At 35.9% G+C, this 53,136-nt stretch carries 51 protein-coding genes and 2 tRNA genes; 24 read left to right on the top strand and 29 right to left on the bottom strand.

All coding sequences use genetic code 11. The features are described from left to right. Positions 1–205: 205 nt before the first annotated feature. Positions 206–1,363, bottom strand: a complete 1,158-nt coding sequence (locus C6H08_RS01390; RefSeq protein WP_034563919.1) for an aminotransferase class I/II-fold pyridoxal phosphate-dependent enzyme — start codon at positions 1,361–1,363, stop codon at positions 206–208. A 93-nt stretch (positions 1,364–1,456) separates the two neighbouring features. Between C6H08_RS01390 and C6H08_RS01385 the strand changes: the two genes are divergently transcribed. Beyond that, positions 1,457–2,743 carry an adenosylmethionine--8-amino-7-oxononanoate transaminase gene (locus C6H08_RS01385; protein WP_034563922.1) on the top strand — a complete coding sequence of 429 codons (1,287 nt, stop codon included), beginning with the start codon at positions 1,457–1,459 and terminating at the stop codon, positions 2,741–2,743. A 171-nt stretch (positions 2,744–2,914) separates the two neighbouring features. On the opposite strand, the gene C6H08_RS11430 is transcribed toward C6H08_RS01385, so the two are convergent. The 7 genes from C6H08_RS11430 to C6H08_RS01355 all read right to left on the bottom strand — a co-directional run bounded on the left by C6H08_RS11430 (position 2,915) and on the right by C6H08_RS01355 (position 8,908). Further along, positions 2,915–3,064 carry a DUF5989 family protein gene (locus C6H08_RS11430; protein ID WP_004086238.1) on the bottom strand — a complete coding sequence of 50 codons (150 nt, stop codon included), beginning with the start codon at positions 3,062–3,064 and terminating at the stop codon, positions 2,915–2,917. A 64-nt stretch (positions 3,065–3,128) separates the two neighbouring features. Continuing rightward, the gene (locus C6H08_RS01380) at positions 3,129–4,541 is read right to left on the bottom strand and encodes a hypothetical protein (RefSeq protein ID WP_034580273.1); all 1,413 of its coding nucleotides are present in this window, start codon (positions 4,539–4,541) and stop codon (positions 3,129–3,131) included. Positions 4,542–4,558: 17 nt separating this feature from the next. Then, positions 4,559–4,936 (bottom strand): hypothetical protein, encoded by a 378-nt coding sequence (locus C6H08_RS01375; RefSeq protein ID WP_034580271.1) that lies wholly within the window; start codon positions 4,934–4,936, stop codon positions 4,559–4,561. A gap of 13 nt (positions 4,937–4,949) precedes the next feature. Beyond that, complete coding sequence (locus tag C6H08_RS01370) at positions 4,950–5,153, bottom strand: hypothetical protein (RefSeq protein ID WP_052100049.1); 204 nt, start codon at positions 5,151–5,153, stop codon at positions 4,950–4,952. Next, entirely contained in the window at positions 5,147–6,292 is a 1,146-nt protein-coding gene (locus C6H08_RS01365) for an SGNH/GDSL hydrolase family protein (RefSeq protein ID WP_052100048.1), read from the bottom strand. The genes C6H08_RS01370 and C6H08_RS01365 overlap by 7 nt, the downstream gene beginning before the upstream one ends. 16 nt (positions 6,293–6,308) lie before the next feature. After that, positions 6,309–8,615 (bottom strand): carbamoyltransferase family protein, encoded by a 2,307-nt coding sequence (locus C6H08_RS01360; RefSeq protein WP_233708424.1) that lies wholly within the window; start codon positions 8,613–8,615, stop codon positions 6,309–6,311. A 65-nt stretch (positions 8,616–8,680) separates the two neighbouring features. Continuing rightward, complete coding sequence (locus C6H08_RS01355; protein ID WP_005216709.1) at positions 8,681–8,908, bottom strand: carbamoyltransferase N-terminal domain-containing protein; 228 nt, start codon at positions 8,906–8,908, stop codon at positions 8,681–8,683. 198 nt (positions 8,909–9,106) lie between these two features. Between C6H08_RS01355 and C6H08_RS01350 the strand changes: the two genes are divergently transcribed. The 4 genes from C6H08_RS01350 to C6H08_RS01335 all read left to right on the top strand — a co-directional run bounded on the left by C6H08_RS01350 (position 9,107) and on the right by C6H08_RS01335 (position 13,251). After that, positions 9,107–10,855: an ABC transporter ATP-binding protein gene (locus C6H08_RS01350; RefSeq protein WP_034565090.1), complete on the top strand. Its 1,749-nt coding sequence runs from the start codon at positions 9,107–9,109 to the stop codon at positions 10,853–10,855. Positions 10,856–11,178: 323 nt separating this feature from the next. Then, on the top strand, positions 11,179–11,622 hold the full coding sequence (locus C6H08_RS01345) for a hypothetical protein (RefSeq protein WP_034579630.1): 444 nt from the start codon (positions 11,179–11,181) through the stop codon (positions 11,620–11,622). A gap of 140 nt (positions 11,623–11,762) precedes the next feature. Further along, positions 11,763–12,197: a toxin-antitoxin system YwqK family antitoxin gene (locus C6H08_RS01340; RefSeq protein ID WP_080732262.1), complete on the top strand. Its 435-nt coding sequence runs from the start codon at positions 11,763–11,765 to the stop codon at positions 12,195–12,197. 10 nt (positions 12,198–12,207) lie between these two features. Beyond that, positions 12,208–13,251 (top strand): YihY/virulence factor BrkB family protein, encoded by a 1,044-nt coding sequence (locus C6H08_RS01335; RefSeq protein ID WP_034565096.1) that lies wholly within the window; start codon positions 12,208–12,210, stop codon positions 13,249–13,251. 125 nt (positions 13,252–13,376) lie between these two features. Here the strand turns inward: C6H08_RS01335 and C6H08_RS01330 are convergent, their stop codons facing one another. From C6H08_RS01330 to eno, 6 genes are all read right to left on the bottom strand, one after another. After that, a complete protein-coding gene (locus C6H08_RS01330) occupies positions 13,377–14,426 on the bottom strand; it encodes an outer membrane beta-barrel protein (protein ID WP_034565098.1) in 1,050 nt (349 codons plus the stop codon). Next, positions 14,414–15,391, bottom strand: coding sequence for an outer membrane beta-barrel protein (locus C6H08_RS01325; protein WP_034565101.1), 978 nt, complete (start codon positions 15,389–15,391; stop codon positions 14,414–14,416). The genes C6H08_RS01330 and C6H08_RS01325 overlap by 13 nt, the downstream gene beginning before the upstream one ends. Continuing rightward, the gene (locus C6H08_RS01320; RefSeq protein ID WP_080732264.1) at positions 15,381–16,301 is read right to left on the bottom strand and encodes a hypothetical protein; all 921 of its coding nucleotides are present in this window, start codon (positions 16,299–16,301) and stop codon (positions 15,381–15,383) included. The genes C6H08_RS01325 and C6H08_RS01320 overlap by 11 nt, the downstream gene beginning before the upstream one ends. Next, positions 16,285–17,082 carry a hypothetical protein gene (locus C6H08_RS01315; RefSeq protein ID WP_034565103.1) on the bottom strand — a complete coding sequence of 266 codons (798 nt, stop codon included), beginning with the start codon at positions 17,080–17,082 and terminating at the stop codon, positions 16,285–16,287. Before C6H08_RS01315 ends, C6H08_RS01320 begins: the two co-directional genes overlap by 17 nt. Before the next feature lie 665 nt (positions 17,083–17,747). Beyond that, positions 17,748–17,885, bottom strand: a complete 138-nt coding sequence (gene rpmH / locus C6H08_RS01310; RefSeq protein WP_080732230.1) for a 50S ribosomal protein L34 — start codon at positions 17,883–17,885, stop codon at positions 17,748–17,750. A 157-nt stretch (positions 17,886–18,042) separates the two neighbouring features. Further along, the gene (gene eno, locus C6H08_RS01305; RefSeq protein ID WP_034565105.1) at positions 18,043–19,317 is read right to left on the bottom strand and encodes a phosphopyruvate hydratase; all 1,275 of its coding nucleotides are present in this window, start codon (positions 19,315–19,317) and stop codon (positions 18,043–18,045) included. A gap of 280 nt (positions 19,318–19,597) precedes the next feature. Here eno and C6H08_RS01300 point away from each other — a divergent pair, with 280 nt between their 5' ends. Together C6H08_RS01300 and C6H08_RS01295 are read left to right on the top strand one after the other, a co-directional pair. Continuing rightward, the gene (locus C6H08_RS01300; protein ID WP_034565107.1) at positions 19,598–20,389 is read left to right on the top strand and encodes a metal ABC transporter ATP-binding protein; all 792 of its coding nucleotides are present in this window, start codon (positions 19,598–19,600) and stop codon (positions 20,387–20,389) included. Positions 20,390–20,392: 3 nt separating this feature from the next. Beyond that, positions 20,393–21,739: an FAD-dependent oxidoreductase gene (locus C6H08_RS01295; RefSeq protein ID WP_034565109.1), complete on the top strand. Its 1,347-nt coding sequence runs from the start codon at positions 20,393–20,395 to the stop codon at positions 21,737–21,739. Positions 21,740–21,912: 173 nt separating this feature from the next. Here the strand turns inward: C6H08_RS01295 and C6H08_RS12230 are convergent, their stop codons facing one another. The 3 genes from C6H08_RS12230 to C6H08_RS11700 all read right to left on the bottom strand — a co-directional run bounded on the left by C6H08_RS12230 (position 21,913) and on the right by C6H08_RS11700 (position 23,366). Further along, complete coding sequence (locus C6H08_RS12230; RefSeq protein ID WP_267892850.1) at positions 21,913–22,035, bottom strand: hypothetical protein; 123 nt, start codon at positions 22,033–22,035, stop codon at positions 21,913–21,915. Positions 22,036–22,174: 139 nt separating this feature from the next. Further along, positions 22,175–23,227 (bottom strand): glycosyltransferase family 2 protein, encoded by a 1,053-nt coding sequence (locus C6H08_RS01290; protein WP_233708423.1) that lies wholly within the window; start codon positions 23,225–23,227, stop codon positions 22,175–22,177. Continuing rightward, positions 23,205–23,366, bottom strand: a complete 162-nt coding sequence (locus tag C6H08_RS11700; protein WP_233708422.1) for a hypothetical protein — start codon at positions 23,364–23,366, stop codon at positions 23,205–23,207. The genes C6H08_RS01290 and C6H08_RS11700 overlap by 23 nt, the downstream gene beginning before the upstream one ends. A gap of 228 nt (positions 23,367–23,594) precedes the next feature. On the opposite strand from C6H08_RS11700, the gene C6H08_RS11185 reads away from it, so the two are divergent. Next, complete coding sequence (locus C6H08_RS11185; protein ID WP_138196205.1) at positions 23,595–23,777, top strand: hypothetical protein; 183 nt, start codon at positions 23,595–23,597, stop codon at positions 23,775–23,777. Between the two features lie 112 nt (positions 23,778–23,889). On the opposite strand, the gene C6H08_RS01285 is transcribed toward C6H08_RS11185, so the two are convergent. The 11 genes from C6H08_RS01285 to C6H08_RS01240 all read right to left on the bottom strand — a co-directional run bounded on the left by C6H08_RS01285 (position 23,890) and on the right by C6H08_RS01240 (position 34,373). Further along, positions 23,890–24,771: a homoserine O-succinyltransferase gene (locus C6H08_RS01285; RefSeq protein ID WP_034565113.1), complete on the bottom strand. Its 882-nt coding sequence runs from the start codon at positions 24,769–24,771 to the stop codon at positions 23,890–23,892. 18 nt (positions 24,772–24,789) lie between these two features. After that, positions 24,790–26,079, bottom strand: a complete 1,290-nt coding sequence (locus tag C6H08_RS01280; protein ID WP_034579627.1) for an O-acetylhomoserine aminocarboxypropyltransferase/cysteine synthase family protein — start codon at positions 26,077–26,079, stop codon at positions 24,790–24,792. Positions 26,080–26,728: 649 nt separating this feature from the next. Then, positions 26,729–27,658 (bottom strand): acetyl-CoA carboxylase carboxyl transferase subunit alpha, encoded by a 930-nt coding sequence (gene accA, locus C6H08_RS01275; protein ID WP_034565115.1) that lies wholly within the window; start codon positions 27,656–27,658, stop codon positions 26,729–26,731. Then, positions 27,658–28,911, bottom strand: coding sequence for a beta-ketoacyl-ACP synthase II (locus tag C6H08_RS01270; protein ID WP_034565117.1), 1,254 nt, complete (start codon positions 28,909–28,911; stop codon positions 27,658–27,660). The genes accA and C6H08_RS01270 overlap by 1 nt, the downstream gene beginning before the upstream one ends. Positions 28,912–28,957: 46 nt before the next feature. Continuing rightward, the gene (gene acpP / locus C6H08_RS01265; protein WP_004086276.1) at positions 28,958–29,197 is read right to left on the bottom strand and encodes an acyl carrier protein; all 240 of its coding nucleotides are present in this window, start codon (positions 29,195–29,197) and stop codon (positions 28,958–28,960) included. A 192-nt stretch (positions 29,198–29,389) separates the two neighbouring features. Then, positions 29,390–30,982, bottom strand: coding sequence for a glycosyltransferase N-terminal domain-containing protein (locus C6H08_RS01260; RefSeq protein WP_034565119.1), 1,593 nt, complete (start codon positions 30,980–30,982; stop codon positions 29,390–29,392). Between the two features lie 24 nt (positions 30,983–31,006). Beyond that, positions 31,007–31,729, bottom strand: coding sequence for a zinc ribbon domain-containing protein (locus C6H08_RS01255; RefSeq protein ID WP_004086268.1), 723 nt, complete (start codon positions 31,727–31,729; stop codon positions 31,007–31,009). A 9-nt stretch (positions 31,730–31,738) separates the two neighbouring features. Then, complete coding sequence (locus C6H08_RS01250; RefSeq protein WP_034579624.1) at positions 31,739–32,482, bottom strand: Nif3-like dinuclear metal center hexameric protein; 744 nt, start codon at positions 32,480–32,482, stop codon at positions 31,739–31,741. Positions 32,483–32,575: 93 nt separating this feature from the next. Then, entirely contained in the window at positions 32,576–32,857 is a 282-nt protein-coding gene (locus C6H08_RS01245) for an acyloxyacyl hydrolase (RefSeq protein ID WP_267892851.1), read from the bottom strand. A 48-nt stretch (positions 32,858–32,905) separates the two neighbouring features. Beyond that, positions 32,906–33,166 (bottom strand): hypothetical protein, encoded by a 261-nt coding sequence (locus C6H08_RS11695; RefSeq protein ID WP_052099994.1) that lies wholly within the window; start codon positions 33,164–33,166, stop codon positions 32,906–32,908. A gap of 142 nt (positions 33,167–33,308) precedes the next feature. Next, entirely contained in the window at positions 33,309–34,373 is a 1,065-nt protein-coding gene (locus C6H08_RS01240; protein ID WP_034562532.1) for a bifunctional 3,4-dihydroxy-2-butanone 4-phosphate synthase/GTP cyclohydrolase II, read from the bottom strand. Positions 34,374–34,489: 116 nt separating this feature from the next. On the opposite strand from C6H08_RS01240, the gene C6H08_RS01235 reads away from it, so the two are divergent. The 6 genes from C6H08_RS01235 (at position 34,490) to C6H08_RS11690 (ending at position 39,268) form a co-directional block, all read left to right on the top strand. Further along, positions 34,490–34,564 (top strand) — tRNA-Gln (locus C6H08_RS01235). A 77-nt stretch (positions 34,565–34,641) separates the two neighbouring features. Then, positions 34,642–34,718, top strand: a tRNA-Met gene (locus C6H08_RS01230). A gap of 309 nt (positions 34,719–35,027) precedes the next feature. Beyond that, positions 35,028–36,713 carry an N-6 DNA methylase gene (locus C6H08_RS01225; protein WP_034562531.1) on the top strand — a complete coding sequence of 562 codons (1,686 nt, stop codon included), beginning with the start codon at positions 35,028–35,030 and terminating at the stop codon, positions 36,711–36,713. A 57-nt stretch (positions 36,714–36,770) separates the two neighbouring features. Next, positions 36,771–38,378: a bifunctional anthranilate synthase component II/anthranilate phosphoribosyltransferase gene (locus C6H08_RS01220; protein ID WP_034562528.1), complete on the top strand. Its 1,608-nt coding sequence runs from the start codon at positions 36,771–36,773 to the stop codon at positions 38,376–38,378. Between the two features lie 154 nt (positions 38,379–38,532). Beyond that, positions 38,533–39,048, top strand: a complete 516-nt coding sequence (locus C6H08_RS01215) for an outer membrane beta-barrel protein (RefSeq protein WP_233708420.1) — start codon at positions 38,533–38,535, stop codon at positions 39,046–39,048. Continuing rightward, a complete protein-coding gene (locus tag C6H08_RS11690) occupies positions 39,011–39,268 on the top strand; it encodes an outer membrane beta-barrel protein (protein ID WP_233708419.1) in 258 nt (85 codons plus the stop codon). Before C6H08_RS01215 ends, C6H08_RS11690 begins: the two co-directional genes overlap by 38 nt. Before the next feature lie 358 nt (positions 39,269–39,626). Here the strand turns inward: C6H08_RS11690 and C6H08_RS01210 are convergent, their stop codons facing one another. Next, the gene (locus C6H08_RS01210; RefSeq protein WP_034562526.1) at positions 39,627–40,340 is read right to left on the bottom strand and encodes a YebC/PmpR family DNA-binding transcriptional regulator; all 714 of its coding nucleotides are present in this window, start codon (positions 40,338–40,340) and stop codon (positions 39,627–39,629) included. 129 nt (positions 40,341–40,469) lie between these two features. Here C6H08_RS01210 and C6H08_RS01205 point away from each other — a divergent pair, with 129 nt between their 5' ends. The 10 genes from C6H08_RS01205 to C6H08_RS01160 form a co-directional block, all read left to right on the top strand. Next, entirely contained in the window at positions 40,470–41,540 is a 1,071-nt protein-coding gene (locus tag C6H08_RS01205; protein WP_034562523.1) for an Mrp/NBP35 family ATP-binding protein, read from the top strand. A 202-nt stretch (positions 41,541–41,742) separates the two neighbouring features. Then, complete coding sequence (dapE, locus tag C6H08_RS01200; RefSeq protein WP_034579733.1) at positions 41,743–42,939, top strand: succinyl-diaminopimelate desuccinylase; 1,197 nt, start codon at positions 41,743–41,745, stop codon at positions 42,937–42,939. 298 nt (positions 42,940–43,237) lie between these two features. After that, complete coding sequence (gene purS / locus C6H08_RS01195) at positions 43,238–43,486, top strand: phosphoribosylformylglycinamidine synthase subunit PurS (protein ID WP_034562520.1); 249 nt, start codon at positions 43,238–43,240, stop codon at positions 43,484–43,486. A 15-nt stretch (positions 43,487–43,501) separates the two neighbouring features. Next, positions 43,502–44,188: a phosphoribosylformylglycinamidine synthase subunit PurQ gene (purQ, locus tag C6H08_RS01190; RefSeq protein WP_034562518.1), complete on the top strand. Its 687-nt coding sequence runs from the start codon at positions 43,502–43,504 to the stop codon at positions 44,186–44,188. Positions 44,189–44,244: 56 nt separating this feature from the next. Beyond that, positions 44,245–45,726 carry a tetratricopeptide repeat protein gene (locus C6H08_RS01185; protein ID WP_104686073.1) on the top strand — a complete coding sequence of 494 codons (1,482 nt, stop codon included), beginning with the start codon at positions 44,245–44,247 and terminating at the stop codon, positions 45,724–45,726. A gap of 152 nt (positions 45,727–45,878) precedes the next feature. Beyond that, the gene (locus tag C6H08_RS01180) at positions 45,879–46,541 is read left to right on the top strand and encodes a type II secretion system protein (protein WP_034564162.1); all 663 of its coding nucleotides are present in this window, start codon (positions 45,879–45,881) and stop codon (positions 46,539–46,541) included. A gap of 60 nt (positions 46,542–46,601) precedes the next feature. Beyond that, entirely contained in the window at positions 46,602–47,516 is a 915-nt protein-coding gene (locus C6H08_RS01175; protein WP_034580480.1) for a radical SAM protein, read from the top strand. Positions 47,517–47,691: 175 nt separating this feature from the next. Continuing rightward, positions 47,692–48,684 (top strand): phosphoribosylformylglycinamidine cyclo-ligase, encoded by a 993-nt coding sequence (purM, locus tag C6H08_RS01170; RefSeq protein ID WP_034564166.1) that lies wholly within the window; start codon positions 47,692–47,694, stop codon positions 48,682–48,684. Positions 48,685–48,689: 5 nt separating this feature from the next. Beyond that, complete coding sequence (locus C6H08_RS01165; protein WP_034564168.1) at positions 48,690–49,421, top strand: hypothetical protein; 732 nt, start codon at positions 48,690–48,692, stop codon at positions 49,419–49,421. Positions 49,422–49,613: 192 nt separating this feature from the next. Continuing rightward, positions 49,614–53,136, top strand: a 3,523-nt coding sequence (locus C6H08_RS01160) for an acyl-[ACP]--phospholipid O-acyltransferase (protein WP_411698098.1), incomplete at its 3' end; no start/stop codon positions are given.

Genomic DNA, 53,136 nt, shown 5'->3' with positions numbered 1-53,136 from the left:
GCTTAATATGACGATTAAAGATGTTTCACTCAAGGGCAAATTGATAATTAAAGATGTTTTGTTTTCGCTTAGTATGATAATGTTAAAGGGTAACAGAGATTCGTTTAGGTTCTATGTTAGATGTTTCGCTTCGCTCAACATGACAAAAAAAAGTAATATGACAAGGGATTAAATCTTAAAATGATAATAATTTATAACCTATGTGTTAGATGATTCTATCAACATTTAATGCAGAGACAATCTCTATCATCATTTCTTCTTGCATGTTACTTGTGAGAGAGATTCTAAGTCGTGCTGTGTTTGGTGGGACGCTTGGGGTTTTAATCGCTGGGGCAAAAAAGCCTTTATGACTAAGTTTATCGGCAAGTAAAAGGGCATTTTCATTTGTATGGGCTATGAGTGATAGAATCTGTGCTTCACCCATTAAGCTTATATTATATTTCGCACACTCTTTGCGTAATAATTCACTTAGATTTAATAGATGTTTTCTTCTATTTTGCATGGATTTAAGCTTTTGAAATACAAAAAGATTCCATGCTACATTTATAGGTGCGATGGCAGTTGAGTAGATAAAGCCCCTTGCCTTATTAATAAAAAAGTCTTTGAGATGAGGTGAGCAAATCATGCACGCCCCAAAAGACCCAATCGCCTTACCAAAAGTATAGACTAAAAAATCAATAGAATTTTCATAACCCAAACTAGCTAAACCTAGCCCATTTTCACCAAATACCCCAACACTATGGGCTTCATCAAGATATAGCATAACATTACTATATTGCTGTTTAAACGCACAGAGAGAATCTAGCTGTGCTAAGTCGCCATCCATACTAAAAAGCCCCTCACTCACAATAATAATGCTTTCATATTGATTATGTGTTTTTTCTAAAATACTTGCAAGAGATTGCATATCATTATGAGTGTATCGCATAAAGCGTTTTCCACCAAGCCTTAAGCCATCGATAATACTTGCATGTACGAATTTATCCACGACAAATAATACATTACTAAACTCGCTTAGGGCTTGCATACAAGAGATATTAAGATGATAGCCGCTATTAAAGAGTAGGCAAGATTTATTGCTAAATTGTGCGGCGATATAGTCTTCTAACTGCGTAAAGATTCTATAATTTCCACTTAGGCTACGCGATGAAGTGCTACCTAAGAGTAAGCTTTCTTTATCTATTGTATCAAAAAACTCTTCTCGTAACTCCCTATCAGTAGCAATACCTAAATAATCATTGCTAGAGAGATTTAGCAATCTTTTATTATCTTTTATGATATATATGCCATCGTGCTGTATATCTTGCAGTGTGCGTAGATTGTTATCATCTTTTAGTGCTTGTAATATTTTTGTAGCTTGCATGTCTTTTTCCTTGAGTGTGTGATAGCATTGCAAAAAATGCGATTTTTAGTTACTATTTTACTATAAAGAGATGATTTTATATAAAGGTATTTCATGCAAAATGATAATTTAGCCATGCTTGATTTAGCACATATTTGGCATCCATGCACGCAAATGAAAGACCATGAGAAACTACCCATTATCCCTATAAAAAGGGCAAAGGGAATCTATCTGTATGACTTTAATGATAAAAGTTATATTGATTGTGTGAGTAGCTGGTGGGTGAATCTCTTTGGACATTGTAATGACTATATTAACGCAGCGATAAAAGAGCAGCTTGATAATTTAGAGCATGTAATCTTAGCGGGATTTAGCCACGAGCCTATTATCAATCTATCTAAGCGGCTTTGTGATATGCTACCACAACCGCTTAATAAATGCTTTTATGCGGATAATGGATCATCTGCTATTGAAGTAGCGTTAAAAATGAGCTTTCATTATTTCCGTAATCTTAATATTAATCGCAATCTTTTTCTCTCACTCACAAACTCATACCATGGCGAGACAATAGGGACATTAAGCGTTGGTGATGTAGCTTTGTATAAAGAGACTTATGCCCCGCTTTTATTAGAATCTTTACGCACAGAAGTCCCAGAAACGCAATTTGGCGATTACTCTCACGCTTTAGAATCATTAGAAAAGATTCTAAAAGAGTATGGCGATAGAATCTGTGCGTTTATCTTAGAGCCTTTAATCCAGTGTGCAGGTAATATGCATATGTATAATAAGGACTATATTAAAGATTCGATGGCTTTATGCAGGAAGTATGGAATCCAAATCATTTTTGATGAAATAGCCGTTGGCTTTGGTCGCACAGGCAGTATGTTTGCATTAGAACAATGTGGTGTTGTGCCAGATTATTTATGCTTATCAAAGGGGATTAGCGGTGGTTATATGCCACTTTCAGTTGTGATTACTTCAGATTCTATATATGATGTTTTTTATGCACCATATAGCACATATAAGGCATTTTTACACTCACATAGTTATACAGGTAATACACTTGCATGTGCGGCGGCAAATGCGGTGCTTGATATCTTTCAGCAGGAAAATATCATTGAGAAAAACAAGCAATTAAGTCTATTTATGAAAAAGGAATTTGAGATTCTAAAAGATTCTTCTAAGGTGAAAAATATGCGAATATGCGGTATGGTTGTAGCCTTTGATGTTATCACAGATAAAGAGCGACCAAATATATTTATCTTTGAAGAGGGCTTAAAAAGGGGCTTACTACTTCGCCCACTTGGGAATACAATCTACTTTATGCCCCCTTATGTTATCACACAAGATTCTATAAGCTATGTTGTGAAATGTTTGAGGGAGATTGTTGAGTTGTTGTAAAGGCTTAGAACCTCTTAATTGATGGCAGTAATCTTTGGGGTGATTTGTGGATTTTAGCTGTTATGCCTTTATGGGTAGGTTTGTAGATTTTAAGATACAAACATTTAGTGTCTATACATAAAACCCCTGTAATTAAGACTTAAAATCACACAAACTAAGATACTATAATACTTAAAATATAGTATAGATAAAAGGTGCGACAGCTGAGCCTTTTGCTAATACAATCAATACGCCTAGAAATAGCATGATAATAATCACAGGGAAAAGCCAAAATTTCTTGCGTTCCTTTAAAAAAGCCCATAATTCTTTAATGATATTCATATTTGCTCCTTATTATGTGTTAGTTGGGTAACCTTGCGGTGTAAAAATATGTTATTTGTCATTCTTACCCCTTTTTGTTTGGATCGTCATGTGTAGTATTGGGATTGTGTAATTTACTTGGTTTTATCACACCATTTTTAATTTGTGTGGCAATAAACTCTGCGATTTTCTCATTTGCTAGGGCATTTGGGTGCGTATCCCAACGAGAGATTCTATATTTAAAATGTTCAAAGTCCCCATTTTTTACGCGTTCTAAATCCTCTTTATAATCATCGCCGATAATTTCACTTATCGTGTAAAATGGGATACCATCGTTTTTAAGTGTAGTTTGTATGACTTTATCGTATTTGTCTAAAAATTGTGCGTGCATATCATAATCCCAATAAAGTACATAAAGTTTTGCGTTATATTTTTCTTTTAATATCTTGTTGATTTTTCGTATAATGTCAAAATATATGTGGTCTTGTGAGATATTTAGCTTCACTCTATCCAAATTGGAGGCAAACCCTTTTTCATAAACTTCGTTTTGTAGTAAATCTTTTGACTTGGAACCGGGTTTAATAAGCGGAAAGAAATATTCTCTTGTATAAGATTCTGCAAGTTGGTCCTTTGTCTTTTTGAGTGTGCTTGCCATACGCTGTATAAAAGATTGTCGCGGTTTGTTTTCTATTATTTTATTTTTTTCTGTGTCATCATCTTTTCGCCAAAATACCGCCTGTTCTTCATCGCTAAATGTGCCTTGATAAATAATTTCACCATTAATATTTTCATATTTTGGTCCTTTAAATACGCCTTTTGCTCTGTAAATATGATGAGGTATAGCCTCATAAATAAAGATATTTTCATCACATTGCCCTAATTCTTTAGAATCTAAATCAAACTCTAATCTTGCTAACATTTGATGTGCTCCAGCTGCACCTATACCAAAATTTTTGACATTATATTGTGGTAGATTGTTTTGTAAATATGCGGTTATAGTTTCAGAATCTCCAACACCAGAACCATAGACAAATGAGCCACCATAGATATTCAAGCAAGTGCGTGAGTTGGTATTATTATTCGGTGTGAGTCGCAAAGCATTTTCATTATGCGTATAGACAATATCATAAATCACTTTGTCATCTACAATCAATTTACCTTTTTCAGAAACTGCTGGGGCAAGGGCATAGCCTAGAATCTTATGCGGCTGTATGAGTATATCTTTTTTATTTTGAATCTTATAATAAAAAACCCCTTCACTTATCACAACACATATAGGCACAATCGCTATATAAATAAAAGTGAGTTTTAAGCCTTGAGATGTAGCCCTTTTCGCACAAATAAGCAAAACAATCGCAAAAGCACCACCAATCCATAAATAAGGCATACTAAAATTAAAATAGCGAAAACATAAACGATCTAGCTTCAGTAAAATCATCATTAATACAATAAGCCCAATAATCCATATAATAGACTTTATCCATTTGTTTTTTAACATAGAATCTCCTTTGATTTCTAAAATTGATTTTTCATACTTACGGGTTGCTTTTGACGAGAGATAAGATAACTATCATTTTCTTTGTCAAGTCTCGCACCCAAAACATTGCGTCCTATTATGCGAAAGACTAGCCCCAAAGGCACAAACACAAGGGCAAAAAGCACCACCAAAGTTGCACGAGAAATGCACCAGCCAATCACACTGCCAAGCTTCACTTGTGCGATATAAAGCGGTGTGCTAACTTTGGGATAGACTTGCAGGGCTAGAGCGACACCTAGCCCAATGATCGCCCAGATTCTATAAATGTCGTGCAATAAGATTCCAGAGAATAAAAATACTGCAAAAATCCCCGCCCAAATGCCTAAAAATACGCGTAAATCACTAATGCTTGTCATCATTTCCCTTTTTTTACTTTTGGATTTTTTCTGTTTTAGAATCTGTTGTTTTTACCGCTTTTATCCTATTTGTTTGTATTATGCTATCTTTTAGATTTAGTGCTAAAAATTTTGCCAATTCCTTATTTGCAATAGCGTTTGGGTGTTGCTCACACTTATTAATGGAATAATTCTCTCTGGCTATTTTATAATTTTGCAAAATATTACTTGCTAACATATATCCCCCCCCCCCATCGTTGCTATATTGTTGTTAAAGGTTGTTTCTAGCCATTGTGTAATAGCATTAGATTCTTGAACTTCTAGTTCATCACTTAAATTATTAGAATCCCATAGTAAAACATAAAGCGGTGCGTTAAGTTGTGTTTTTAGCTCTTTTTGCATTTCTAACATTATGGCAAAATAGAGATTATTGTATTTCTCATCGTATTTGTATGTATCGCGTGATTGTAAGAATTTATATAAATAGCTTTGTTCTAGGCGATGCTCTATTGATCTTGCAAATTTTGTTTTCTTATTAGTTGTAGTATCTAGCCATTCTAGTTTTTCGCCATTGATTTTAAATCTCGGGGCTTTTGTGCCTATCTCCCATGGTGAGAATCCATTAGCCCTAGAAATATGCCGTGGCAAACTCTCATAAAGTGCTATTACTTCATCACAATCTTTAATTGTCCTTTTAACCTCACCGCTTAAAAGCAAAGCTAAGGCTTGATGAGGTCCATATCCATGGAATCCAAAGTTATAAATTTTCATATCGACTTGTTGTCCAAAATAAAATGGCAAACTTTCATTATCATTTAACCCCTCGCCTATGGTAAAGCTATCGCCAAAAAAGAGAAAGCATTGTTTGCTGTTATTATTTGAACTTTTTGTTTTACGCCAACCAAACTCATTGATATCATAGGAAATATCATAGATTATAGAGTTATCTTTTTTATTTAGCATTTGTGCAGTAGCTACTATATTTGGTTTTGCCCTATATCCTGTTATTGTATTAGGCTCATAGTAAGCAGTTGCATAAATGCCATTAGATTCTAAAACACAATCTTTATCTTTATTGTCTTTATTCTGCAATTTATAGAATCCATATACCTCACCAATGATTACACAAATAGGCAAAATACTAAAATAAGATAATGCCAACTTCAAGCCTTGTATCTTTGTCTGCCTTGCATAATATACACATAACAATAATAAGAGGGCACTAATCCATACAAATGACATAATGCTAAAATCAAAACGCATTTTAGATATGCGATCAATCTTTAATAAAAGCAAACTTATTAAAATCCACAATACAGAAAACAATAAAACGCCAATTTTGCCTTGTGTGATTTTATACAATATTTCTTTTCTCATATATATCCCTTATTGTTTAATCTAGCTCATACTTATCTTTAATATCTCTAAACTTTGCGATATGCTCTTGTGGTTGTTTCTCTTTATAAAGAATAAAATCTTCAATCACTAGCATATCCATCTCCGTCCCCATAAAACACGCATAAGAATCATAAGGACTACATACCATAGGCTCACCTCGCACATTAAAGCTCGTATTCACTAGCACAGGCACACCGCTAAGTTTATAAAACTCTTCTATAAGTGCGTAATAACGCGGATTAGTCTCTTTATGCACACTTTGGATTCTCGCAGAATAGTCAATATGCGTTACACTTGGAATCTCGCTTCTAATAATATTTAGCTTTTCTATGCCAAAAAGCTCTTTTTGCTCTTTTGTGAGTGGGTAGCATTTCTCCCTTTTCACAGGGGCTACAAGCAGCATATATGGGCTAATGTAGTCGCACTCAAACCACTCATTTATGGCAAAGTCCAGCACACTTGGGGCAAATGGGCGGAAAGATTCTCTATATTTAATCTTTAGGTTCATCGTCTTTTGCATTGTGGTATTGCGTGGATCGCCTAGGATCGATCTAGCCCCTAATGCCCTAGGTCCAAACTCACACCGCCCTTGATGCCAGCCTACTACTTTACCTTGTGCTAGAGCTTCGGCAGTTAAGTGCTTGATCGTGTCAAAATGATGCTTTTCATAGACTGCGTTTAGGGAATCTAGCGTGGCTTGGACTTCTTCGTTAGAGTAGGATAGCCCTAAATAGCTTCCTTGCATAGAATCTTTTAGCAAAGGCGTTGGCTTTGCCACGCTTTTGCGGGAGTCTGCGCGGTGGGCTTGCTCATTACCGCTTAGGTAAATCCCTTCGCCCACCGCTCGCCGCGCGCAACCCACAAAATCATCGGCAAATCCTTCCGCCTGCGACCCTTTTATATTTGTGGCGTTTGAAAACCCCGATTCTAGTTCCAAAATCTTAGAATTGCTTGGGCTTATCTTTGGCGTTGGCTTTTTGGCTAAAATGGTGATTGCTTTCAGCTCAGCTTCGGTCATTACCGCTTTAGGTAACTCCCTTGCTTCGCCTTGCAAAGCCCCATTTTTATCACAAAAATCCTGCCGCCTATCTGCTTGGCTACAAAACACATTTTCTGCGTTTTGGGTGAAACTCCTAGAATCCTTTGTTGGCTCACTTACATTTTGGGTTTCATTGCTAGAATCCGCTTTTTCACACTTGGCTTGTTTTTCTTCACGGATTCTAGGCTGTTTGCATTCTATATGGTAAAACGCTAAGGCACACCCCACCGCACTTCCCGCATCCCCACTTGCAGGCTGTATCCAAATATGATCCAAAATCTTTTCTTCTTTGATAAGCTTTTGATAAATCTTGCCATTACCCACGCAGTTTAGCGCGACACCACCACTTAAAACAAGATTCCTACTGCCACTAAGTCTAGCTGTGGTGCGAGCTAGGGCTATCATTATTTCTTCAGTTACTACTTGCAGGCTTGCGGCTATGTCCATATGGATTTGTTCTAGCTTAGATTCTGGGTTTCTTTGTGCGTGAAAAAGGCTGTCAAACTTGGCATTTGTCATTCTTAGCCCATAGGTGTAAGAGAAATACTCCATATTGAGTGAAAAGCTCCCATCAGGCTTGATATCTACTAAATGCGTTTTGATAATATCTACAAACTTTGGCTCTCCATAAGGGGCTAAGCCCATCACTTTATATTCACCGGAATTGACTTTGAAGCCTAAATAATAAGTAAAAGCAGAATACAAAAGCCCTAGAGAGTGCGGAAAATGCAGCTCTTGTAAAATCTCAATATAATTATCTTGCCCCTTAGCAATAGTCGTAGTCGCCCACTCGCCTATGCCATCAAGGGTTAGAATCCCAGCATCACTAAAAGGACTTGGGAAAAATGCAGAGCCACAATGGCTTAAGTGATGTTCGCTAAAGTAGAGATTATTTAGCACTTTTTGTTTAAATGCTTTAATTTCTTGCTTACTTTTTTGCGGATAGAGTTTTTTATACAAAGATTCTAGCTCTCGTGCGATGGTTTCTTTTAAGAAAAGCTTTGTTGAAAGCCATACGGGGATAGCCTTTACAAAGCTTAGAAAGCCCTTTGGCGCGGTGGCAAAGTAGGTCTCAAGTAAGCGTTCAAAGGTGAGAAAAGGTTTGTCATAAAAGACAAAGGAATCAATGGAATCTAGTGTTAGGGGTGTTGGCTTTAGGTTGGAGGATTGGGCTTTGCGGGGTATTTGCGGGAGTTGCGAAAAATCGCCGCAGTCATTACCTTTTAGGTAACTCCTATCCCCAAATTGTCCCAAAACACGCAAAGCCCCACCGCAATTCTTAGAATCGTCTTGGGCTTGGGCGTTTTCAAAAGTAGATTCTAAGTTGGTTAAATCTTGTGGAGTGTTTTTAGGGTATTCACCCCCCCCCCCCCCATATAATCGTGGCAGTTGTTATTTATATAGTTTAATGCCGCTTCAATGGATAGTTTAGGAAATGTGCTATCAGCTTTAATGCGAGATAGTCTCTCTTCTTGCAAGGCAAAAAGGATTCTATCATCTTCTAATAGGGCTATGGCACTATCGTGGTAAAAGGCTGAAATACCTAAAATTATCATTGCTATCCTTTTTTGCTAATATCTGATATGTGGTAGATTTGAGATTCTAATCGGCGTATTCTAGCATAAAATTATTAAGACTTATTATTTGTTTCTGTATAATATTACACGCTTTTACCTTTTGTCATAGTTTATTCAAATATGTTAGAATCTTGCTTTATTTTTTTGTTAAACAGAATTATTAAGGAAGTATAAGAAATGACTGATGATAAGCAAACACAATCCCTTAACTTACGCAAAGATTTTAAACTTGTTTATAAACGATTTGGACCCTATGTGAAGCAGCACAAATGGCAGTATTTTATGGTGCTTGTTGGCATGGTGCTTGCTGCACTTGGATCTGGTGGCAGTGCGTATGTGATACAACCTTTAATTGATGATGTGTTTAAAGATAAGAATGAAGCAATGCTTTATATCATGCCTTTGGTGCTTATTACAATATTTTTTATTAAAGGGCTTGGGATTTATATGCAGGGCTATTATCTCTCTTACATTAATGCAAATGTTGAGAATCTAGTAAGACAAAAGGTGATGAAGCGAGTTTTGGGGTTTGAGCTTGATTTCTTTAATCGTATGCGTAGCGGTGAGATTTTAGCGCGTATTAGTGATATTTCTGTGGTGTCGTATTTTGCTACGGGTTATCTTATGAATTTTTTAAGCACGATATTAACGATTATTGCATATAGTGCGGTTATTGTATATAATGGCTCGTTTTTAGCCTTGCTTGCATTAATGATTATGCCTTTATCTATTATCCCTATTCGTTTCATTGCAAAAAAGCTAAGATTTCTTGCGAATCAAAGCTTTCAAACAAGTGTTAATATGAATTCAAGGGTATTTGAGATTATTAATAATATAGAGATTATTAAGGCAAGTAATGGGGAAAAATTAGAGTTTAAACAATATAAAGATTATAGTAATGAGATGTTTCGTTTGGGACGAAAATCAACAAGAGTAGGACTACTCACTTCACCGCTTATGGAGCTTTTTGGCTCAATAGGCATGGCGATTGTCATTATCATAGGTGGGCTAGAAGTATTGCGGGATAATATGAGTGCTGGGCAGTTTTTCTCACTTATGGCGGCTATGTTTTTACTCTATAAGCCATTAAAGGGATTAAATGGAAGCTTTGCAGGGGTGCAACCAGCCCTTGTGGCAAATGAGAGATTATCAGACATTATTGATAGGGAGTCAAAAATTATTGATGGCAAAGAGATTCTAAAGTCTCCTATAGAATCTATTGAGGCACAAAATATTACGCTTAAATATGATGATTTTACTGCTATCAATAATCTTTCTTTGAAGTTTGAGAGAAACACAACGACAGCCATTGTTGGCAAAAGTGGTAGCGGAAAAAGCTCTTTAATGAGTCTTTTACTGCGACTTTATGAGCCAAATGAGGGCAAGATTCTCATTAATAATTATGATTTAAAGGATCTTTCACAAGAGAGTTTGCGTAAAAATATATCTATTGTAACACAAAGAATTTTTATATTCCATGGAAGCATTGCTAGTAATGTTGCCTATGGCATGGAAATTGATGAAGAAAAAGTGATTGATGCACTAAAAAAAGCACAGGCGTATGAGTTTGTATCACAACTTGATGATGGTATAGAAACTATCCTTGATGAGTTTGGGACAAATTTAAGCGGCGGTCAGAGACAGAGAATAGCTATCGCAAGGGCAATTTATAAGAATCCAGACATTTTAATACTTGATGAAGCCACAAGTGCTCTTGACGAAGAAACAGAAGAATCTATTAAAGATGCACTTGCTACTTTACAAAAGGACAAAATTTTAATCGTGGTAGCACACAGACCAAGCACCATTGAGTTAGCTCAAAGAGTCGTGCAAATGAGTGAGGGCAAGATTCTAAACATTTGGACACAGCAAGAATATCAAGAAGAGAGAAAGAAGGGACGAGTAAAAGATGAAGATCTTGCATAGGCGTTTATTGTGTGAATGAGAGAATCATTACAAAACTATATGCGTTTAGTCAAGTTACTTTAAGCATATAGTTTTGATTATTCTTGGCTTAACATGTAGAATCTAGTCTTACTATAAATGAATGCTGATATTGTTGCTGTTATAAGCATTATATGTTGATTTTGCAAAGATATTGAATATCATGTAGCAAGGTATTTCAATAGATTTGATAGCTAACAATAAACCAAAATATCTATTTTTTACAAAAATTATGTTTAAAACTCATTATATTTCGTTATAATGCCATTCATGATTTTTATTTTTTCTATGCCAAAGGAGAAGTTATGATGGTTCTTAAGAAGTTGATGTTTGTTTCTATAGCAACAAGCGGGTTGCTTTTCGCATGTCCTAATATGGCTCACCATGAGCATGTTATCGGTGCTTCTGTTGCACCTAAAGGCGTTGTAAAAGAGCTTTATGCGACTGCAAACTTAAAACAAAAAAGAGAAATTGCACAAATTGAGTTTGATACTCTCAAGGCAGTTAAAGCACAAACAGAGAAGTTCAAACAATACAGAGATGCAGTGGAATTTGATGTTAAAAACTTGCGTTTAGACTTAGAAGAAGCACAAGCAAATAGAAATGTTTCTAAAGCTACTGAAATTCTTCATAGAATCACTAAAAAAGAAGAAGAGTTTAGAAAAAGCAAACAAGATGAACACAATTTACGCTATCTACTTGAAGAAGATAAATTGAAAAAAATCAATGCGGTGCTTAAAGTAAAATAACTTTAGCCATATTTGGACATTGTGAAAATTTGGCTTCATGCTGGATTTTCGCTTAGTCTGCCTTTTGTGGCAATAAACTCTTATTATAGTCTCACTCTTATTTCTTTTTTCACATTTTTTAGGGTATTTTCTTGTTGGGAATGAATGTTTTCAAGTATGTTGTTTTAGTGTTTGCATTTTCATTGTTTTATGCACATACTAAAATGACTTCATGTAAAACTATTATTGATGGTATTGTTATGCAAGGTTCATGCAAAGGAATATTAAAGCATGGCAAATTTGTGGGTTATTATCCAAGTGGCATACTTGCATGGGAAGTTCATTATAAAGATGACAAATTGCATGGAAGATTCAGTCATTTTTATCCAAATGGTAACCCACATTTCACAGGTTTCTACAAAGACGGGGTGTTGCATGGAGATTTTACGCAGTATGCAAGGGATAATACAGCTTTAAAGACGACTTTTAAAAAGGGAGTATTGCATAACTGGCTATATGTGATAACTGAGGGGAAAAGGATACAAGCATTGCAGTATTATTATGGTAAGCTAATAGCCCAAAAATATCTTGATTAAAGGTTTATGTGTGCAAGATACAAAGATTCATACTACAACAAAATACACAGAATCTTTAGATACTTCTGCTAATACGATAGCAGAAGAAAGCACATCGCAAAACGAGTCAATCTCTCAAGCACACAATCCAAATAGCGAAACTTTAACAGAACAAATGCAAAAAAATAATCTCACACATGAAATACAAAACAATAAAACACAACAAGATGGCTATTTGCAAAAACTACAACATTTTTATGCAAACATAACCAAGCATCGCTATTTTATTAGTGAAAAAATCTCATATTGTTGGCATGCCATAACCGATAATGATAGAATTTTTCATTATGCGGCTTCTTTAAGTTTTTATAGCATTTTTTCTATTATCCCTGCTTTTTTAATGTTTTTTTCTCTTTTTTCACTCTTTCCAAGCTTTCAAGATCAATTACAGATTCTAAAACAATCTATCCTTGATAATATTTTGCCTGACAATGCCCATGAGTTTGCAAAAATCCTAGATAACTTTTTATCAAATGGCAAGGAAATGGGCTTTGTAGGCTTTCTCATTTCGCTTATTAGCTCTTTTATATTCTTTAGGAATTTTGATGATGTTGCTGCACGCATTTTTGAGGCAAAAAAACGCGGCTATTTTGACTCTTTTATCATATACTGGCTCTTAATCACGCTTATACCCATGTTTCTTGCTACTTCGATTTACTTTAATGCAGTGATTGTGGATATATACTCTGATGATGTGATTACAAAATATTATTCTTTTATACCTATGCTTGCTACTTGGATTGTATTTGCTATGCTTTTTCGTGTAGCAGCGAATAAGCCATTGCGATTTTTTGTGTTAATATTAGCGAGTTTGCTTGGTGCGATTGTGTGGTATGGTTTAAAAATCATATTTTTTTACTACATGAGTTATAATAAGTTTTATAGCAATATCTATGGCTCAGTCTCAATCATTATGTTTGCATTTTTGTGGATTTATGTGTCATGGCTTGTTGTGCTTTTTTCTATGCAGTTTTGTAAATGGCTTGATGCAAAATATCCATGTAGTGAAAGCTAGATTCTAAGGCTGAAAAGATTTACGATAATAAGGCAAACCTGTGCCTTTATGTTTAAAATTATAATCCCATTATTTTACATTTTTCTTCTATATCTTTGATAAAGTTTTAGAATCTAAATTAGATTCTAAAACTTTATCAACATGCGGTAGTTTGCTAAAAATACCGCACTACGCCAAAAGTTTGAGGGTATTTTCTCAAGCACATCAGCACTTTCTGCAAAGCCCGGTAGTGAGAGATATGAGAAAGGTATGCCAAGCCCTACTTCTACTCTATGTATATTGTTAAAAGTGAGACTCATGCCAAGATTAAAGGAATAATCTACTTGTAAGTTATAATTCCATATATATTTTGCAGGGTAATAATCGCCTTTTTGTGGGTGTGAAGCATAAGGACGATAATACATAACACCGATATTTAGCCCCATGAATCCACCAATATAGTTTTTAAATGTATTATCAAATGGAAACTCAAACAACACATCAGCACTCATAAAGGCCAACATATAAAAACTTTGTAAATTCCCATCACCACCATAGGGATTTTTCACAGGTGCAGTTGTGCCATTTTTTATATCATAGGTATAAATATCATTGAAAAATGAAGTAAAAAGCCCACCATAAAGCCTTGTGCCTACATAATGATTGAAAAACTTTTGATAGCCACCACTACCGCCATATACAAGCGGTGTAATACGAGTTATCACAAGATTGTTATCAATATAGCCGCTTGTATAAATATCTAAAACCCCCATGCTTACACCGCCAAATAAACCGCTCTTTTTTAAAGCGTCATTATAGCTTTGTGTTAGGGCATTAAATCGTTGTGCGCTTGTCTTATCATCTACATAATGCCCATAAGGCACACTGACTTGAAAATCATCGCCGATTTGCTCTTTTAAACTCATCACTTCATAACGCAAGGATTGTAGATAATGCAGCTTTTCTTCATAGCTTTTAGTAGGTTTTTGTATCTCTTTTTTTGGTTCTTCCTTTTTGGTTTTTTTTGTTGAGTTAAGATTTATGGTAGTAAAATTATTAACCTTATAATTACTCCTTTTGTCATCATTGACATGAATGCGTTTTTTCACATTTGTTTCGCCAGAATCTATCCCATAAAGATAAGGCATAAAACATACACATAACAGAATATAAAATAAAGCTTTTAAAATACCCATGAGTAACTCACTATATAGCTAGGTTCAAAAGTCTCTGTTGTGCCATTTGAGAGTGTTATAAGTGGTGCGATAAAAATATGCTCAATCTCTACCCTATGATGTTTTGCATAAGTCCAGCTCACACCTATGTTTAGATTCAAACTCATATTATGTATGTTTGTCAAATAGTTATAAGTTTCTATGCTTTGATGCTTTTTTGAAAAAATATAGCCGCCAACGCCAAATCCCGCAAAAAAGCCAAAATAATGCTCTTTAAAAAATACCGGAATATCATGCAATACGGCAAGTCTAAATCCATAATAGTTATACAGCAAAAGTTCATTATTATGCGTGTGATTCCCATAAATATTAAATAGCTCTGCTTTTAAGCCCAAATGATTATAGAGATAACGCAAATAGCCAAGCTTTAGAATCCCACCAGCACTAGCCCTGCTTGCATCTATACCTAAAGATTTTTCATCGCGTATAAAGCCTAGCATTACACCAATACCCGCGTAATATCCACTCGCTTTAGAATCTATAAGCCAATTTCGCTTTTTCTTTTCTTTCTCTATGATTTGAGACCTTAGCATATAGGCTTCTTTTTCTAACTCATGAATCTTAAAATCGATAAAATACTCATCTTGTGTCGTATCCATATTTTTTAGTTGCGAGTAGTCATAGGTTGTAATCTTTGGTTTTATAGGCTTCATCGCATCATCAAATAGAGAATCTTTCTTGCTGCTCTCTCTTTTTAGATAATTATGCGTTTTGCTGTAAGGTAATGAAAAATAGGGCAGGGGCAATGAAGAATCAAGTATATTTGTCGTATCTTGTAAAAGCATATTGGGGATAAAGCTATCTTCTTTTTTTTGCTCTCTTTTTGTTGTATCTGTTTCGTTTGCATATATGCAAGTAGTAAATGTCAAAAACATAGGCAAATGAATAGCCCTTTTTATAGCATGTATATATTTTTTAAAATACATATACCCATCCTAAACTTAGATTCATAGGCTTTGCAAAATCACTTGAGAATATATCCACAGGATTCTGTGCTACGCCCTCAAGCTTTCTAGTAACATAGCTCCCATAATGATAAATAAAGGTCTTAAAGCTTAATTCAAGCTTATGTTTCTCATAAAATGAAATGTAGGTAAGAAAGGCAACATTTGAAGCAAAGCCATTCAATTTATCCCAATATTTGTCGCTATAAGTCATATAGCCCACACCAAAACCAGTTCCAACCCCAAACTTCATATCTTTAGAAATGGGAATCTCATACATAACTTCTGCATTAACATTTGTCGCACTAAATGTGCTAGCTATAAAATCTGCGTAAGGATCGTTTTTTAGCGATGATAAAATATTGCTTGCTACAAGTGTATCAAGGTAGATTTTAAGCCCCACCTGCTTACTTGATATGCCAAGAAAATTTTGGAATCCAACCTTTAGATTTAAGGTCGGCAAAACATTTATATTGTCTGCTACCGCAGCTATTGTAGTGCCAAGTTGCACACCAAAAAATAGTTGAGTTTTATATTCACTAGATTCTAATTTCCTTCTAGCTTGTTCTCTTTCTGCTTTATTTTGTGCATCGCTAATGCCAATTTGTAAATCTTCAATGGAATAGTTTTGTGGCTCTAGAGTATATATTTTCTCTCTTTCATACACCTCTCTTATAGAATCTTTTACATGCTGCATTCTATCGATAGATTGCTTTATTCTTTCGTTATGTTTGTCTTCGACTTCATCAAACATATCTGTATGATCTTCATCTAGCCGCATAGAATCTTCTGCATGCTTATCTTGTGCTACTTCACTTTCCTTTATATCATCTGCGTATATAAGGCTAGATAATAGAAAAAGAGATAAAAAGATTCTAAAAAACATAATCATATCCAATCATCATTGTATAGCCCAAAAAGCCTCTCTCTGTCCCTTGAGTGCTTCCAAAGTAGATTCCAGCTTTATGATGAAGTCGTGGATAACGCACACTTATACCAAGATTTAGCCTATATGCTGCTTCATATTTATCAGCATAAGGGCTTATGGCAAGTCCTGTAATCTTGCTTGAGCCAAGCCCAACACCAAGATTCAAACTCCCAATAAAACCATGCAATTCCAAAAAATCCCACAGCATATCCGCATTAATCCCAGTAAAAAATAATCCGCTTTTTCCAAGACTCACGCAAAAATCAATATAGATTTGATACCCAAAATGATTGATAGGCAACATTTTGCCTGTGTATTTTTGATACCCAACGCGGAATCCAAAGAGACTAAAGTTAGGGGTAGCTGACTTTGTATTTTGTGTGCCTATTATACCTGCATCAACAAAAAAGGGTAATGCTGCATTAATATTAAAACCATAAGCTGCACCGATAAAAAAGGCATTTTTCGCTTCAGCCCTATCCACATTTTCTATAATCTTTGCTATATCTTTATCATAAAACTTATTGCGAGAACGAATGTATGGATAGTATTTAGAATCTAGATTAGGATAATTTATATTGTATGGATTGGCTTTATTTTTAGATTCTATATCTTTATCTGTATTATTTTCTACCGCATAAAGACAAAAAGACATGAGAAAGCATAGACAAAGATATCTCCAAATATATTTTGTAAAATAGCAAAGGTTAATAATATAAGCATACTTTGTAATATTTTCTCTCACAATATAGCCTTATCTTTTATGTGATTGCAATATGTTGTAGGAAAAATGAATTTGTGCAATAAAAATGAGTGATATTTCAAAGATCTTTTAGAAATATCGTTTTTAAAAGCGTATAGAATATAAAAAAACAAAAATGATAAAGAAGTATAAAATTGCATAAAGCCCCCACAGCACCCACAGCAAACTAAAATGCTAATTTTAGCAAAAAAATGTGTAATAGCAAGAAAAAATGCCTAAGCAAATATTATTTATAATCCACTTAAACAAGATTCCATACTCAAACTTTCCATAATGCTACAATGTATTGAAAAGATTGAATAAGATCTAACCCAGCACAATATGAATAAAAATCTTAAAATCTATACCACTTGTTTTATGTCAATTGCATGAAACCCTAGTCCAACAATCAACTAATGGGCTATATCGCAATACATGGAATCTTAAATAATATAAATCACGCGAAGCTATATTGTTAAAATACGCATTTTAGGGATACGCTACGGGGCAAGACATTGGGATATAAACACCCAAAGAGATACAGCGACACCTAAGAATCAATATGATATATTCTCAAATATCACATTTATTGTAATATACACAAAATGTCAATATACAATAAATTACACATTGTTATAGAGCGATCATTACACGGCTAAAAGCAAGACTTACGCAACGCTTAGTCGTTTTCTCCCCTTAGCTCGTCTTGCATTAATCACTCTTCGCCCATTCTTTGTTTTCATTCTTGTGCGAAAACCATGAGTTCTTTTTCTCGGTGTATCATGTGGTTGATATGTTCGTTTCATTATCTGCTACCTTTTTATAGAATTTTAATAAACAAAGCCTGCAATAATAGCATACTTTTGTTATTTTTGCAAGATTTAAAGCTTTTAGAATCTAGCCTATTTATTAGGCTTATTGCTCATACAAAACACTTTTTCAAAAAGTAATCTCATTGCAAAATCACTTTGCAAACAAACTTTTTGCATCATAGCTTAAAAATTTATGTCCATGTCGTAATTCTAAAAGGCGATTATATTTCGCATTTCTCTCACCTCTTGCAGGCGCACCCGTCTTTATTTCTCCTGCATTAACGGCAATGCTTAAATCTGCTATAAAAGAGTCTTCACTCTCGCCACTTCTATGGCTGATAATGGTTTTGTATCCACTTTTTTGAGCTAGTCTTATGGCTTCCATTGTTTGTGTGATTGTGCCGATTTGATTTGGTTTTATAAGGATTGCATTTGCAATGTTTTTATTAATACCATCTTGTAATATCGCCGTGTTTGTTACAAATAAATCATCGCCTACAAGCTGGATTTTTTTACCGAGTCGCTCTGTCAAATACTCCCAACCACTCCAGTCATCTTCACTCAATCCATCTTCTATGGATACAATGGGATATTTTTTTGCTAACTCTTCGTAATATGCGACTAAGCCTTTAGAATCTAGCTTTTTATTCTCACCTTTTAAATTATAGATTCCATTCTCATAAAACTCACTACTTGCAATATCAAGAGCTATGCTTATATCTTCCCCTGCTTTATATCCAGCCTTTTCAATTGCTTGAATGATATAGTTAATAGGCTCTTCGTTATTTTTTAGATTCGGTGCAAAGCCGCCCTCATCACCCACACCCGTGCTTAAACCCTTATCGTTTAGAATCTGTTTTAGCATATGATACACTTCCACACTTGCACGCAACGCCCGTTTAAAGCAATCAAATCCAAGCGGCATAATCATATATTCTTGAAAATCCACATTGTTATCAGCATGACTCCCACCATTAATGATGTTTAGCATAGGGGCAGGCAGTGTAGTCGCATTAATACCGCCAAGGTATCTAAAAAGCGGAATCTTTTGTGAGTTTGCACTAGCCCTTGCTATCGCCATAGAAACGCCAAGTGTAGCATTTGCTCCAAGCCTTGAGTAGTTTTGTGTATTATCGATATTTTTTAGCATATAATCAATGCTTGTTTGCCTATATGCTTCCATACCTACAATATCTCTTGCTATCTTTTCTGTTACATTCGCACATGCTTGTAACACGCCCTTGCCTAAGAAACGCATATTATCTTTATCTCTAAGCTCTAATGCTTCCTTTTTTCCTGTGCTAGCTCCACTTGGGACAATCGCACTGCCTACACTGCCATCACTCAAAACCGCCTTAACGCAAATTGTGGGATTACCACGACTATCTAGCACTTCAAACGCATCAAGTTCTTTAATAATTGCCATTTATATCCTTTAAACCTATGAAACTTTAATGTCGCTTATTTTAACATATTGAATGTGGTTTTTATGTTTTCATTTGAGATTCTGCATTTTTTAAGCGTATTAAAATTATATGTTAGATTTTTATTTTAGTTATATTTCCGTAGAAGCATTTATGCGATATGATTCATGCTCAGATATCTTTTCTTTTCATAATATGTATTAAAATGATAGAATCTTAAACCGCGTTTATTATAAATACTAAAAGTTATATGAAATATAGAATCTTAACTAAAGGGAAAATATGAAACAAGCAAACACGCAAAAAGATGAGAATAATTCTCATACAATAGATAACCCACCCATTATCATAGGTAAAAATGTTTCTTTTGGTTACAATGGGGAAAAAATTTTTGAATCTGTAAATTTCGAGATTTTACACAAAGAATTTCTAGGAATCATAGGTCCAAATGGTGGCGGAAAAACAACTTTTATAAAAATTTTACTTGGACTTTTACCAGATTTTACAGGGGAGATTCACTATCCAAATAGAGATCTTTTTGCAAATAAAAAAGAGATAGGCTATGTGCCACAAAACACACAAATCAATATAAATTTTCCCATAATGGTCATAGAAATAGTAGAAATGGGGATATTAGAAACAAAACTATTTGGATATAGAGTAAATAAGAAACAAAGAATGCGAGCTTTTGAGATTCTTAGCAAACTAGGCATTGAGAATCTTGCATATAAAAAAGTCAGTGATCTAAGCGGCGGACAAAGACAAAGAGTATTTATTGCGCGTGCATTAATCGGCAATCCAAAGCTGTTAATTTTAGATGAACCGACATCAAATATAGACACACAAACACAGCTTGAGATATATAAAATATTAAAAACAATTAACGAATTTCATACTATAATTACGATCAGTCACGATATACCCATAACTTTAGAGTATGCGACAAGAATTTTGCATATTAATAGGGCAATTCATAGCCATGAAACACCACACATTACGCTGAATAAAGATGGGCATATTTGTGAAATAGATATTTTTCAAGATTTTGCAAAGAATTGTAGCGAAGGGAGATAGGTAATGAATGAGTTTGATGTCGTCATTATTGGCGGTGGAGTGAGTGGTTGTTGCACTTTTTACACATTAACAGAATATAGCGATATAAAGAAAATCGCAATCATAGAAAAAGAAACAAAACTAGCACAAATAAGCTCAAGCCATAAGGCAAATTCACAAACAATACATGATGGTTCTATAGAAACAAATTATAGTGCTGAAAAAGCCAGAAAAGTAAAGTTATCCGCACAAAAAGTTCGCAATTTTTGTTTGAAAGAAAATCTACAAAATAAAGTCATTTATAATATGCAAAAAATGGCAATTGGCGTGGGTGATCATGAATGTGAAGTTATGACGAAAAGACATGAAGAATTTCAACATATTTTTCCCGGGCTAAAATTTTATACAAAAGAAGATATTAAGGCTATGGAGCCAAAAGTTATAGAAGGGAAAAGTGGTGGGGATAGACCTGAAAATGTAGTTGGTTCTGGTTTTGATTCTGATTGGTGTGCAGTAAATTATGAGGCTTTGAGTGAGTATTTCATACAAAAAGCAAAAGAGAAAAATCCACAAAATGAAGTATTTTTAGGTTTTCGTGTTAATAGGATTGAAGCAAAAAATACAGGTTATGCCATCATTGGTGCAGATGGCAGAGAGGTTTATGCAAAGTTTGTGCTTGTTGATGCTGGTTCATATTCATTGCCTCTTGCTCAAAGGGCTGGTTATGGTTTAGAACTTGGCTGTTTGCCTGTTGGCGGGGATTTTTATTTCGCACCAAATCTTTTAAAGGGAAAAGTATATGGTGTGCAAAATCCTAAGCTTCCATTTGCAGCATTGCATGGCGACCCTGATGTATTCGTGGAGGGCAAAACAAGGCTTGGACCAACCGCACTTGCTACATTACGACTTGAAAACAGCAAACACTTATTTGATGTCCTTAGCCCAGATTTATTAAAGCTTGATCTGCACCTAGATGTGATGAAAGTTACTTATGATTTATTGAGTGATTCTGAAATTAGAAACTATGTTTTACGCAATCTTTTCTTCCATTTGCCTTTCTTTGGCAAAAGACTTTTCATAAAAGACGCACAAAAGATTATCCCTTCACTCAAACTAGAAGACATTACATTTGCAAAAGGCTATGGTGAGGTGCGACCACAAGTCGTTGATAGGACGGCTAAAAAACTTGAGTTAGGTGAAAAGAAGATACGCACAGGAAAAGGCATGACTTTCAATATGACACCTTCACCGGGTGCGACCTCATGTTTGCAAAATGCAATGATAGATTCTGAAGAAATCGTTGCATTTTTACACGCAAACTTTGATAAAGAAAAATTCTTAAGAGAATTATCACCAGAAGAATTGCAATAGATTTATATCTGTCAATCTATGTGGGGGGATTGTAATCCCACAATCTACTTTTTCTACTATTTTTCAAAGATTGATAAGGCACAAGCATATCGATATACATAAGAAAACGAATGCATTCTTTTTGCTTGTAGATTTTTACATTGATTAAAAATTTAATGATTGTCGCAGCTCACTTAAAATGCGAAAGTTCTTATTTGAGAATCTAATCTTTGTTTAGACTCCATGCCGGGCGTTGCACTGCGTTCAACATGACAAGCCGTTATGCTAGAATCTAAAAGTCTATAGCATAAGACCAATATTGTTTTATTTAAAGTATGATCAAGCACAATATTAAATAACTAGCTTAAATTGCAAAAAAATAATTCCTAAAATACATACAGTGTCTTTAATCCAATAATTTAATGCAGCTTTAAATTAAATAACCCATGAAATGTCTTAGTTAGTTAAAAGAGATTCCAAAAGTCTCTCTTTTGCCTGTGGATATGCCTTAAATAAAGCTTCTAGTTGATCATAATTGCGTTTTTGTGTGCAGTTAATCTCCCAGAGATTTGGTGTCTCGCTAATGGCTACACTAGATTCTTTGGGGTGGTCTAGACTACCTTTGATAAGCACTTTTTCTACACCATTTAGCACACTCATAATAAAAAACCATAAGTCATCGTTATAAGGACAAAGTTGGCGGATATTCTCAATGTTAAAAAACTCGCTAGGGAAGCTTTTTGGTGGATAGAGAATGCCAGAGACGCCAACACCAGCAAGGGCTAAGTGCGGGCGGTCCTCTTTGATGATTGACTGGTATTTTGCAAATGGCACATTAAGCATATCTGCTATCAAATCATCATATACCATATTTGCGTGAATGCAATTAGGAAACTTTTTATAGGAAGTTAGCAAAAGAGAAATGAGACCAGGATCATACATCTGGTCATCATCAATGGTGATAATTAAATGTTGCGGATAGAGGTCTATCGTATAGAATAGCTTTTTATATGCACGCAGATTCTCTTGCACGAAATGAATGGTGATTAGGTCTAGTTTGGCAAAGATTCTAAGAATGTAGGGGAGATTGTGAGTTGGAAACTCTTCTTCACTTAAGAATACTGCGACTTTAAAATGTTTATAGTTTTGTTGAAAGATTGAAAATAATGTATGATGAAGATAACTAATCCTTGCAGGGAAAGAAGTGATACTCACAACAAGCGGCGGATGGTTTAATGGGCTATTTTTTGTGGCATTTGGTTTTATATGCTTGTTGTTTTCTGGGTTTGGTGTGTCTTTGATGCTAGTTTGTTTGTCGTTTGGCTCATTGTCTGGATTGTTATCTAGTGGGGTTGTGTGGGAGTGGTTTATAGCAGATTTAGCCGCCATCTTCTGCTTGTTATGAAGTATGTTGTAGATAATCTTGTGAGATTCTGTATCATGTTGCGTTTGGTTATCATGCTGGGGTTGCTGTGGGCTTTGATTTTTACAAAGCGTTTGCCCCCCCAATGTATTTGCCGTATGCGATTTTTATAACAAACTTTGTGATTTCAAGGTTTCTAATACCTCTTCTTGTCATAAAAAACAGATGTGTTGCTCTTTTTTCACCAAGCAGAACTCTTAATGCTCTCTTAATAACTACTTTCATGTTTATCCTTTACAAAAATTTTAAATTTTGTCATTTTCGCATACGCTCTATAAGCCCATAACAAACACAAATGATAAGATCCTAGAATCTTGTCATTTTTGCAAGTGTGGGCAAGAGCTTCGCTCGTGCGAGCCATAGGCGAAAAATCTTTTTAGATTCTAAGGTTTTAGATACTTCGGCTAACGCCTCAGTATGACACGGATTAGAATCTAGTTTCTAGTAATTGTCATGTTGAGCGAAGCGAAACATCTAATAACCCAAATTCTAAAAAAAGATTTTTCAAATGACAAGATTCTAGAATCTAAACAAGATATTTCATGCATGACAACTGCTAGATTTCAGATTCTAAAAACAATCTCTCATTGTAGCAAAAATGTGTTAAAAGGTGTGTGGGTTGTATTGATTGATTAAAGCGATATGATGATATTTAGGATCTTGTAGGTTTATTAATGCTTGCAGTTTTGCTTTCATATCCTGTAATTTTTGTGCGACTTTTACTTGATTCTATTTGTTGATACATGCCCTATAACACAAAAGGTGTATCCTGATACACAGAAAAGTTAAGCCAATTTCTAAAAAGCACACTCGCACTTGATTTCCACGAGAGTATCGGCTCCCCATCTTCCCCAAAATAATCAAGCGGTTTTGCTATCTCTAAGCCTTTATTTATATCTCGCTCATACTCTAATCTTAGTGTGTCTTTGGCATATTCTGGGTGGGCTAGGATATAAAAGTCTTTTTCATCTTTTAACGCACTAATGCCACAAAGCTCACTCTCTAATAGAATCTTAAGGCTAGAGTTTCTAACCGCATTTTCATCAATCCCAGCGTGCCTTGAATGAGGCATTCTCACAATAGAATCTAGCCCATTTAAAAGCAAATCTTGCGTAATGATTCTGTGTGAAAACACACCAAACACCTTTTCTTTTAGTATAATCTTTGAAATATTGTGAAAGTGATATAGCCCTGCCATAGCCCCCCAGCACAGATACATCGTGCTTGTGCAATGGCTTTTTAGATAGTCCATAATCTCTTGTAGCTCATTCCAATACGCCACATTTTCAAACTCCAAATGCTCAATGGGCGCTCCTGTAACAATCGCTCCATCAAACCGCCGCCCTTTAACTTCGCTAAAATTTACATAGAATCTATCCAAATGGCTTTTTGGCGTGTTTGTGCCGATATAGCTTGCCGTGGATAAAAGCGTGATTTTCACCTGCAAAGGCGAGTTTGCAAGCAGACTTAGAATCTGATTTTCTGTTTCAATCTTTGTAGGCATAAGGTTGATTAAAAGCACTTCAAGTGTCCTAATATCTTGCGTTTTAGCCCTTTTTGCCCCCATAATAAAGGCATTTTGACTAAGCAGGGAATATGCGGGAATATCTTCTGGGATAACAATGGGCATTTTTGCTCCTTCTAGATTTTATTTTTCTATTGCTTGTTTTAAATCGGCGATTAAATCCTTGCTAGATTCTAGCCCAATGCTTAAGCGAATCGTGCAAGGTGTGATACCCCCGCTTTGTAGCTCTTTTTCACTAAGTTGAGAATGCGTGGTGGAAGCGGGGTGAATGATTAAAGACTTTGAATCCCCGATATTTACCACCATCGCAAAAATCTCTGTGCTATTGCAAATCTTTTGTGCCGCCTCATAGCTCTGTGCCTCAAAGCTAATAAGCCCAGAGCTTTGAGAATTAGCGTAATATTTCTGCAAAAGGGCGTGATATGGGCTAGATTCTAATCCGGGATAAGCCACACTTTTTACCAAGCTATGAGATTCTAAGAATCTTGCTACATCTAGCGCATTTTGACTATGCTTTTTAATGCGAAGCTCTAGCGTCTCTAGCCCTTGCAATAGAATCCACGCTGATTGCGGGGAGAGTGTCGCGCCGATATTTCTAAGCCATTCAGTGATAAGGCGAATGCTAAAGCAAGGCAGGGGCAATGAAGCATAGACTAGCCCGTGATAGCTCGCATCTGAGGTATTAAACGCAGGATAGCGGGGATTGTCTTTAATAAACTCATTTAGCCCGGCTCGCTCAATCACCGCCCCACCTAACGCACTGCCCTGCCCATTGACATACTTGCTAAGGCTATGCACGGAAATATCCACGCCAAAATCAAAGGGCTTGTGTAAAAAGGCAGTCGCCACCGTGTTATCACAAATGCTTATAATTCCGTGCTTTTTAGCAATGGCAGTGATAGCGGTGCTATCAGCGATTGAAATAATGGGATTTGAAATGCTCTCAAAAAAAATCGCCTTTGTTTTAGAATCTATCACAGATTCTAAAGACGCGATATTATCAATGTCAAATGTCCTTGCTTCAATGCCAAAGCGTTTTAGCGTATGCGTAAAAAGCGTTTGTGTGCCACCATAGACTTTATTCGCAAAGATGATATTATCGCCACTCTCCGCACAATTTGCTATCGCATAGAAAGTCGCCGCACTCCCACTTGAAGTAGGCACACCAAAGACACCGCCCTCAACTGCTGCAAGTCTCGCACCTAGCACATCGGTTGTTGGGTTTGTCAAACGCGTGTAAATATTGCCTAGCTCTTTTAGTCCAAATCGTGCTGCGGCTTGCTCTAAACTCTCAAAGCTATAAGCGATGTTTTGATAGATTGGCACACTCATTGTGCGTTGGGTATCATAAGTGTATCCTGCGTGCAGGGCGAGTGTGTCTTGGGTGTAGTTATTATGCTTTAAATTTGCCATTGTTTCTCCTTATCTTTTTCTTTGCGTTGTCTTTTTGGTGCTTTTTGCAGATTTGCAAGTGTGGATTTGTTGCTCCGCAACTGCATCTGCGGTGTCGGCTCGGTCATTTGCCTTTAGCAAACTCCCTTCGCCTCCACCTTGAAAACTACAAAACGAAGTTTCTTTAGAAAATCACTCAAAAATACTGCCGCAAATGTTTGTTGTAGTTTCTTTAGTCAAAGATACTTCTACAAAACTATTTTTCGCTTCTTTGGTGCTTGTAGAATCTTTGTCGATTTAGAATCTACATTTCTACTAGCTTTTACCTAAAAAACCTTGCTTTTGCTTTAAAGATTCTAACCTTGTGAAACTTTATTTATTTCACATCAAAGTAATATAGAATTATTTTTAAAAAATATTCTAAACTTTAAAATATAGAATCTTACTTTAGAAATTAAGTTCTAAATTAATAGGCATATTAACACAAAAAAATGAAAATACAATATGTAATATATAAAAAATTACAAAAAAAATATAGAGAATGTTACTTTTTTAATCTATTGAAATATGGCTAATTAGTTTCTGTGTGTTATTAAAAAAAAATAAAAATGTGAGTAAATAGGGAGCGACTCAATAAGTCTAAATGAGTTTGTGATGTTTGCTATTTAAGCTATTGTTGAAAAGAGCCATAACGCATAAGTTTATCATAGCGTTTTGCAAGATAGTTTGGAGTGTTTCTTATTTGTTCTAAAGATTCAAGAAAATAAGCCTTGATTTTCTCTGCAGCTGCTACTTTATCTCTATGAGCGCCACTCAAAGGTTCTTGTATGATATCATCGATTAAGTTAGCTTTTTTTAATTCTTGTGGTGTTATTTTCATAGCTTTTGTTGCGGCTTCAATCTTTGTTGGGTCATTCCACAAAATCGCAGCACAACCCTCTGGAGATATAACGCTAAAGATAGAATACTCCATCATGGCTAACCTATCTGCTACGCCGATAGCTAAAGCACCACCGCTTCCACCTTCACCAATAACAATGGATATAGTCGGCACTTGTAGCATGGCAAAATCCTGCAGATTCTTTGCGATAGCTTCGCTCTGCCCTCTCTCTTCAGCTCCAAGCCCGGGATAAGCCCCTGCAGTATCGACAAGCATAAGCACAGGGATATTAAATTTTTCTGCCATTTTTGCTATTCTCAACACTTTGCGATAGCCTTCTGGGTGGGGCATACCAAAGTTTCTTGTAATCTTATTTTTTGTGCCACGCCCCTTTTCTTCGCCGATAACAATAACGCGTTCGTTCTCAATCTTTCCCAAAAAGCATACTATTGCCTTATCATCACGAAAATGGCGATCGCCAAAAATCTCATAAGAATCTTGCATAATCAATTCAATATAATCAAGGGCGTAGGGTCTGTCTGGATGTCTTGCTAATTGTAATTTTTGATAGTCATTCAAATTTGCATAGATTTTCTTCATTTCATCTTGCAAATCTTTTTGTAGAATTGACACGGCGGCATTATCATTTCGCAATGTTGCTGATTCTATATCTTCTTGTAAAAGCTTTAAACGCTGCTCAAAATCTAAATATGTAGCCATTATTGACACTTTTTGAAAATCACAACACCATTTGTGCCACCAAAGCCAAACGAATTACTCATAACACTTTGAAGTGTAGCGGAACGAGCGGTATTTGGGACATAGTCAAGATCGCAGAGATCATCTTTTTCTTCTTGATTAATAGTTGGTGGTATTACGCCTTTTTCCATAGCCATAAGCGATATAACCGCTTCAATAGCACCAGCCGCACCTAAACAATGCCCTATTTGTCCTTTTGTAGAGCTGACAGGTGGGACATCATTGTCAAACACACGCTTTAATGCTTGAGTTTCATGCACATCATTATAATATGTGCTTGTGCCATGTGCATTCACATAGTCGGGCTTAATATTTGCCATTTGCAAGGCTTGTTTCATAGCGCGATACGCACCCTCGCCTTCTGGAGCAGGGGTTGTAATATGATTTGCATCACTGCTTTCACCAAAGCCACATAACTCGCCATAAATATATGCACCACGAGATTTTGCACTCTCATAATCTTCAAGCACCAATGCACCTGCACCTTCACCCATAACAAAACCATCGCGTTTTTTGTCAAATGGTCTTGATGCTTTGCTAGGTGTATCATTGCATACACTCAAGGCTTTCATGGCTGCAAATCCACCAATGCCTATTTCACAAATAGAAGATTCTGCACCTACAACAAGCATTCTATCAGCACAGCCAAGCATGATAGTCTTAGCCGCTTCAATAATGCCATGCGTACCTGCCGCACATGCAGTAACGCTTGAAAGATTCGGTCCTTTAATCCTATGTGCGATAGATACAAAGCCACCAAGCATATTTACAAGTGCAGATGGAATGAAAAAGGGGCTAATGCGTCTTACACCCTTTGTATGCCATGCAATAGCATTGTTTTGAATGTTTTCCAAGCCACCTATGCCTGAAGCAGAGCTAATACCAAAGCGATCGGCAACATCTGGCAAAACTTCTAAGTTTGCATTTGCAAACGACTGCTTACCTCGTGTTATGCTATCTTGCAAGGCTTCCCTAGCAGATAACAAACCAAGCTGGATAAATCTATGTGCCTTTTTCACTTCTCTAGCATCAAGGACAGATTCTGGATCAAAGCCAACGACTTCGCCTGCAATCTGCACGGGAAAATCTGTAATATCAAAAGATTCTATTCTTCTAATGCCACAATTTCCCTTTACAATATTGTCAAATGTAACATCTTTATTTAGCCCTAAAGCATTCACCATGCCAATGCCCGTTACTACAACTCTTCGCAATATGGCTCCTTAAGCACAAATAAGTATAAAGTTTAAGTAACTCGACTTACTTATTCGCAAGAATATAATCTACAACATTTTGCACGGTTTTAATTTTTTCTGCTTCTTCATCTGGAATCTTAATATTAAACTTTTCTTCCAATGCCATAATAAACTCAACAACATCAAGGCTATCTGCATTCAAATCTTTTGTAAAATCAGACTCCGGCTTAATCTCGTCTGCTGCAACTTTAAGCTCACTTGCTACTAAATCTTTCACTTGATTATAAACTTCGATAGAATCCATACCTAAACTCCTAATTTTAAATTACTTCTTAAGCCATATTGTAGTCATAACTCACTGCTTAAGAAAAGCAAAATTATACATAATAAGTGTTAATAATATCTATAAACTTAGCTATATAACAAAATATTATAATATTTTCTTGCAATGCTTATTTGTGTATCAACTCTTATTGAATGTTTTATTAAGTCTAATTTATTCTAAAATACTCTCAATCATATTATGACACAAATCTTTATTAACCGAAGAAGTCATAAGCTGTTTGTAATGATGAAGTAGCATTTGCAATGAATGAGAATTATCTATCAAATAATAGTTTTGAATATATGCAAACAATGCTTTTTGATTAAAAATCTCTGTGCCACTTATTAGCACATTGGCGAAAGTGGCTGGTTCAAGCGGATTATGCCCCCCAACTTTTGCAAATGCCCCACCAAGTATCACAATATCGCTAATCGCATAGAAGTTAATAAGGCAGCCCATCGTATCAACAAGTAAAATATCTGCGTGAATCAGATCTAAGTCTAGTGTAGAATCATTTTGCAATTCACTTAGACAAATAGTCTTTCCATATTGTTTGCAAAGCTGAAATACAGACTGAAACCGCTCTGGGTGTCGTGGCACAATGACTAATAGATTGTTTTTAGAATCTTTTTTTATTGTTGTATAGTCTTTAGTGGCGTTGTGAAGATGGGTTTTGCATTCATATCCTTTATTGTGATTGTTTATAGAATCTAGATTCTCTACCATTTGGGTGGGTGCAGGGTGCAAGGGTGCAAACTTTATAGAATCTAGATTCTTGTCATTTTGAGTGCGTAGGCACGAGAAATCTTTTCTAGATTCTATATTAGAATCTTGTTTAGACTCTTTTATCATTTCCAAGTCTTTAGATGTTTCGCTACGCTCAATACAACAATTGCTAGAATCTATATTCTTTTCATTTTGAGTCTCCAAAAAAGGTGAAAAATCTTTTTTAGATTCTGTATTTTTAGACATTTCGCTTTGCTTAATATGACAAGGTTTAGACTCCATATTTTCTAAAACTTCACTATCACTTTCCCATAATGCCTTTGCCTTACTCCACGCATTTAGCACAAATTCTTCTTCGTTTGTATGTGTGCTTGCTGCAACAATGATTAAAGATTCTGGTTTTTTATACGCTATCTTTGGTTTTATAGGGTTTAATAGCTTGAGATTCCCGATTGTTTTTACATTTTTTGCCCCCAAACTCTTTAGCCTTTCTGTGTCTTCATCGCTTTGAGATAATACAGAATCAACAAATGAAAAAAAATGTTTATAAAAGATTCTAAGCTTTTGATAGCGTTTTGTGCTACGCGTTGAAATTCTAGCATTAACTAATTTTGTAGTCGCCCCCTTATGCTTTGCATATACAAATAACATAAGCCAAAGTTCGGCTTCAAACACAAAAAGCTTTTTACATGTCGGTGCAAATAATGGGATAAAGGTCTCAAAAGGCAAATAATCAATGCTAAGATTCTCATATTTTGCATAAAGGTCTTGTGCTTGTTTGTATCCAGTCTGTGTGATAACGCTAAGAAATATGCTTTGTGTTTTGGGGATAGATTCTATAAGGGTTTGCAGGGACTGCACCTCGCCCACAGAACAAGCATGTAGCCATATATCATAGCTTTTTTTTGAGTGATTTTTGGGGATTAAAAAACGAAGGGGAATGCTTTTTTTATATTTTTCTCTTAATGATAAGGCACAAAGCAAGGGCAATGCAAGGACATGCAAGAAACATAAAAGAGTGTAGTAAATAAAAGTCATTATGCCTTGTCTTTGGTTGGGTCTTTAACTCTTACTTTCAACTAGAGCAGAATCATAAAGAATGCGACCACAATGTGGGCAATGCACGATCTCATCGCCCCTTCTAACATCTGCAATATTTTTATCATTTAGCTTGATAAAGCAGCCACCACAAGCTTCTTTATACATGGAGATAACGCTTGTATTTCCCGCCCATTTTCGAATCTTTTCATACAATCTTAACACCGTTGTTTCCATATCTAATGCAGCTTTTGTCCGTTTGGCACTCACCTCATCTTGTTGCTTTTTAATCTCTTGGACTGCTTCATTGCAGCCAGATTCCATGCTACTAATCTCTTCATCAAGCTTTATAACATTAGAATCAAGTGTAGCAATCTTATCTTTTGCTGCTTGTATGCCTTTCTCAAGGGCTTCAATCTCATTGTTAAAGCTTATGCTTTTTTCTCGCAATATACCCTCTTCCATATCAAGATTTTTCATCTCTTTTTCGCTTTTGCTTTCTTGGATTTTATTACGAATGCGTTCAATATCTGCAGTAATCACAGCAAATTCATCATTATTTTTTGCAAGAGATTCTTCATTTCTTGCAATGAGTGCTTCTAGTTCTTGCTTTTCTTTTAAAGCTTTTGTTTTTTCAGATATTTTTTCGTTCATTGGGGCTTTTTTTTGCTCGATAAGAGGATCATATTTTGACACCTCTAAATCAAGGCGATTTACTTCAATGAGTTTTTCAAGATTTTTATTCATGCAATGCTCCTAAATATAGCAAAATGGATTGTGTGAATTTGTAATTATAGCTTGAATATAGTGTTTTTGTAAAGCTTTTGCTAGTAAATCGCTGAAAATACACTCACTTTCAAAGTGTGGAACATCAATAAAGCTAATGCCCTCACTCGCAGCAATCATAGCGTCATGGTATTTAATGTCGCCTGTGATAATGCAATCTCCCTTATTTGCGATTTTATAGGCAGTGGCATTACTCCCGCATGTAATGTAGAGATTATGTATCATATTATCTTTTTGCGTATAGCGAAGTATATCTAATCCCAATATATTTTTTATATGCATAGCAAGAGAATAGGTGCTTAATGGTGTGTTTGTGCTATAAATAAGGCTAAAATCTTTCTCACCATTTGGGGTAAAGTTTAGAGATTCTAAGCATAATTTTGTAGCAAATGCTTGATTTAAATGCGTTTTATCAAAGTTTGTATGCATGGCTATCACGCTAATTCTTTTTTGCAAACATATTTCAATGAGATTTGCAGGATATGTATCAGTTTGTATGGTCTTTAATGCTTTAAAGATTAAGGGGTGATGCACGATAAACAAACTTTCATTTTCTATCGCATTAACCACTTGCATATCAAGCTCTAATGCGATATACACATGCTTACAATCTGCTTGCGTATTACCGACATTTAGCCCACTATTATCCCACTCAGCCTGCATGATAAAAGGACTTATTGAATCAAGTATGTTATAAATTTCTAAAACTTTCATGTTTAACCGCCTATTGAAATTGTGAAATTAAGATAAGATTCTATAACCCAAATATGCAAAATCTATATTTTATACTTGCAATTCGTAAAATAGTTAAAAACTATATCCCACACTTGCACCAAAGAAATTAAAGCCTTTGTTTAAAGGGGTTAAATGACCATTTGAGTAATGTTTCACAAAAATCTCACAGGACATACCCCCCCCCCCCTTATTTGCCACGGCATAATTATAACCAATAAAGACTTTTTCCCCAAAAGTAAAAGCAGAGTTCATGCGAGAATCTAAAAGTGTGCGAATGTAGATTCCAATACCAACTCCAGCATAAAAGTTTGTGCGTGGTATTGATAACACAATATCTTGTGATACACCAAAGATTAATTGATTAAGGGCTTTTTCACTCCCACTACCAAGAAAGCCCTCAAGCTATAAAACCATTCTAGCAGGTAATCCAAAGAATGTATTAGGCTGCCCATAATGCAAACCCAACGCACTAAGGCGTGAGAATCCATTTTCTGAAAAATCCTGTGCGAAAGTAAGCTTTAGCAAATGCTTTTTATTATTAAAATTCGCATTATAATCTATCCAACGAGACTTTTTCTTGCTTACTTCATTATGAGTTTCATTATTTTCTAAAGCATACGCAAAAGCACAAATAGACATAAACAAAATAAAAACACATCTCATACACAAAACCCCGACATTATTATTAGTTAATTATTCAAAAAAGGCGGATTATATAGGAAAAACTATAAAATACAGCTTAATCCTTACATACCATTTTTACCAGCATCTTACTCTGGGCAAACATACAATCAAGATTCTAGTCTCATACTTCAATGCTTTGTTGCAAATGCAAATCAAAGCCGCTTAGGGCGTTGTAGCTTTTATTTGCGTTGTTGGCACAATGAGAGCTAAGAAGTGTGAAGTCTTTCACACCAAGTGATTTTAGAATCTGTGCGCCGATTCCAAAGTCTTTAATATCGCCACAATTTTTTGCAATATTTCCGCTATTTGCCATATTCTCACTATTAAGACATACAAGATAGCCGCCTTGCTGTGAAAGCAACTCTATACTTTTTTGCAGGGCTTGCCACTCATTAGAATCTGTTAAAAGAGTAATATCACTGCTTGTATTATGGAATCTAATGAGCGGTTCTTTAACTTGTGGGCTAAAGCTAAAGGCGATATGACAATTTTGCAAATGGTCTATAAAGGTAATTTTCTCACACTCTTTTGCCATAAACACCGCCTTTTCACGCGAAGTTTCACGCACGAGATTTTCAAAATTTAAGCGATATTGGATAATGTCGCTGACATAGAGAATCTTTAGGTTATGAGTTTTAGCAAAATCAAGTAGGAATTTATCCCCCCGTCCTGCCATCGTGCCATCTTTTTTCATAATCTCACATATCACGCTAATGGGCGAAAGCCCTGCAAGGCGACAAATATCTACACTCGCCTCCGTATGCCCTGTGCGGATAAGTGTGCCACCACTCTTAGCAATGAGTGGGAAAATATGCCCCGGACGCACAAAATCGCTTGGCTTTGCGTTACTATCACACATAAGACGGATTGTTAAATCTCTCTCATACGCAGAAATGCCCGTCTTTGCTTCCCTAGCATCAATAGATATGGTGAAGGCGGTTTCGTGATTGCTATCATTTCTTTTTACCATTGGGGGCAGGTCTAGCTTATGGGCTAACTCTTGCGTGATAGATACGCAGATTAGCCCCCTTGCTTCTTGCGCCATAAAGTTGATTTTCTCTGGTGTAGAAAAGATTCCAGCCATTACCAAATCACCTTCATTTTCTCTGTCTTCATCGTCCATTATGATAATCATCTCACCTTTTTTAATCGCCTCTATGGCGTCTTTCATACGCATTTGATACATTAGATTAAATACTCCTTATAACATTTTTAAAAATTATATCAATTTTATTTGACTTTTTAGCAAAACTATGATATGATTTCGACTTTAACTTACTTCAAGCAAAAGAAGCAAAGCGTTGGGGTATCGCCAAGCGGTAAGGCACCTGGTTTTGGTCCAGGCATTCCGAGGTTCGAATCCTTGTACCCCAGCCAAATATGCAAATTACTACTAAATTTACTTCTAATAGATTTGCTTAATATGAAGTTATATCTTTAATATTTTTGAGTAACGCGGGGTAGAGCAGCCAGGTAGCTCGTTGGGCTCATAACCCAAAGGTCGGGGGTTCAAATCCCTCCTCCGCAACCATTCTCTGCAAGTGAAGCTTATTCTCATGCAATAATACTGATTTTCCAAGTGAAAATTGTTCTCATGTTAATCCTTTCAAAATGAAATTGACTTTACTGGCGTTTTATCTTATTTCTCCCCTTACAAGATGGCACCAAGTAAGGTATTTATTTTAAGTAGAGCATTTATTTTTCTTTATTATCTTAGTTTTACCTTAGAATCTTTATCCATAAAATTTAGCTATAATGCAACTCTTGTTTTTACCCATTCATTTAAAATCATATAAATGAGAATCATTAAAACCAAACCCATAAGACCAAAAGGTATATTGTGAAAAAATTGCTTGATTGTTTTGACTATCTCAAACGCTATCATTCTGATTTGCTTGATGTTGTAAGCATTATGCTTGAACTTTTTATCTTTAAAAGAGAAAACGCTAGAATGCTAGAAGACATGATTGCAAAATCTAGCAAAAGAACGACGATTAAAGAAGACTTTCACGCAATATTACACAATCTCATAGGAGAAGAATTGTATGTGCCTATAAGCAGTAATGCAAATATCTTTAAGATTCTAAAAACGCTTTTACAAAGTAGCACAGAATTGCATAATATCACGCAATTTCTACATATTATCTCACAGAAACGCACGACAAATAAGCTTTATTATTATTCCACACCACGAGAGGTTAATGATTTATTAGCATTATTGCTAGATTTACAAGATAATGATGAGGTATATAATCCATGCTATGGTATTGGCAGTATCTTTTTATCCTTAGGGAATCTTAATCCAAATATCCATTTATATGGAGAAGAGTTAGATGAAAGGCTATCAAATATCGCAAGATTAATCGCAAGATTCACGCAAATAAAAGACTATAAACTCTATGTCAATGATATTTTAAAGCAACCTGTCTTTAAAGCCGGAAGTATCTTGCGACAATTTAATAAAGTTATTTGTAATCCACCGCTTTACGCACACATGGGAGTAGAACAATTAAAAGGTGATGAAAGATTCAGTAAAATTGGCATACTTGCTAAAAATTACCCAGAATTAGTATTTCTAACACATGCCCTAGCACATTTAAAGCAAAGGGGCGTTTTCATTGTCCGCAATCAAACCTTGCAAAAAAGCTTTTTAGAAGAAAAGCTTCGCGATAAGCTTGTAAAAGAGCGTATGATAGAAGCTGTTATTGAATTACCTAAAAATATCTTCCCACACCAAGCCTGTGATTTTTCTGTGCTTGTTATCTCTCATAATAATAAAGAGATTCTGCATATTAACGCAAATAATCCACATTTTTACACCAAAGATGGCAAATATAATCGACTAAGACATATTGATGAAATTGCTATGCTGTTTAAACAAAAAAAAGAGAGTGAATTTTCAAAAATCACAAATATAAAAGATGTAAAAACGCATGATTTAAGGGCGAGTTATTATCTTGCCTCTAAGATGATACATACAAATGAATTATTATTAGCTGATATGGGGACAACTATTTTTCGTGGGCAAAGAGTGCATGGGAGCAGTAAAGATTCTGAAATTACATATTATGATGTGGGCATAGCGGATTTTTCTGTATGTGGATTTAGCACAAAGTTTAGTCATAAAAAGATGAGTGGGGATAAGCAAAAGATACAAAAATATCGATTAAAACCCTATGATATTTTACTCTCACTTCGCAGCATTGTCCCAAAAGTTACCATACTTGGAGAATGTATAAAAGATCATATCGCTGTGGCAAATGCGGGGATTTTGATTCTAAGATTAGCAGATAAAAATAAAGCTATTGGACTTTATTGCTATTTCTTTTCAAATGAGGGCTTTACGCATTTAAAAAGGATTTATGAGCAAAGTGGAGAGGGCATGGTATATATTAATGAATTACTAGCGAGTTCTATACCGCCACGCTATCTTTTAGAAGGTAAAGAGAGAATGCAAGAGATAGAATCTCTAAAGCATGAGTTTGAATCGCTTGAGACAAAATTGCAAGATTTAAAACAAACATAAAAATATAATTGTTTAATTTTTCGTTACAATTCTATCTTTATTCTAATGGAGCATAGAGTGATACTTTTAATTGATAATTATGATTCTTTTACATATAATATCTATCAGCTTGTAGCAAGGCTAGGCTTTAGTGTCATTGTAAAACGCAACGATGCTATTGATATTGAAACAATCCGCATGTTAAAACCCACACATATCATACTAGGACCCGGACCAAATAGCCCTAAAGATTCTAAAATCTGCCTTGATATTATCGCACAATTAAAAGATGAATACCCCATTCTTGGCATTTGTCTTGGACATGAAGCTATCCTATATGCCTTTGATGTGCCTATTGTCAATGCAAAAAGCATAGTGCATGGCAAGGTATCTCCACTCACACACACAGAAGATGGAATCTTTACAAATATCCCCCAGCATGTCCAAATCACTCGCTATCACTCTTTAGTCGCTAAAAGAGAGCAGATTCCAGACTACTTTCATATTAATGCAGTAAGTGATGATGGCGAAGTTATGGCAGTAGCACACAAGCAATATCCACTTTTTGGCTTGCAATTTCACCCAGAATCCATTGGCACTCAATATGGTGAAAAGATGATTCTAAACTTCATTCACTACAAAAGGCGAAGCATACCTATAAAGCTTTACCTGCAAAAATTAGCCCATTTAGAGAATCTAAGCTTTGTAGAAAGCTATGATTTAATGGAGTGTATCGCAGAAAATGATCTCACACCAGCACAACTAGGCAGCCTTATCACAAGCTTTTATCACAAAGGACCAAGTGGGGAGGAACTCGCGGCATTTGCAAGTCTTCTCATATCAAAGGCAAAGCATTTTGAAATACAAGATTCTAAACGCATTGATATTGTCGGCACGGGTGGGAGTGCGAGAAAAACCTTTAATGTCTCAACGACAACTGCCCTATTATTAGCAAGTATGGGCTTAAAAGTCGCAAAGCATGGCAATCGCGGCATTACAAGCAAAAGTGGGAGTGCAGACTTACTCACAAATCTAGGCATTAATATCAATATGGATATGCAGACTTGCAAGGCATGTTATGAGACGCTAGGCATTACTTTCCTTTTTGCACCAAATATCCATAACGCCCTAAAACATGTGCAAGGTGTGCGTAAAGAGCTAGGCTTTAAAAGCTTTTTTAACCTACTTGGTCCCCTAAGCAATCCTTTGCGTCCTACACATCAGCTTATAGGTGTATTTAGCAAAGATTATACAGAACTTCTTGCAAATGCCTTAAAGATTCTAGGCGTTGAAAGGGCAATGGTCGTGCATGGGTTGGACGGCATTGATGAGATAAGCCTTTGTGCAGCAACTCAAATTAGTGAGCTAAAAGATGGAGAGATTCACACTTATATTTTCTCACCGCAAAAGCTAGGTATAGAACTAGCTAATCACGCAGAATTACGCGGTGGCGATGTCGCTATGAATGCAGAAATCACACTTGATATACTAAGCGGTAAAGCAAGCAAAAAAGCAGATTTAGTTGCCCTAAATGCAGGCGCAAGCCTTTATATCTATGGCTATGCTGATAGCATTGAAGCTGGATTTCATTTGGCAAGAGAGCATTTACAAAGTAAAAAAGCATTAAATCTTTTAGAATCTTTTCGCTTGCAAAGTAATATGCAATGTGAAGAGAACCGCAAGTAATTTTGTTTTATCATATAGTTACTCATATTAGAATCTATATTGCCTCTTTTTGAGAAAAACAAATTTTGTATCACAAGATTCACGCATTTAGCCATTCAGCACATATTTTTTTTGTATTTTACAATCACTCATTATTTTAATTTAAAGGAATAGTATGAATAACATATTAAAGAATCTTGTAATGCTGTCTGGCATATCACTTGTAAGTTTTAACGCATTTGCGAATGATAGGGCTTCAAGTCTATTTGTAGGGGGAAATGTGGGCGCATCAGTTACTGATAGCACATTGACAAGTGGGAATCTCAATAATAATTTTCGAATAGGCACAGGTGCTGGTTGGACAATTGGGGCTGAAGCTGGATATAGACATTTTTTAGGCAATAAATTTGGTTTTAAATATTATGTAAGCTATAACTATATGCAAACTTTTAGTAACTCTGGCAGGGGAGGAACCGGTGGTAATAGCTACAGCATGGATACAACGCTAAATCAGCAATTAATCGCTGCAAATGTGGATTTTTTCTATAATTTTACTCGCTCTTTTGGTGTGTATTTTGGCTTAGGTGCGGGTGCTACTACACTGCAACCTGACTTTGCAATATCAAATAATACTTTTGGTGCTAGAAATCAAAGTGATAGAATGCACACATTTTTTTGCCTTGCCTTTTAACGCTGGATTCCAATTTAATATCAAAGATAATCATACTATAACATTTGGTGCAAAGATTCCACTTCTTAGTCAAGATTATATAAGCTCACGCATACCAAACAAAGAAGAGATAAAGACATACATGGTAATGCTAGGATACACATATCATTTGAATCTTTATAAAAGAGGTGGATACTGGGGTATGGAAGCTTTTAAACATTATCGCCCAAAACTGAAATAGACTTTTATTGCAAACAAAGGCTGATTTGATGAGATAATGCTTTTAATCATGCCTTGCTCTTAAATAAACACCTAAGAGTCTAAATGTAAACTATAACTTCTCAAATATAAAACCTTGTTTTAATCTAAAATATTGTCATTTTGAAAGTATCGAAAAATCTCTTACAGACTTTAATCTTTAAGATATTTCGCCTTTTTAAAAAGCTCAATATAACAAGACCCTAAATTATATTGCATTCTAAAATGGGATAAGATAGTAACTCTATTTTCACATCTCATCAACCCCGCAAACATTACCATAAAAGCCTATAACATTATGTAAATACATGCCTTTTTCTAGGCTAATCGCATTAAAAACCTTACGCAAGGTTTGTATAAACCGCTTGCACATCATCATCATCTTCGATTTTATCAAGCAATTTATCAAGTTCTTGCATTTGTTCTTCTGTAAGGGTTATGGGGCTTGTTGGGATTCTTACTAGTTTTGCGGATTTTACCTCGATTTTTAGATTCTCTAAGCCAAGTGCTAGTGTGCCAAAATCTTCATATTTAGAATATGCTGTATAGCTATTTTCTTCTTCGTTTTTTTCTAGCAAATCAAGTCCGCAATCAATTAAGGCTAATTCTACTTCATCAACATTATCATCATTTAAAGTGATTTGAAATTCGCCCTTTCTCTCAAACATAAAGTCAATCGCCCCATTTGTAAGCAAGTTTGCATTTGGCGTTTTGTTGAAATAGCTTTTTATGTTTGCAACGGTTCTTGTTGGATTATCAGTCGCACATTCTATAAATATAAGCACACCATTTGCAGCTTTGCCCTCGTAGCTTACTTCCTCAAAATGTCCGTCCTTGCCACTTGCACGCTTGATTGCCGCATCGATATTATCTTTTGGCATATTTTGTGCCTTTGCATTAGCGATAGCCGTGCGTAGCTTTGCATTCATTTCTGGGTCTAAGCCGCCCTCTTTAGCAGCGATTGTGATTGCTGTTGCAAGTTTTGGAAAGATTTTACTCATTTTACCCCATCGCTTTTCTTTTGCGGCTCTGCGGTATTCAAACGCTCTACCCATAATAATCTCCCTGCTAGATTCTAAAAATAAAAGGCGACATTATATCATACGCATTTAAATGTTTTAGAATCTATGAACTTGTATCAAATACGCTATAATTTCACACACAACACAATATAAAGGAAAAATATGAAAAAAATGGTCGAAGACGCATTAAAACAAGTGATTTACCCAAACTTTGAAAAAGACATTGTAGCCTTTGGCTTTGTAAGTAAGATAGAGATAAACAACAATGTATGCTATCTTAAGGTAAATATCCCATCAAGCAATGAAGAAGTCATAAAAAAAGTAAAAGAAGAGATTCTAGAAAAGACAAAATCCCTGCCACTTGCAAATATCGACATAGAGATTGTAACCCCAAATATACAAAAAACACAAACAGAGCAATCCCCTAAGAATCTAGCCCCATCAATCAAACATTTTGTAATGATAAGCAGCGGTAAAGGCGGCGTTGGTAAATCAACAACGAGCGTGAATCTTGCTATTTCACTCGCAAAAAGTGGTAAAAAAGTAGGCTTACTTGATGCTGATATTTATGGACCAAATGTCCCGCGTATGTTTGGACTAGATGGCGTTGAGCCAAAGACTAGCCAAGATGGTAAGAAGCTCTTGCCATTAGAGCAGTATGGTGTCAAAATGATAAGTATAGAATCTATCTATGGCAAGAGACAGAGCTTTATATGGAGAGGACCTGTGGTTATGCGTATCATTACGCAGTTGTTGCAAGATGTGGAGTGGGGAGAGCTTGATATTATGGTAGTTGATATGCCACCGGGAACGGGTGATGCACAGCTTACACTAGCTCAAAGTGTGCCTGTTGGTGCGGGTATAAATGTAACGACACCGCAAATGGTAGCAATAGATGATGGATTCCGTGCCCTTGATATGTTTGCAAAATGTAATATCCCAATTTTTGGAATCATTGAAAATATGAGTGGTTTTATATGCCCAGATTGTAATAAAACTTATGAGATTTTTGGAAAGGGTAATAGCGATATGTTAGCACAAGAGTTTCACACAGAAGTTGTAGCTAAGATTCCATTAGAGCCAAGCATTGTAGCAGCAAGTGATAGCGGCAAGCCCATTAGCTTCTTTGAGCCTGATAGCAGGACAAGCAAAAGTTATATGGAATGTGCCTTGCGTTTAATTGAGTTTTTAGAATCAAATAAGGCAGATAATAGTGCCATTCAACCGCGTTAGATTTCTAGCATGACTTAAGCAGATAATTCTAAACATACAAAAGTTTAGATTCTATACCTTTAAGGTGGGTGCAAAATGGTATTGGATTCTAATGCAAAATTCTGTTTTGATTAAAACCCAGAATAGCTTTGAATATGTATTAGAATCTAGGCAAGATTTAACACAAGGTTTGGAATCAGTCAAATTTATAACGGAGTAAAACATGGCATTAGAGATTCTAAAAAAACTTATACAATATCCTACAATCACGCCGCTAGAGCATGGAATCTATGAGTATATACAGACGCTTTTACCTTCATTTAAGGCTTTGCATATTGAAAAAAATGGTGTAAAAAATGTGTTGTTTTATAAGATTCCAAAAGGATATGATGAAAAGAGTGCTTGGGAGAAATTGAAACATTTTTGCTTTGCAGGGCATATTGATGTGGTAAAGCCCGGTGGCGGGGCAGCTGTGCCAAAGGATATACACGACACAGAAAATAGCAGTCAAAATAAAGGCGATTGGAGTTATCCACCATTTACCCCTACAATACATGATGGCTATATCTATGGTCGTGGCACACAGGATATGAAAGGCGGTATTGCCTGTTTTATCAAGGCATTGCAAGATTCTATAAGTGAGAATGAAACTCAAATGATTTTTTCTGTGCTTTTAACAAGTGATGAAGAGGGTGAAGGGATCTATGGCACACAATACATGCTAGAAATCCTAAAAGAAAAGGGTATGCTACCTACATACGCCATTGTCGCAGAGCCTACAAGCACGAGGTTTGCGGGGGATACGATAAAGGTCGGCAGGCGAGGGTCTATTAATGGTGTGATTAAGATTCTAGGGAAGCAGGGGCATGTCGCCTATCCTGAAAAATGTATCAACCCAGTGGAGTTACTCGGCAGTAAGCTAGGGCTTTTAGCTGGGGTGAATCTTGATAGCGGAGATTGCGTATTTAGTGCATCAAAGCTTGTGATAACGGATATAAGAGGCGGCATTGAAACGGTAAATGTAACGCCTAATGATTTAGTCATTATGTTTAATGTGCGAAATTCCACAATGACGACTTTAGAGAGTGTGAAATCGCATGTAGATTCTGTATTGAATGGACTGCCTTACACGCTAGAGCTAAAGCAAAGCTCAAAAAGTTTTCATACAAAAGATAGTGTTTTAATCACGCTTTTACAAGATTCTATCCACGAAGTAGCACAAATACAAGCAGAACTTAGCACGAGTGGCGGCACAAGTGATGCAAGATTTTTGAGTGAATATGGCATAGAAGTGGTAGAACTTGGCTTATGTAATGATAGAATCCACGCAGTAGATGAAAGGGTATCCTTGCAAGATATAGAACAACTAGAGAGAATCTTTTCTACATTTTTGAAGAGATTGTTACAAGATGGGGTGTAGAATTTATAAATTTTGCATCCTACACCTACCCCAAGCGATTGAGAATCTAGATTCCACAAAACAGCTTGTCATATTGAGCGAAGCGAAATATCTAATATGAAATCTAAGTAAAGCTTAATCTAAAAATAGATTCAAATAAAAATTTTTCACTTTTTACAAAAGCCCAAAATGACACAAATCCAGAATCGTTTAGTCTCACGCAACTTAAAAGGATAGCGAGTTTTTCACTTTATAAACAATAACTTTATAAAAAAGATTCTATAATACGCCTTTACTAGATTGCAAAAAAAGGATAGCAATGCGTTACGATATAACCATAGAAGTTAGCACAAGAGATGGTGTTTTAAATCCAGAATCAAAAGCGATTTTACAAGCATTGCAAGGGCATGATTTCGCGGTATCCAAACTCACTATGAATAAAAGATTCTATCTCACTTTAGAGGCAAAAGATAAGGTTGAAGCACAGAATCTAGCAAAGGAAATGTGTGAAGATTTTCTAGCAAATCCAATCATACAAGATTATACAATAGAAGTGCAAGAAGCATAATTTAGGGGCGTAGTTATGGTAGCGATTTTGCATTTTTTAGGGACAAATTGCCAATATGATGTTGCAAACTTCTATACAGGGAAAGGCATAGAAAATACGCTTATATGGCACACAGAAAGCACTTTGCCAAAAGAAACAAAGTTAGCCGTTATTGCGGGTGGGTTTAGCTATGGCGACTATCTTAGATGTGGGGCAATAGCCGCTCAAGCTCAAAGCATGAAAGCATTAAAGCGATATGCGGAGAATGGGGGTAGGGTGCTTGGCATTTGCAATGGATTTCAGATTCTATGTGAATCAAAGCTTTTGCCCGGCGTGCTTATGCGGAATAAAGACTTAAAATTTATCTCTAAAAATGCCCTTTTGCGTGTAAAAGCAAAAGATAATGCTATGCTTAAAGACTATGGGGAAAATGAAGAATTTATGCTGCCTATAGCACACGCAGAGGGGAATTATCAAATAGATTCTAAAGGCTTAGAAACACTATATAATAATAATCAAGTGTTACTGCAATACGCTGATGATATAAATGGCAGTGTGGATAAAATCGCTGGAATCTGCAATAAAGAACACAATATCTTTGGGCTTATGCCACACCCTGAAAGAGCGGTGCATACGAAGTCAATCAATACAGATTCAATGGATAATTCAAGCAAAAATGCTATGGGTATAGCCATGCTTCATTCACTCTATAATGAAGTTTAAATTGTTTGGTATATATTTTGCTTTTAATACAAAACTGCTAGATTAAGGATATGATGATGAAAAAAAGGATATTTTTACTCGCTTTAATTAGCTTTTCTCTTTGCGTGTATGCTGCTGATGAAGAGCAAGCAGAGACAAGAGCCGCACAACCAAAAGCACAACAAAATACGGGCAATTCGAGGAAAAGTCCTGTAACAAATGTGCCTGCAAATGGCGGTTATGACTTACGCGATCCAAGATATTATGGCGGACAATACAATATGCAAGGCGGATACTATCCACAGCAATATTATGCACCTTATGGCGGCTTCTATCGCTATGATCCTTATGATCCAAGGACTTATGAGCGATATTATGACCCTTACGATCCACGAACCTATGAGAGATACTATTATGGTAATAACTTCTATTACCCTGTGCCTTCATATCCTACGCCCTCGATTCCACAAACTATACCAGGCTATGGGCAAGGGAAACCTGTGTATAATGGCGACGAAGAGAAACCACAAGCCCCAAGTGTCGTGCCAAGCCAAAATCAAGCATGGTTTGATGAAGGTGGTGGGAATCAGATTCAAATCGCACCAACACCACCAAGCGATATTGCTATAAGCTACGCACCGCGTGTGCCACCAATGCCTTATACGCCAAATAATATCAATATCGTGCAACCAAGCTATAATTTCCCGAAACCAGATAATAGCCCGACAGAAAACGCATTAGCAGATCCAAAAAGTGCAAGTGCTACTCTAAATGCAGGGGTTGAAGCGGCAAGAAAGGGCGATTATAAACAAGCTTTGAGTATGTTTAATACCGCATGCGATCAAGGTAATCCTGCAGGTTGCTTTGGTGTGGGTGTAATGTTTATGTATGGGGCTGGAGTGCAGAGTGATACACAAAAAGCGATTAAATACTATCAAAAAGGCTGTGCTGGTGGTGATCCAACTGCATGTGCGAATCTTGGTATGATTTATGATGAAGCACCAAATATGGGGAATAATAAGCAAAAAGCCGCAGAAATGTATATGACAGGCTGTGCTGGTGGCGATGTCGATGCGTGTAATAATATCGGCTGGGCGTATGCAAATGGCTCTGGTGTGCCAAAAGATTTGAATAAAGCCTTGCAATACTATCGCTTTGCGTGTGATGCAGGTAGTCAGTTGGGTTGCTATAATCTAGGCTTACTCAATAATGCAAGCAGTGCGTATGGAATCAATAATGCAAATATGAATCCAGCGGATTTAAACTATGTAGCATGTAATGCAGGGGATATTGTAGGCTGTGCAAATCTTGGTTATATTTACGCACAAGGGCTTGAGGGTGCGCCGATTAACTATGGACTTGCGGCACAATACTTTAATACCGCATGTATGGGCGGTGTAGCAAGTAGCTGTAATAATCTAGGTGTTTTATACGAGCAGGGCAGGGGCATTACACAGAATGCAGGACAAGCTTTACAAATGTATAGCCTTGCATGTGAAGCAGGATTACAAAATGGCTGTGATAATTACAGAAATCTAAAGAAAAAGGTTGGGGGATAATTTAGATTTAATTGTTCAGGTGAGTTGTGGGCTTATGGAGTATAAATGAGTGGATTGTAGATTCTAGTAGTTGTCATATTGAGTGTAGCGAAATATCTAGTATAGAATCTATATTTTATAGCTATATAGTTAAGTATATGTAAGAAGTGGATATGAAAAAACTAAAATGGCTCAATGTATCTTGTGTATTTAATAAGATTAAACATTCCCTATGTGCTTTTAAAGTAAAACCTCTTTATTCCTATGTGAAAAAAACTCTAAACCATAAATTCACATTTAGCTTATCATGTCGCAATGCACCAGATTCTAATAAAACCTTGACAGATACAAAGCTAATACGGAATCTAGATTCTAAAAAGCTACACAAAATCATACGATATAGTACAGGTTTTAGCATGATGGAGCTTTTATTTGTGCTTGTGATAATCGGCATATTAGCAAGTCTTGCATTGCCACGCATAAGCTTTTCTCGTAATAATGCCCTAAGTGTTGCTATCCAAAGCGATATACAAACCATTATTTCAAGCACACAAGAATACGCAATTACAAATGAGTTTATGCCGCAGAATGCTAATCCACAATGGCTTGTTAGCTACCTGCATTTATCACCACAGCGATGGGTTGTAAGTGGAGATTCTCTAAAAATTGCTAAAAATGGTGTGCCAGATTCTCAAAATGACTGCCTTAGCATTCGCTTTAATCAAACAACTGCTTTAGAGATTCTATTTAACAGATCTCAAAATTCTAATTTATGTCAGAATCTTTTGAAAAATTATGCAAGTGATATTATCATTCCCCTGCATATTACGCCTTAAAGATTATTAGATTCCCACTACATTTTACTGCTATAATGATAAAAATATAAAAGGATATATATGCAAATTGTCTTTGGACCTATTCTATCAAGACGCTTTGGTGTGAGTTTGGGTATAGATTTAAGCCCCTATACAAAGCAATGTAATTTTGACTGCGTATATTGTGAGCTTGAGGCAAAAAAGCCAATGGATACACAAACTCAAATCGCACCGCTAGAGGTTGTCCTAGAATCTATTGAATGCGCTTTGAGAACACACACCGATATTGATGTGCTAACCTTTACTGCTAATGGAGAGCCAACTCTTTATCCACACCTAGAAAAACTCATATTGCAAGTAAAAGAATTATTAAAAGAATATTCAAACATTAAAACCCTTATACTAAGCAATGGCTCTCGTTTCCACGCACAAAAAAATGCACTCAATCACTTTGATATTGTTAAATTTTCGCTTGATTCTGTGGTTACAAACAATTTTAAACGCGTGGATAAACCAAGCAAAACGCTTGATTTAGCTACAATTAAACAAGGCATTAAAGACTTTTCTAAACAATATAGCGGTGAGTTAGTCGCTGAAGTGTTGGTTGTAGCAAACATGAATGATGATATAGAATCTAATAGGGAAAATGCTGCATTTTTGCGTGAAGTGGATATTAAACGCGTGGATATTTCAACCATTGATCGACCAAGCTCCCATAGAGTATATCCTGTGAGTAATGAGAAGCTATATGAGTTAAGCACATTATATGAAGGGCTAAATGTATGTGTTGTTACACGCAAAAATGATGTAATGAATGTCGCACAACAAGACCTTAGCGAAACAGAGATTCTAGAGCTATTAAAAAGGCGACCTTTAACGCATGTAGATTGTGAAATTTTACTCACAAAAGAGAGTGTAAATCGACTTGAAAGTATGTATGCGATAGGACAAATAAAGATAAAAAATATTGCTGGTGTGTCGTTTTATTGCGTGTAGTTTCTTTTGTGCCTAGCAGATATGGTATGTATGCTGAAGTAGATAGACTTTTGTGCGTGTTTTTTACACAAATAAAATTAATGCTATTACAATACTTTGATTTTTTTATGTTTTAAAGCATATTTTGAGTGATTTTTTGTTACAATTCCTGCGATTAAAGACTGATGAGGAAAATATGGAAACACTGCAATATAAAGACTTTGGTGTGGATATAGACGAGGGTAATAGCTTCGTCCAAGCATTAAAACCGCTTGTAAAAGAGACTTTTAATCCGCTTGTTTTGGGCGGTTTAGGTGGCTTTTCTGGTTGCTTTGCCATGCCGACAGGTTACAAAAATCCTATATTATGTGCGGCGACTGATGGCGTTGGCTCAAAACTTAGCCTAGCCCTTAGTCATAATAGGCTAGATAATATAGGCATTGATTTAGTTGCTATGTGCGTGAATGATCTTATTTGTGATTTTGCTACGCCTATGTTTTTTCTTGATTATTATGCTACACATAAACTTGTGAGTGAAGATGCCTTGCGTATTGTGCGTGGTATTGCAGAGGGTTGCAAACAGGCAAAATGTGCCTTAATAGGCGGTGAAACTGCGGAAATGCCAAGCGTATATGCAAAGGGTGATTTTGACCTAGCAGGTTTTGCAGTAGGCATTGCAGAAAGAGATGATATACAAAGGCGTTCAAGCATAGCAGAAGGTGATGTGATACTCGGCTTAAAAAGCAGTGGATTCCATAGCAATGGATTTTCTCTTGTGAGGGGCATTATCGATACAAAAAAGATTAATGTAGAGATGGAATTTTTAGGAAAAACACTCATAGATTCTATACTAGAGCCTACTCGAATCTATGTAGAACCATTTTTGCAACATAAAGATTCTATAAAGGGACTAGCCCATATCACAGGCGGGGGCATTAAAGAGAATCTTATCCGCATTTTGCCAGAAAATACACAGGCTATTATTAGTGAAAGTGCCATAGAGATTCCAGAAATTTATCAGTTTTTCCTGCCCTATGTTGATAAAGAAGAGGCATGGCGTGTATTTAATATGGGCGTTGGCATGGTAGTTATCGTGCCAAAGGAAAACGCGCAAAAGTTAGCACAAAGTATGCAAGCTAGTGTCATTGGACATATACAGACAGGGCAAAAGCAAGTTATCATAAAGTAGATTCTATGAAACTAAAATTCTATGCGAAATTATATGCTTTACCACTTGGTATTATATGTGCGTGTTTTTTAGTATATTATTTTGTTTTTGATTCTCTCACTCAATACCAACAGCATGTAGTTACTATTACCCAAGTAGAAAATCCACAAAACAATGATGAAATTGATGAAAAAGTGCGTATGAAAGAAGAGCTAGAAAAAATCAAGCAAAGCTCAAATGTCGATTTTATCCACAATACTCTATCGGAAAATCTAAATCGCATTAGCACCTATGCAAACATAGAGTTTGAAGACACAAAATCGATCGCACAGACAGAACCAAAACAAAAGCCAAGTAGCCCACAAAATCGTAGCACAATAGAAGTGAATAAAATTGATAATGTAGATTATGTCCCATATAGACAGATTCACACGCATGAGTTACCAAACGCATTTTCAGCAAATCTAAACTCCCCAACAAACATTAAACTCTACAATACCAACAATCCCTATGATGTGAAAAGCATACAAATCGCACAAAAGGATAAAAAACAATGGGCGATACCAACCACAAAACAAGCAAAAATATACCACTCATCAAACACACAATCAAAGATAATCGCCATTAATAAAGATGGTATCAAAATGCAGGTTATAGACACCAAAAAATCATGGGCTCATGTCCGCTACGCTATCAATAAAGAAACTTTTATAGAAGGCTATATCCCTTTACAAAATATACAAATTGTTAATAAATAATACAATCTTAGTTCGGTAGGCTGCGAGAATCTAAAATATAAGAAAAAGTCTTTTAATTGATAGTACATAGCTTTGTTGTATTAAGATATCTAAATCCACCACTCTAAAACAAACCGCAATTTCTACTTTAATACAAAACTTCTGCTAGAATCCCAAGTCTTATACAATAAGAGTTTCAGCATAAATATAAGGATATATATGAATAAGATTTATAAAATCAAAGGTTTTACTCCATTTATCATTGTAGCATTTATCAATGCCTTTATTGATTTAGGGCATAAGGTGCTAATGCTAAGCATTATCTATAAGTCATTTAGTGAGGGCGAACATTTATTTTATAACTCCATTGCAAATGCACTTGTGATTCTGCCTTTTGTCCTGCTTTTCTCCCCTGCTGGTTTTCTTAGTGATAGATTTTCAAAAAATAAGATTCTAAAGATTGGGGCTTTTGTTAATATCATTCTTTTATTTATTCTCATGTTTTTTTACTCCATAGGCTTTTTTTGGGGTGCATTTTATATGACGCTGCTTATGGGTATGCAAGCAGCGATCTATTCTCCTGCAAAGTATGGGTATATAAAAGAGCTTGTAGGCAAAGAGAATCTTACATGGGGAAATGGCATTATACAAGCAACTGCGATTATTGCAATGCTTGGTGGTATGATATTTTTTTCAGCACTTTTTGAGAGATTCTATACAGATGGACTTACAGATCCCTCACTCATTATAAAAGATATGGTGTTTTTAGCGATACTGCTTTGCTTCTTTGCATGTTTGGAATTTTTACTAAGCTTTAGACTACCAACGATACGACAAGATTCTAATATTTCATTCAATAAAGACAAATATCTAAAAGGTGAGCTTTTAAAAGAGAATCTAGCTGTTATGAAAAAGCATAGAATGATTTACCTATCTGTGCTTTTTATAGCAGTATTTTGGACTATCTCACAACTGCTTGTTAATATCTTTCCTGTATATGCGAAAAATGTATTGCACATTATGGATACAGATATTGTCAATATGCTTATTGCTTACACTGGGCTTGGCATTATTGTAGGCTCAATCATTGCTGGTCGCTATTCTAAAAACTATATTGAGACAGGTCTCATACCGCTTGGTGCGTGTATCATGTCTATTGCCCTTTTATTGTTTGGCGTTTTTAACTCATTGTTTAGCATTTCAATTCTTTTCTTTCTATTTGGCTTAGGTGGGGCATTATATGTTGTGCCATTAAATGCATTAATGCAATTTTATAGCAATGATAAAGAGTTGGGGACAATCCTTGCTGGGAATAACTTTGTGCAAAATATCGGCATGCTTTTAGCCCTATTTGTCGCTACTTTATTTGGTATGCAGAATATGCCCGTTGAGTGGCTTTTCTATGTGAGTGCATTGCTTGGAATAGTTGCCACTTTATACATGATTAAGCTTTTGCCTTTCTCACTTGTTAGAATCTTAGTTAGCATGGCAATATTGCAGAGATACAGACTCGTTGTAGAGGGCTTTAATAATATCCCGCAAAAAGGCGGTGTATTGCTGCTTGGGAATCATATCTCATTTATCGACTGGGCTATCGTGCAGATGGCTGTGCCTAAGAAAGTGTATTTTGTAATGGAGAGAAGTATTTATTCTCGTTGGTATATTAAGTTTTTCCTTGATTTCTTTGGTGTAATACCTGTATCTAGCTTGGGAAGTCGTGGGGCAATAGAGCAGATTCAAAAGAGATTAAGCAATGGGGATATTGTATGCTTATTTCCCGAAGGTGTGATTAGTCGGCATGGACATTTAAATGAGTTTAAAAGCGGATTTGAGAAAATCGCACAAGGTGTTGATGAGAATCTTGCTGTTGTTCTGCCTTTTTACATTCGCGGTATGTGGGGCAGTATCTTTAGCCGTAGCAATGAGCAGTTTAGAGAGCGTAAAAAAAGCTTTACAAAAAGAAGTGTAAGCATTGCCTTTGGTATGCCCCTGCCACTTCATACACAAAAAGAAAAGATTAAGGCAAAAGTATTTGAGATGAGTTTTAAAGCATGGGAACATCAGTGTCAAAACTCGCCAACTATCCCTGCCGCATTTATAGAATCTTGCAAACGCGGTGGAAGTGATATTGCCATCATTGATACACAAACAGGCAGCATGTCTTATCGTAAATTACTTACACTTTGTGTTATGCTTAGCCAAGATATGAAAGAGTTAAGCTATAAGCCACTACCAAAAAAGACAAATAGCTGCTCTCTTCCAAATGATTGTATAGGCATTATGCTGCCTGCTTCTTTAGCAAGTGTGCTGTGTAATTTCTCAAGCATGATGGCTGGAAAAATCGTTGTCAATCTTAACTTTACTGCTGGACCAAATGCTATTCAAAGTGCGATAGATTCTGCTAATATCTCACATATCTATACTTCAAAAAAGTTTTTAGAAAGGCTAAAAGATAAAGGCATAGAGATTGATTTTAGCGGTGTTACTCTGCATTTTATGGAAGATATTGTCGCACAGATTCGTAAGCAAAAGGCTGCTTTTATCCTGAATATTTCTTTTATCACACTTGCACCCACTTGGCTTTTAAAGCTACTATTTGCAAAGGAAAGCAAGATAGATTCTGTATGTGCCATTCTCTTTAGTAGCGGGAGTGAGGGCGTGCCAAAGGGCGTTATGCTTAGCCATTTAAACATTATGAGTAATATCGCACAAATCGCTGATGTAATCCACGCAAGAAATGATGAGACTATGCTGTCTTCCTTGCCACCATTCCATGCTTTTGGACTAACCGTTACAACGCTTATGCCACTTATTGAAAATATGCTTGTTATCTCACATGCTGACCCAACAGACGCATTAGGTATCGCAAGGGCAATAGCACAAAATAATGTAACAATCATGTGTGCGACCTCTACCCTGCTTGGAATCTATGCTAGAAATCCAAAGATAGATAGAGTGATGTTTGATAGCATTCGCTTAACTGTGGCTGGAGCTGAAAAGCTAAAAAAAGAAGTGCGTGAAGCCTATACAATGAAGTTTAATAAGCCAATCTATGAAGGCTATGGTGCGACTGAAACTACACCTGTTGCAAGTGTGAATCTGCCTGATGAGTTTGATGTTACATTCTGGCAGATTCACAGAGCAAATAAAGAGGGCAGTGTAGGTATGCCACTTCCTGGGACTGCCATTAGAATCGTAGATTATGACACGCTAGAAGAGCTGCCATTAGGAGAGCATGGACTAATCCTTATAGGCGGACATCAAATCATGGTAGGCTATCTCAATGATGAAGAAAAAACAAATGAAGTGATTATTGATTTACATGGAATCCGCTGGTATAAAAGCGGAGATAAAGGCTATCTAGATTCTGATGGCTTCTTACATATTACAGATAGATACTCTCGCTTTGCAAAAATCGGCGGTGAAATGATTAGCCTATCAAGTGTTGAAGAAGAGATCGCAAAAGTCTTTAAACTTAAAGAGATTTCAAGCGAAGTAAAGTTTTGTGCAGTAGCACTCGAAGATAGTAAAAAAGGTGAAAAAGTAGTATTACTTATAGAATCACCGCAAGAGTATTGTGCCATAGCGATTGATAGCATTAAAAAGTCTGATATTATCCCGCTTAAAAAACCAAGCGAATATTTTATTGTAGATAAGATTCCAATACTTGGCAGTGGCAAAGTAGATCTAAAAAGCACAAAAGATCTTGCTAGGGAGATTGAGGGAAAGAAGTTTA

It is taken from the genome of Helicobacter bilis (assembly GCF_900198365.1).
GTDB lineage: Bacteria > Campylobacterota > Campylobacteria > Campylobacterales > Helicobacteraceae > Helicobacter_A > Helicobacter_A bilis_B.
The sequence above is the reverse complement of the archived record's forward strand: the minus strand, read 5'-3'. Positions and strand labels throughout refer to the sequence as shown.

What these genes read in the sequence shown, in the direction of transcription:
- C6H08_RS01390 (WP_034563919.1), bottom strand. Translation starts at nt 1,363, where the DNA reads ATGCAAGCTACAAAAATATTACAAGCACTAAAAGATGATAACAATCTA.
- C6H08_RS01385 (WP_034563922.1), top strand. Translation starts at nt 1,457, where the DNA reads ATGCAAAATGATAATTTAGCCATGCTTGATTTAGCACATATTTGGCAT.
- C6H08_RS11430 (WP_004086238.1), bottom strand. Translation starts at nt 3,064, where the DNA reads ATGAATATCATTAAAGAATTATGGGCTTTTTTAAAGGAACGCAAGAAA.
- C6H08_RS01380 (WP_034580273.1), bottom strand. Translation starts at nt 4,541, where the DNA reads ATGTTAAAAAACAAATGGATAAAGTCTATTATATGGATTATTGGGCTT.
- C6H08_RS01375 (WP_034580271.1), bottom strand. Translation starts at nt 4,936, where the DNA reads ATGACAAGCATTAGTGATTTACGCGTATTTTTAGGCATTTGGGCGGGG.
- C6H08_RS01370 (WP_052100049.1), bottom strand. Translation starts at nt 5,153, where the DNA reads ATGTTAGCAAGTAATATTTTGCAAAATTATAAAATAGCCAGAGAGAAT.
- C6H08_RS01365 (WP_052100048.1), bottom strand. Translation starts at nt 6,292, where the DNA reads ATGAGAAAAGAAATATTGTATAAAATCACACAAGGCAAAATTGGCGTT.
- C6H08_RS01355 (WP_005216709.1), bottom strand. Translation starts at nt 8,908, where the DNA reads ATGATAATTTTAGGTATTTCAGCCTTTTACCACGATAGTGCCATAGCC.
- C6H08_RS01350 (WP_034565090.1), top strand. Translation starts at nt 9,107, where the DNA reads ATGACTGATGATAAGCAAACACAATCCCTTAACTTACGCAAAGATTTT.
- C6H08_RS01345 (WP_034579630.1), top strand. Translation starts at nt 11,179, where the DNA reads ATGATGGTTCTTAAGAAGTTGATGTTTGTTTCTATAGCAACAAGCGGG.
- C6H08_RS01340 (WP_080732262.1), top strand. Translation starts at nt 11,763, where the DNA reads ATGAATGTTTTCAAGTATGTTGTTTTAGTGTTTGCATTTTCATTGTTT.
- C6H08_RS01330 (WP_034565098.1), bottom strand. Translation starts at nt 14,426, where the DNA reads ATGGGTATTTTAAAAGCTTTATTTTATATTCTGTTATGTGTATGTTTT.
- C6H08_RS01325 (WP_034565101.1), bottom strand. Translation starts at nt 15,391, where the DNA reads ATGTATTTTAAAAAATATATACATGCTATAAAAAGGGCTATTCATTTG.
- C6H08_RS01320 (WP_080732264.1), bottom strand. Translation starts at nt 16,301, where the DNA reads ATGATTATGTTTTTTAGAATCTTTTTATCTCTTTTTCTATTATCTAGC.
- rpmH (WP_080732230.1), bottom strand. Translation starts at nt 17,885, where the DNA reads ATGAAACGAACATATCAACCACATGATACACCGAGAAAAAGAACTCAT.
- eno (WP_034565105.1), bottom strand. Translation starts at nt 19,317, where the DNA reads ATGGCAATTATTAAAGAACTTGATGCGTTTGAAGTGCTAGATAGTCGT.
- C6H08_RS01300 (WP_034565107.1), top strand. Translation starts at nt 19,598, where the DNA reads ATGAAACAAGCAAACACGCAAAAAGATGAGAATAATTCTCATACAATA.
- C6H08_RS01295 (WP_034565109.1), top strand. Translation starts at nt 20,393, where the DNA reads ATGAATGAGTTTGATGTCGTCATTATTGGCGGTGGAGTGAGTGGTTGT.
- C6H08_RS11700 (WP_233708422.1), bottom strand. Translation starts at nt 23,366, where the DNA reads ATGAAAGTAGTTATTAAGAGAGCATTAAGAGTTCTGCTTGGTGAAAAA.
- C6H08_RS11185 (WP_138196205.1), top strand. Translation starts at nt 23,595, where the DNA reads ATGTTGAGCGAAGCGAAACATCTAATAACCCAAATTCTAAAAAAAGAT.
- C6H08_RS01285 (WP_034565113.1), bottom strand. Translation starts at nt 24,771, where the DNA reads ATGCCCATTGTTATCCCAGAAGATATTCCCGCATATTCCCTGCTTAGT.
- C6H08_RS01280 (WP_034579627.1), bottom strand. Translation starts at nt 26,079, where the DNA reads ATGGCAAATTTAAAGCATAATAACTACACCCAAGACACACTCGCCCTG.
- accA (WP_034565115.1), bottom strand. Translation starts at nt 27,658, where the DNA reads ATGGCTACATATTTAGATTTTGAGCAGCGTTTAAAGCTTTTACAAGAA.
- acpP (WP_004086276.1), bottom strand. Translation starts at nt 29,197, where the DNA reads ATGGATTCTATCGAAGTTTATAATCAAGTGAAAGATTTAGTAGCAAGT.
- C6H08_RS01260 (WP_034565119.1), bottom strand. Translation starts at nt 30,982, where the DNA reads ATGACTTTTATTTACTACACTCTTTTATGTTTCTTGCATGTCCTTGCA.
- C6H08_RS01255 (WP_004086268.1), bottom strand. Translation starts at nt 31,729, where the DNA reads ATGAATAAAAATCTTGAAAAACTCATTGAAGTAAATCGCCTTGATTTA.
- C6H08_RS01250 (WP_034579624.1), bottom strand. Translation starts at nt 32,482, where the DNA reads ATGAAAGTTTTAGAAATTTATAACATACTTGATTCAATAAGTCCTTTT.
- C6H08_RS11695 (WP_052099994.1), bottom strand. Translation starts at nt 33,166, where the DNA reads ATGAGATGTGTTTTTATTTTGTTTATGTCTATTTGTGCTTTTGCGTAT.
- C6H08_RS01240 (WP_034562532.1), bottom strand. Translation starts at nt 34,373, where the DNA reads ATGTATCAAATGCGTATGAAAGACGCCATAGAGGCGATTAAAAAAGGT.
- C6H08_RS01215 (WP_233708420.1), top strand. Translation starts at nt 38,533, where the DNA reads ATGAATAACATATTAAAGAATCTTGTAATGCTGTCTGGCATATCACTT.
- C6H08_RS01210 (WP_034562526.1), bottom strand. Translation starts at nt 40,340, where the DNA reads ATGGGTAGAGCGTTTGAATACCGCAGAGCCGCAAAAGAAAAGCGATGG.
- C6H08_RS01205 (WP_034562523.1), top strand. Translation starts at nt 40,470, where the DNA reads ATGAAAAAAATGGTCGAAGACGCATTAAAACAAGTGATTTACCCAAAC.
- dapE (WP_034579733.1), top strand. Translation starts at nt 41,743, where the DNA reads ATGGCATTAGAGATTCTAAAAAAACTTATACAATATCCTACAATCACG.
- purS (WP_034562520.1), top strand. Translation starts at nt 43,238, where the DNA reads ATGCGTTACGATATAACCATAGAAGTTAGCACAAGAGATGGTGTTTTA.
- purQ (WP_034562518.1), top strand. Translation starts at nt 43,502, where the DNA reads ATGGTAGCGATTTTGCATTTTTTAGGGACAAATTGCCAATATGATGTT.
- C6H08_RS01185 (WP_104686073.1), top strand. Translation starts at nt 44,245, where the DNA reads ATGAAAAAAAGGATATTTTTACTCGCTTTAATTAGCTTTTCTCTTTGC.
- C6H08_RS01180 (WP_034564162.1), top strand. Translation starts at nt 45,879, where the DNA reads ATGAAAAAACTAAAATGGCTCAATGTATCTTGTGTATTTAATAAGATT.
- C6H08_RS01175 (WP_034580480.1), top strand. Translation starts at nt 46,602, where the DNA reads ATGCAAATTGTCTTTGGACCTATTCTATCAAGACGCTTTGGTGTGAGT.
- purM (WP_034564166.1), top strand. Translation starts at nt 47,692, where the DNA reads ATGGAAACACTGCAATATAAAGACTTTGGTGTGGATATAGACGAGGGT.
- C6H08_RS01165 (WP_034564168.1), top strand. Translation starts at nt 48,690, where the DNA reads ATGAAACTAAAATTCTATGCGAAATTATATGCTTTACCACTTGGTATT.